Below are 57,399 nucleotides of genomic sequence, written 5' to 3'. Positions count from 1 at the left end.
TGGCTGTATTTTCGCGCAGCTCTGGCACGTCGGCCGTATGTCTCACGTCTCTCTTCAGCCAGGCCACATAGCGCCGGTTTCAGCGGGCACCGTTCAGGCGGTCAATACCACCGTTTTTGCGCTGACCGAATCCGGAGAACCGGGCCCGGTTGTACCAAGCCAGCCACGCGCGCTGGAAACGCATGAAGTTAAACGCATCACTGCAGACTTCGTGCACTCCGCACGCCTGGCGATGGAAGCCGGCTTTGACGGCGTGGAAATCATGGCGGCAAACGGATTCATCTTTGACCAGTTCCTCAGTAGCGAACTGAACACCCGCACCGACGAATACGGCGGCTCGGTGGAAAATCGTCAGCGTTTCCTGCTGGAGACCATTGACGCCGTGGCGGAAGCTGTGGGTAACAGCCACGTTGCCGTGCGCCTGTCACCGTTCGGCCGCATTTATGACCTCGCGCCGTATGAAGGTGAAGAGCAAACCTGGTCAGCCATCACCGACGCGCTCGGTCAGCGGGAACTGGCCTACGTACACCTTTACTATCAGCCGGTGTACACCAAAGCGCCACTTCCGGAAGGCTTCCGCCGCCGTTTTCGCAACACGTTTAAAGGCACCATCATCGCTGCCGGCGGTTTTACCCGTGATATCGCAGAGCAGGCTCTGGAAGATGATGAGCTGGATCTGGTGGCATTTGGTGTGCCCTACATCGCTAACCCGGATCTGGTTGAAAGAATGCAAAACGGCTGGCCACTGGCAGAAAGTGACCGCGCCACCTACTACGGCGTCAGTGGTTCCCCGGAAAAAGGCTATACCGATTACCCGGTCTGGCAGGCGCAATAAATCCCATACGGTCGCGGTTCTCTGATAAGTGAGATCCGACCGCCCAACGTCTTTGAGGAATCATTATGCAAACGCTGAAACCCACCCTTACCATCGATATCTGGTCAGATTTGGTCTGCCCGTGGTGCTGGATTGCTAAAAAAAGATTTGAACAGGGTCTGAATCGCTTTGAATTTCGCGACCAGGTGGTGATCCGCCATCACAGCTACCGTCTGGCCGGTGGTACTCCCGCGATGCCTTTTAAGGATGCCATCGTTAAAAAGCTGGGCAGTCAGCATTCAGCGGAGCTGATGATGAATCAGGTGGGCACCGCCGGTAAATCTGAAGGTCTGATCTACAACTTCGACGGCATGATGTTTGGTGATACAGAAGATGCACACACCCTGCTGGTTGCCGCGCGTAAGGCCGGAATTGCGGACGCGGTGGAAGAACGTTTTTATCATGGCAGTATCACCGAAGGTCGCTCTCTCTTTGACCGTCAGCAGCTCGTTGCCATGGCCGTAGAAGCCGGTATGCCGAAAGCTGACGCTGAAGCCGCCCTGGAAAATGACGATTTTCGCGCCACCGTTTCCGACGATGAAGCCCACGCACAGTCTATTGGCCTCAGCGGCGTTCCGGTTTTTGTGATGAACGAAAAATATGCCATCAGCGGGGCTCAGGCAGCAGATAACTTTTTGAATGCCCTGCGTCAGGTCTGGGATGAACAGCAAACCGAATTTTCAGCCACTGCGGGTCAGACCTGCGGAACGGATGGCTGCAGTATTTAATCCGTCAACCGCCGGCAGTTTCACGCTGCCGGCAACGTCTTACCCACCAGTAATGGAGTCAGAAAATGAACACTTTTTTCAAAGGTAAAAAACTGCTCGTCGTCGGCGGTACCAGCGGCATGGGCCTGGCCGTGGCACGCATGGTACTGGAAGCGGGCGGCAGTGTCGTGCTGACCGGGAATAAAAAAGACAAAGCCGAAGCGGTGCAAAAAGAACTGAGCCCTCTGGGACCGGTTGCGGTCATCGCGGCGAACCTGATGACCGAAGAAGGTATGGAAACTATCCGTCAGGAAATTAATGCTCACCATCGCGATATCAGCCTGATGGTGAATGCCGCCGGTATCTTCATGCCCAAAGGATTTACCGAGCACAGCTTTGCCGATTATGACATGTATCTTTCGCTGAACCGAGCCACGTTCTTTATTACACAGGATGTCGTGAAGAACATGCTCGCCGCGAAGCTCGAAGGGTCTATCGTCAACGTCGGTTCGATTGGTGCTCAGGCTGCACTGGGTGACTCGCCGGCCTCGGCCTATTCAATGGCAAAAGCGGGTCTGCATGCCCTGACGCGTAATCTGGCGATTGAGCTGGCCAGCGCGGGTATTCGTGTCAACGCGGTGTCTCCCGGGATTGTTCATACGCCGATATACGAAGGCTTCATGGACAAAGCGGATATCGCAGATGCTATGAAGTCGCTGAACGATTTCCACCCGCTGGGACGCGTCGGAACTGCCGAAGATGTGGCAAACACTATTCTCTTCCTGTTGTCTGACAAAACCTCATGGGTGACGGGCGCTATCTGGGATGTCGATGCGGGCATCATGGCGGTCAGACGATAACCCCGTGACGCTGGCATAAGCCGCCCCTTAAGGGCGGCATTTTTTTGTCGCCAGAAATGTCATCAGCAGGCTTCACTCAGGATATTCACAACCTGTTCATCCGTGCCTTTTTTGTTCCCGGCACAGGGTGTTATGCCGGGTTCTGACGACATCCTGACAGGACAAACGGCCAAAGAGAAAGGGGTTATACCCTGTTAGGGGCCGGTGTCCGCAGTACCTGTGAAATTCTTTTCATCCCTGCTGTCAGCATAGTCCGTGGGCACGCCAGATTTAACCGGATATGTCCTTCCCCATTGTCGACAAACAGCAAGCCCCCTTCAAGAAGCACCCCTGACTCCCGGGCAAAATACAGCGATAAATCCTCACCCACAGTGTCGGGCAGGTAGTGGCTAAGGAAGGTGCGAATAAGCAGGTCATTTCTTCCCAAGCTGACTCGCTGATTAAAATTTCGCGGATCTGGGCCGATTTTTTTCCCGCAAACACATCGAATCAGCCTATTTAGGCTATTTTTTCCACCATTTCTGGCGTTATTTCCGGTTTTTACTGAGATCTCTCCCACTGACGTATCATTTGGTCCACCCGAAACAGGTTGGCCAGGGTGAATAACATTGCCAGTTGGTTATCGTTTTTCAGCAGCCCCTTGTATCTGGCTTTCACGAAGCCGAACTGCCGCTTGATGATGCGAAACGGGTGCTCCACCTTGGCACGGATGCTGGTTTTCATGTATTCGATGTTGATGGCCGTTTTGTTCTTGCGCGGATGCTGCTTCAAGGTTTTTACCTTGCCGGGACGCTCGGCGATCAGCCAGTCCACATCCACCTCGGCCAGCTCCTCGCGCTGTGGCGCTCCTTGGTAGCCGGCATCGGCTGAGACAAATTGCTCCTCTCCATGAAGCAGATTACCCAGCTGATTGAGGTCATGCTCGTTGGCCGCGGTGGTGACTAGGCTGTGGGTCAGGCCACTCTTGGCATCGACACCAATGTGGGCCTTCATGCCAAAGTGCCACTGATTGCCTTTCTTGGTCTGATGCATCTCCGGATCGCGTTGCTGCTCTTTGTTCTTGGTAGAGCTGGGTGCCTCAATGATGGTGGCATCCACCAAAGTGCCTTGGGTCATAATGACGCCTGCTTCGGCCAGCCAGCGATTGATGGTCTTGAACAATTGACGGGCCAGTTGATGCTGCTCGAGCAGGTGGCGGAAATTCATGATGGTGGTGCGATCCGGCAGGGCGCTATCCAGGGATAATCGGGCAAACAGGCGCATGGAGGCGATTTCGTACAGGGCATCTTCCATGGCACCGTCGCTCAGGTTGTACCAATGCTGCATGCAGTGAATACGCAGCATGGTCTCCAGCGGATAGGGCCGTCGGCCATTGCCCGCCTTGGGATAAAACGGCTCGATGACAGCGGTCATATTCTGCCATGGCAGAATCTGCTCCATGCGGGAGAGGAAAATCTCTTTTCGGGTCTGACGGCGCTTAGTGCTGAATTCACTATCGGCGAAGGTGAGTTGATGGCTCATGATGTCCCTCTGGGATGCGCTCCGGATGAATATGATGATCTCATATCAGGAACTTGTTCGCACCTTCCCTTGTACAGGCATCACTCCTTTTTGCACATGACTCATTAAAGGCAGAACAATGCCGCCATGAACAGCAGCATCAAAGGTGGCTGGCAAAGTAAAATATAAAGGGGCAAATGCCCCTTAGGATTTATTTCAGTCGTTTACCTGCATCATCAACGACTTTTTCACCATCTTCTTTGGTGAACGCGTGTTTCTGTGCATCCGGAAGAATATCCAGCACCACTTCTGAAGGACGACACAGCCGGGTCCCCAGTGGCGTCACCACGATCGGGCGGTTAATCAGGATAGGATGCTGTAACATAAAGTCGATTAACTGATCATCAGTAAAACGGTCTTCCGCCAGCCCTAACGCTTCAAAAGGTTCGACATTCTTACGCAGCAGCGCTCGTACTGTGATCCCCATATCCGCAATAAGTTTAACCAGTTCATCGCGTGATGGTGGTGTCTCAAGATAATGAATAACGGTCGGCTCTGTACCGCTGTTACGGATCATCTCAAGCGTGTTGCGAGAGGTGCCGCAGGCTGGGTTGTGATAAATGGTAATGTTGCTCATATCAGTATCTCATTACAAAGTGAAAGAGAGACGTAGCGCCAGCGCGGCCAGCGTTACAAACAGCACAGGCAGAGTCATGATAATCCCGGTGCGGAAATAGTATCCCCAGGTGATTGTCATGTTCTTCTGTGAAAGTACATGCAGCCAGAGTAGCGTTGCCAGGCTACCAATAGGCGTAATTTTAGGTCCCAGATCGCAACCGATGACATTGGCATAAATCATTGCTTCTTTGATGACACCCGATGCGGTGCTGCCATCGATCGACAATGCGCCAATCAATACAGTAGGCATGTTGTTCATGATGGATGACAGGAATGCTGTCAGGAATCCCGTGCCAAATGTGGCAGCCCAAAGTCCTTTGTCTGCAAATAAATTCAATACGCCAGAGAGGTATTCTGTCAGCCCGGCATTACGCAACCCATAAACAACCAGATACATTCCCAGTGAGAAAATCACAATCTGCCACGGTGCACCACGCAGGACTTTACCGGTGTTAATGGCATGACCTTTTTTAGCCACGAAAAAGAGGATAGCAGCACCCACAGCCGCAATAGCGCTGACAGGAATACCCAGCGGCTCAAGCACAAAAAAACCTACCAGCAGAAGGATTAATACAATCCAGCCAGTTCTGAACGTCGCCGGGTCTTTGATAGCAAGAGCCGGTTCTTTCAGTCGGTTCAGATCATAGGTCGGTGGGATATCTTTGCGGAAAAACAGATGCAGCATCACCAGCGTGGCAATAATGGCGGCAATATCCACAGGCACCATCACGGAGGCATATTCCGTGAATCCCAGATGGAAGAAGTCAGCAGAAACAATATTGACCAGGTTCGACACAATCAGCGGCAGGCTGGCGGTATCGGCAATAAACCCTGCAGCCATTACAAATGCCAGCGTAGCGCTTTTACTGAATCCCAGAGCCAGCAACATGGCAATAACGATCGGCGTCAGGATGAGAGCTGCACCATCATTGGCAAATAGCGCTGCTACCGCAGCACCGAGCAGAACGATATAAGTAAACAGCAGGCGACCCCGGCCATTTCCCCAGCGGGAAACATGCAATGCTGCCCATTCAAAAAAGCCAGACTCATCCAGCAGCAAACTGATGATAATCACGGCAATAAAGGTTGCTGTGGCGTTCCAGACGATATTCCATACCACCAGAATGTCGGTAATGTGTACTACACCAGATATGAGTGCCAGTATTGCGCCAAATATGGCGCTCCAGCCAATCCCTAACCCCTTCGGCTGCCAGATAACCAACACGATGGTCAGGATGAAAATTGCTCCTGCCAGTAACATAAAACCTCCTGACAGGGCAGCATGACTGCCCTGTATATAGTAAAAATTAACCTGCGAGCTGTTTGAGTTTGTCTATACCGGTTGGCTCTGCCGCAAGAACAGGAACCAGTGCAACACGGGTAGCATGCTGGTTCTTTACAGCCTCGATTTGAGGCAGTTCCTGCTGCGAGCGCTGACGAAGCAGCGGTGAACGGGTTTCAGCGATGGAAAGACTGTTATTGATAATCCAGCCCCATGGATGAATCCCGGCACGTTCAAGATCGGCTTGTAAATTTGCAGCCTCAAGAACGGGGGTCGTTTCCGGCAGAGTGACCAGTAATACTTTTGTTCTTTCCGGATCCTGAAGCTGCATCATTGGCGTAGAGAAATGGCCTTTATCTCCCATTTTCTTTGCTATCTCCCGGTGGTATGCCCCGGTAGCATCAAGCAGCAACAATGTATGTCCTGTCGGTGCCGTATCCATGACGACAAACCGTTTACCCGCTTCACGGATCACCCGTGAGAAGGCCTGGAACACAGCAATCTCTTCGGTACACGGAGAGCGTAAATCCTCTTCCAGCAGATGTTTCCCTGCTTCATCCAGGTCACGTCCTTTCGTTTCAAGGACATGCTGGCGATAACGTTCTGTTTCATCATGAGGGTCGATTCTGCTGACCTGCAGGTTATTGAGGCTTCCATTGAGGGTTGTGCTCAGGTGTGCAGCAGGATCTGACGTCGTGAGATGCACATCAAATCCCATTTCGGCCAGTCTGACTGCAATGGCCGCAGCCATGGTTGTTTTACCCACGCCACCTTTACCCATCAGCATAATCAGGCCGTGTTCATTAAGGGCAATCTCATCAACCAGAGCAGACAACGACGATATCGCTGGTTTTTGCAGGGCGGACACTTCAGCAAATGAAGCCGTCTCAGGTTGGGAGGTGAGAAGTCCCCTTAAAGCAGACACACCGACCATATTCACTGGTTGAAGGAATAATGTGTCAGTAGGGAGAGCGTCCAGACCAGCGGGAAGACTTGCCAGCGCCTCCTGCTCCCGGCCCCATATTGCAGCCGCCAGAGTATCGTTGACTGCTTCTGTCTCAGGTAACACGCCGTTGATGACCAGATACTGATTTTTGAGACCTATCGCCGCAAGCTCATCATGAGTACGGGCGACTTCCTGAAGCGTTGATTTTTGCAGTCGAGCCACTAAAACCAGCCTCGTACGATCCGGATCAGACAATGCCTGGACGGCGTGTGAATACTGCTCACGCTGTTTCTCCAGCCCTGCCATCGGGCCAAGACAGGAAGCACCATCAGGATTGCTCTCAATGAAGCTACTCCACGCACCGGGCAACTGGAGAAGACGAATAGTGTGACCGGTTGGCGCGGTATCAAAGATAATATGGTCAAAGCGGGTCAATAATGATGCGTCAGTCAACAGACCGGTAAATTCATCAAAAGCTGCAATTTCGGTGGTACATGCACCAGAGAGCTGTTCGTTAATACTGTTAACGACATCATCCGGCAGAATGCCTTTGATAGGATCAACGATTCTGGCCCGATATTCCTGGGCGGCGGCCTGAGGATCAATTTCCAGCGCTGAAAGACCCGGTACAGAGGCCACCGGCAGAATGGTATTGCCAATAGTCTGGCTGAACACCTGGCCTACGTTTGAAGCCGGATCGGTGCTGACAAGCAAAACCCGCTTGCCTTGTTCCGCCAGGCTGATAGCGGTGGCACAGGAAATAGAGGTTTTACCGACGCCCCCTTTACCGGTAAAAAACAGGTAAGGTGGGATATTCTGTAAGAATTTCATATGTCCTCCTGACATTTCAGCAACAAGAAGTATTACCACCGCAGCAGCTTTTAGATGCTAATCCTACTTTCTCCAGCGGTATTCCGAACCAGCGGGCCAGCTCTGCACGTTTCGGATAACGCCCCGCCATCACCATTTCTCCATCCAGCAACAACAATGGAAGCCCTTCAGCCCCGGATGCCTCAAGGAATGCTTTGGCTTTTTCGTTCTGTACAAAGCTCATGGGTTGCTGTGCCAGGTTATAACGATCAACCTGAATTCCACGCTGTTTTAGCCACTGCACATCCGCAGAAAAATCAACCAGAACCTGATCGATATCTGTACCGCAGACACCGGTACTGCAACACATAGCCGGGTCAAACACCGTTAACGTTTTCATCACGAACACCTCACATTTGAAAAATCATATATGTTCAGGAAAATTTTTTAGATACAAACAGCTTTGCCGCTACCAGAGCAGTTAGCTGATGCCAGCTTACGGGCGATGGCCTGTACGTCGTCCTGTTGGCTTAACCAGGCCTGCTCAATAACCTGAGCAGCCCATGAAGGAATATGCGGAGATAAGCGGTAGTGAACCCATTTCCCATTCTTGCGATCCAGCAACAATCCGCTTTCACGTAGCATCGCCAGATGACGGGAGATCTTAGGCTGCGACTGCTCTAGCGCCGTGCAGAGATCACATACGCATAGCTCTCCCATCTCTTTGAGCATTAACACGATGCCTAGACGGGTTTCATCTGACAGATTTTTGAAGAGTTGTAGTGTTGAAAATGGTGACATTAGGATCTCCTGCGTTGAATAAATAGTATCGCGCTTCTAAACCAGGAAGTCAAAAACACATATGTTATATCGAATTTGTTTGATGTTAACACTTCTTCAATGGTTAATGACAGGAACAACAGAACCGGGGAAATGCGGACAAAAATTTCATCTTTGTTAGAAAAAGTAGAAGTAGAAGTAGAAGTTTAACGACAGGGTACTGATAAGTAAGGCAGCACCACACAATGTACAATAAACCACCATAGATTCGTTTTACAGGCTTAACCCATCCGGCTTGCCGTTACCCGATGATACACCGGAAAGTCCCCCCAAAATGCTTGAACTCCGCGAACTGGTCAGGTGGTGTGACGGAATGGTCTGGAGTTCTCCGGAAAGGCATGGTGCCATGAGCTCGATGATGAAGGGCGCATGAAACCGTCAGCCTGGTACGACAGGATTGTCGACGTTAGCCGTCTATCACATGGACCACTCTGAATCGGCATGAGTGCAACGACATAAGCCTGCTTAAAAAACAGGCTTAACGTGGGATATTTAATGAGATGGTCACTCCCTCCTTCCCGGTACTATGCTGAGGATAGGCTTTCATTCGGAGAACTATCATGGAAAACATTGCGCTCATTGGTATCGATCTGGGTAAAAACTCTTTCCATATTCATTGCCAGGATCGTCGCGGCAAGGCTGTTTACCGTAAAAAATTTACACGGCCAAAGTTAATCGAATTTTTGGCGACATGCCCCGCTACAACCATCGCAATGGAAGCCTGTGGTGGCTCTCACTTTATGGCACGCAAGTTGGAAGAGTTGGGGCATTTTCCTAAGCTGATATCACCACAATTTGTCCGTCCATTCGTTAAAAGTAACAAAAACGACTTTGTCGACGCCGAAGCTATTTGTGAAGCTGCATCGCGTCCGTCTATGCGTTTTGTACAGCCCAGAACTGAATCTCAGCAGGCAATGCGTGCGCTGCATCGTGTCCGTGAATCCTTGGTTCAGGATAAGGTAAAAACAACCAATCAGATGCATGCTTTTCTGCTGGAATTTGGCATCAGCGTTCCACGAGGAGCTGCCGTTATTAGCCGACTGAGTACCCTTCTTGAGGACAATAGTTTGCCTCTATACCTCAGCCAGTTATTGCTGAAATTACAACAGCATTATCACTATCTTGTTGAGCAGATTAAAGATTTGGAATCCCAGTTGAAACGAAAGTTGGACGAAGATGAGATTGGACAGCGCTTGCTGAGCATTCCCTGCGTCGGAACACTGACAGCGAGTACTATTTCAACTGAGATTGGCGACGGGAAGCAGTACGCCAGCAGTCGTGACTTTGCGGCGGCAACAGGGCTAGTGCCTCGACAGTACAGCACGGGAGGTCGGACGACATTGCTGGGAATTAGTAAGCGAGGTAACAAAAAGATCCGAACTTTGTTGGTTCAATGTGCCAGGGTATTCATACAAAAACTGGAACACCAGTCTGGCAAATTGGCCGATTGGGTCAGGGATCTACTGTGTAGGAAAAGCAACTTTGTCGTCACTTGTGCTCTGGCAAACAAGCTGGCCAGAATAGCCTGGGCCCTAACGGCACGACAGCAAACTTATGTAGCATAACGGCAGAAATACACCGGTTTAAAGAATCACTGATCTGGTTTTGCGAATACTGATATTGATGATACTAACGGCCCACCGGCCTGTTGAGGAACCTGTAAAACGGAAAGGCTCATTGAAGCCGTATATTTTCTGGAGGTTCATCAGGCGCGGAACTCATCGAGGCGCGGGAATAAAATCCCATTCAGACGCCGGATAGATTCAAGCAAGCCAATTTATCGTCAAAATCGGTGTTGCAAAAACGGGAGTGACCATAGATTCCGTTTTCCAAGCGAACCCCTATACGGCCATCAGTATCATAGACCAGACGTTTCCAGGGGCCGGTGATGATGTGTTCAGGCGCATCGTCCAGTATGCGTTTTTTCGAACCGTTCAGTTCGGTAAGGTAATGGACAGCAGCCAGGGTATGCTCACCGTCAGGAGCAGCACAAAAGTGCAGGTCGCGCAGAAGCGCAGGAAGGAAGCGCTTCACCCGGCCGTACTGCTCCACCATTTCATCCTGAAAATTTGTATTATGCGGGCGGGCCAGCTCATTAACTTTATCAACAGACTCCGCAATCCTTGCGACCGGCACGCTTTTGAATATGGTCTTTCGCAACGCACTCTCATCAGTATTTTCGTCAAGCAGAAGCGCACAGGCCCGCGCCAGCAGTAGTGCTGCCCGATCGAGATCTTTCAGCGTCCTGAGCCGCTTTTTCTGCCCCGTTTTCTTTGCCTCACGGGCGATGTCCAGGATCAGCATATCAAGCACATCAACGGCTTCATCCAGGGCGGCTATTTCCTGCGCTTTAACAAATGCGGTCAGCACAGCCAGCCGCCGTGCTTCTGGCATTCTGGCGATATACCTTGCTGATGCCATGCCGGCGTAGCGGGCCAGATTACGCAGTTGTATGGCCGGCAGCCCGCTAAAATTCAGCCGGGAAAACTCCAGGTTTCTCAGTCGGGTATAACGTTCTAGCGCTTCCGTAAAAGACGGCCCACTAACCGTTACAGGACCTTTGCGTAGCTGCTCCATAACCGACATCCGCTGCCCTTCAGGGATCTCAAGTAACCCTGCCAGTTGTGCGGTCTGCCAGCTGTCAGGTAGCGATGCCAGCTTTCGCCACAGGCGGCGATTTGCCCGCTCACGGATTTCACCAATGATCCTGGTCAGGGTGGACGCGGCGGGCAACAGCACCTTGTGCTGAAGCAGCCATGCTGTGGCAAAATCAAACATCAGGCCGGGACGTTCATTACTGAGCCAGGCGCGGACATACAGCAGGCGCTTAAGCCGAAATGACCAGGGCTGGTCGCCAAAATCATGATACCCATAATGCTGCCTGATGAGCGCGTGATGCTCCCAGCGCGTGTTCTCTCTCTGTGCATAACGGGACAATATCTCCGGGCGGGGAATACCCAGTTGTGCCGCCACATAGTGCCGGACGCCAGCGGGGATCTGCATGGCGTCATTGATGAATGTTCCCAGAAACCGGGCTGTCGTGAGCTGAAGGGCAATTCCAAGCCGGTTATGTCTGCCCCGGCGATGATTAACAAAATCCAGATCACGTTCATCAAGATGGAAATATCTCGCCAACTGGACTTCATTTGGCTCGGCGGCATAACGTCCATAATTCTGAACCTGGCTGTCGGTGAGAAAATCAGCGCTCATCGGTACATTCCTTCGCGATTCATTGTTCCATAATCTTTATGAAGGTATCATATATTATGATATTTGATACCCGTCAAAACCAAAGCGGAAAAGGGTATCAGAAATCGTAATTTATACATTATGATACCACTTTGTATCAAAAACGATTTGTGAGACTGAAATGGCGTTACTGGGCTATGCCAGGGTATCAACCAGCCACCAGAAGCTGACGCTCCAGGTGGCTGAACTGAAAAGTGCCGGTGTGCGTGAAGACCGGATTTTTACCGACATGATGACCGGGGCCACTGACGAGCGTGAAGGACTGCAACGACTGCTTGGCCGTGCTGAAAAAGATGACATCATCATCTGTACCAAAATGGACCGCCTCGGACGCAACACGGCTGATATGATCCATATCGTTGACGCCTGCTATAAAAAGGGGATCGCCATCCGGTTTCTGGAAAACGGCCTCAGTACGGAAGGTACGATGGGGAAAATGGTCATTCAGATCCTGGCCGCTGTTGCTGAAGCAGAGCGCGAGCGCATTCTGGAGCGAACCAATGACGGACGGATTGCTGCAATGGCTTCTGGCGTCAAATTTGGACGAAAGCCACACCCTAAAACGACAACTGCACAATTTCTTATAAAACAAGGTGAATCATTCAAAATGATATATGAAAAAACAGGAATATCTCGGGCAACATATTTTAGATTGAAAAAACAAACACAATCCGCATAAAAAATGGAAATGCATTATGAATATTCAATACCCTCATCTATATGAAATTACTAATGAGCGCTCAGCAAAAAATCAGTGGTATTTTTTAAATGGAGTGAGAGCAGAATATGCATTGCTAATATTCACTGCTGTTAACTCATCTTTATCTTACGATGGGAAATACATTACTAATTTAGCATTATTCATCTTATTGATTATATTGCTACTAGTTAGGAATGTTATAAATTTTGAACAAAAATGGTATAAATATAGAGCGGTTACCGAATCAATAAAAACCACAACATGGAAATTTGCAATGAAAGCGGAGCCTTTTAATGGCGATGAAGAAACACATAATGCAAAACAATATGTTGAATACTTAAAAAATATCTTAAAAGATAGTAAATATGCGATTCAGACAAAAGCGCTAAATAATCTTGAAGGAGACCAATTCAGCATTTGTTTAAAAACTATTAGAAAAATGAGCTATGAACAAAGAAGAGATCTTTACGTAGAACAAAGAATTGAAGATCAACGGACATGGTATGCTAAAAAATCTCTATTCAACAAAAGGATTGGTAAGGGGTGGGCGGTGGCTATACTGATTCTCTATGTTTTATCCCTTGCTATGACAGCATACCTTGCTAAAGAACCAAGTCAATCTACCTCGTTACCAACAGAGCTAATTACAACAATAATTTCTGCTCTCATAGGCTGGGTGCAAATTAAAAAGTATAATGAACTTTCGGCATCGTATGCCCTTACAGCACATGAAATTGGTCTAATAAAAGAGCAATCTTATTATATTTCTAGCGAAAAAGATTTTTTAGATTTTATTCGTGATGCTGAGACAGCATTTTCACGGGAACATACACAATGGCAAGCGAGACGAATTGTATAAAATCTGACAAAGGGAACTGTAAAGTTCCCCTTATTGTATTATTTGGCACGTCGACGAATAGCATCAACAATACTTTCTGTGCTCCACCGAACCTGTTCGACAGAACGATTAGCTACAACCTGAGATACTCTTGATGCACCATGTGGAATAACACCAATAACGGGAACTCCATGTCTAATTGCGGTGTCCATCTCCCACTCCATCCAAGTACTATGGCTTGCATAGATTCCAGCTATAGCAAGTAATACATTACTGTTGCGAATTTTTTCGCCAAGAACTCTTTTGATGTAATCAGCATTCACTGAATTAATAGGTATATCTTTGCTAACTTCAGAGAATTCAGCCCTAAAATAGGGTCTTGCATTTAGAAGGTTACGCAGTCGTAGTAATTCGTCGTGACTCCCCCACGAATGACTAATAAAAATATTTAAATCTCTAGCCATAAATCCCCCCGCAATTATTAGTTATATTCCCATTAATAATATGGGGACTGTGACTTAGTTTATCAAGGGTATCATCAGGAAAAACCTCACTAACACAGAGGCTTATGTTAATTCATTAAAAACAGAAAGTTATCGTCTTGGCGTGGTTTTTTACATCATTGACCGTCAAACCCCTTATATAAACGATCATGTTTATAGACACTTATGTGGATATCATTCTGCTGCTGACCGATTACACACACAGCGTGTACGGAACGGCGCGCGGAAACCGGACGTGTTTCCTGAAGGACAATCCTGATATCCTTTTTCAGTATCTGAGCCGCTGGCCGCCGGGGCGGGCGTCTTTCTCTCTGACGACCTGCGTGAACTTGTTGCGTCAAATCGCACCCATTTTTTTCGCTTCAGCCATAAACGTCCCGTAATGGCTTTCTGGGACGACGACCGGGATTGTTCTGCGGTTGTACAGTTGCATCAGCAACAGTGTGCGATGGCGGCCGTCCGATACGCCAGAGTGATTGTCTGAAACCTGCGGGTATTCAACTGTGCCTTTCGCTATGTAGGTTTTGATTCTGTGCCACCTGCGCGGGTCGATGCAGAATGCACCGTCACCAAGAACGCTGAGAAAGGCCAGTCCGTCGACTTCAACAATCTTCGTCGGCTGATGGCGAAGCAGATGCGGTGGATAAAACTGCAGGTCCTCAAAATCCGGGTACGTGAGGCCCGACTCGTCACGGGGGATGGCCTCAAAGGACGTAAAAGGATACTTCGTCATATGGGTATGCATAAAGGTGTCCAGGTCAGTCTCAATCCTGGAGAACCATTCTGGTTTAGGTAAAGACTTTTTATCCCGCTCCCGCATCTCTCTGAGGCTGTCGCCGAACAGGTCTTCCATGCTGATGTTGACTTTCATGCTGCACTCCTGTTGCTGAATAAAAAAAACACGACCCGGCAGGAACAACAAGATCGGTATCCTGAGGTGGGGAGGAAGGTACCATTTTTTGTGTAATTATTTGTATTACACAGATGCGCTGTGCAAATTCTCTCGGGTAATTCCCCTGCCCGTTATAAATTAACTGACCTCCACTTTTAATTACTAATAGCGACGGCATACAGGGTGTTTTTCTGCCAGAGCAGGGGGCTTTTAAGCATGCGTTCCTTCTCTTTTTTATCATTCATGTCAACGCGACTGGCCACCAGTTGGTCTACCAGACTTCCGGCCAGACTGATGTTCAGCGCGGTAAAGTTTGTGTTGAGCGTTTCCAGCATGCCGGCGTGACTGCAGGTCACCCAACGTTTCAGTGCGCCCTGGTAACCCTGGGAGGTGGAGATCTTCAACTGATGGTCTGCGTTCGCCAGTGCCGGTATTCCGGCAAGGTATACCATCATCTTCTGCAATCACGATCATCCGTATTCTCAGTCAGTCTCAGGATACGTCAAGCCATGAGCCCTGGAGATAATGCACAAGCTAAGAGAATTTTTATTGTCTTTAAAATCAATTTGTTAGTGCATGCAATCTATCTTATGTTAAATTTAGTCCGTCTCTCATTTATTTTGTACCGGACCGCAGACTACGATTAGTCATACACAGATATACTCTTCCATTTAGTTTAAAAAAACGCTCCCTATCAGGAGCGTAAGCCAGTGACTTCGGCGTCAAATGAGGGTCTGACAAGTGGAGCTGCGGGTTAATTCTGGGTGGTCTGACTGCGATGCTTATCAGCCTGCTGCTGGTGAACAACGGAAGACTGACCATTATTCGCCTTTTCATGCACAACAGCGGCTTTTTCATGTTCGTTCATTTCAGAAAATGACTTTGCTGTTTCGTTGGTGGCTCCTGATTTTCCTTTCATCATTTTTTTATGCATTTCCGCCATGCCCTGGTGGGCAGAAGCGTTGCCGTTTTGCATCATTTCATGGGACATGGCAGCCTGATCGTGCCCACTCATATCCATCATCGTCATACTGTCTCCCTGAATAGCGCTTTTTTCAGCGGTTGACTGCATCTGATGAGCAGGTGCCTGGGCATTATTTACCTGGTCATGCATGTTCATTGTCTCTGCAGCCATGGCGGTTGAAGTGACAGCCATAATGGCAGCAAATGATACAAGGATCTTTTTCATGGTTGGGTCTCCGGTGTTTTCATCCTCAAACAATCAAAACGGCTTATAACAGAGAAAGCATTTGATCTCAGGGCGGGTTATTCATCACTCCAGGAACCCGGTGATTGCGTTATCACCCTGCTCCTGATTTATGAAAGATTATAAAAAACCGTCTCTGTTTCTCGCGTGACTGAATGATGACATTTTTGTCACCTTCCATATTTTTTCTGAATAACGGTATTAACCTCTTAACAGATGTACATTGAATACAATTTCCCGCCCCTGCTGTACTGCTGACAGGTCGCCGCCATGAGCGTGAATGATCGACCTCGTAATTGACAATCCCAGACCCGCGCCTTCTGTGTTGTGGACCCTCGATGAGTCTGCACGATAGAACCGATCAAACAAACGTTCCAGATTAGCGGGAACCGGGCCAGACATTGTATTTGTAATCATCACGTTCACACAGTCACTGTCACGCTCAAGGCGTATCGCTGTACAGGTGTTATCGGGAGAATACTTGATTGCATTGGAAAGCAGGTTACTGAAAGCACGTCGCAGCATATCGCTGTCTCCGGCAACAACACCCTCTCCTTCAACCATGATTGTCTTTCCTGTTTCGTCAGCCAGGGGCTCGAATAACTCACGTAATTCATTCAGTTCGGCGGCCAGATCCACATCATGTTTATCCAGCTGCAGCAGACCATGCTCTGAACGTGCCAGAAAAAGCATGTCACTGGTCATTCGGGACAACCTTTTCAGTTCTTCCAGGTTAGCGAATAAAATTTCACGGTAATGCGAAACATCCCTTTCCTTAGCCAGTGCAAACTGCGTCTGCATCATCAGATTACTGACCGGTGTGCGCAGTTCATGCGCGATGTCAGACGAGAAATCTGACAGTTTCCGGAATGAACCCTCCAGGCGATCGAACATGTTATTGAATTCCTGCATGGTCTCTGAGATTTCCGGCGGAGCCAGATCGGGATTAAGACGCTGATCCAGGCTGTGTACGGTCATTGAGGAAGCCAGACTGGTCATTTCCCGTAACGGTTTCAGACCAATGCGTGTGGTCAGCCAGCCCAGAAAAACAGAAATAAAAACCAGACCGATATTGAACCAGAACAGCCAGGTACTGAGCTTATCCATAAACAGGGTGTGATACCCGGTATCCGTGGCAACCGTAACGATGAAATGTTTGCTTTTACCCTGTTCCGGCGTCACGGCAACCCGCCGCGAGATACTGCGGTACACGGTGTTATTTTCTTCCGTCTGGATCATATAGTCGAGAATATCCCCCGACTTATTTAGCAGGACCGCTGGAACAACAGAATTTTTGGCATACAGCTCCACAATTTTTTCATTTGCCATGTTTTTTATAGAAATGAATAAACCATTGTGCCCCACCATCGCATCGTTTATTTTTTCTGATAATGACTTAATATCCGTTTTGTACCTGAACGTCTCTGTTTTGAGAAATTCTTCGGTGAGCTGAAGTTTACCTGTCAGAAAATCGCGATCCTGATTATCGAAATAGCCATTAAGGGTGCTAATCAGGATAAAACTTGATAACCACCATACCGTAAGCATCACTGCAGAAAAAATCAGGCTCAGGCGTGTGGTCAGGGAAATTTTGAACCTCACTCTTCTCTGATCTCCAGGACATATCCGGCACCGCGAACGGTATGGATCAGTTTTGGCTCAAAGTCATCATCAATTTTACTTCTCAGGCGTCTCACGGCGACATCAATCACATTCGTATCACTGTCAAAGTTCATATTCCAGACCTGGGATGAGATAAGACTCCTGGGTAACACTTCTCCGGTGCGTTGCAGCAGCAACTCAAGCAGAACGTATTCTTTACCGGTGAGATGGATTTTCTTCCCCGAACGGATCACGGTCCGGCGCACCATATCAACGGTCATATCGGCGATAGTACAAACCGTTGCAGCCTGCGAGCGTGCCCGGCGCAGTAAGGTTCTTACACGTGCAACCAGCTCCGTAAAATCGAAGGGCTTAATCAGGTAGTCATCTGCACCAAGCTCCAGTCCTTTCACTTTGTCCCGCACGTTGTCTTTTGCGGTTAAAAACAGGACCGGTTCTTCGTGCCCGGACTTCCTCAGTGCGCTGATGATTTGCCACCCGTCGAGGAAAGGCAGCATCACGTCCAGTATTATCAAATCATACTGTCCCTTCGACGCGGCCCCAAGACCATCGCGGCCATTATTAAAGAGATCGGCCTGATAGCCTTCCTCAACCAGTCCCTGCTGCAGGTAACGACCTGTTTTTTGTTCGTCTTCAACGATTAAAATACGCTGCATGGTCAACTCGCTGATATAAAAGTAAAAATCTCACGCGTGAGCGTTGGTTGTCCCTTAGCTGACCTGAGACGGAGCAAGCATTCCGAGCCACGCTACGGCGCCCAGAATGATAATCGCAACAACGAATTCTGTCAGGATGCTGTTTCGCATCAGGGCAACGCTGCGATCATAATTCCCTTCCCTGACCATAACTTCAAGCCGGGGACCCAGGTGAAACCGGTTTGCTGCAGCCAGAAGAAGCATCAGAACAAACAGAGCCGTCTTAGCAAGCAATATTCCCCCCCAGGAGCTGTTGAATAAGGGGGTTAAGTTACCTTCAGCAATATACAGATAGTTGACCATCGCACTCAGGATCAGGGCTACAACAATCACCGTACCTGCCGTGGCAAATTTTGCCAGGGAGTCAGATATCACAATGACGCTCTGTGCATTATGCGCGTTTCTGCGCATCAGCAGGATAGCAAATGCAACCAGAGCACCTGTCCAGGCACCTGCAGCGCCGAGATGAGTCAGATCGCTCAGTAAATGGAGATAGTAATGCAGACCGTCATGCATGACGGCGTGTCCTCCCCAGGCAAGTGTAGCCAGCGCCACGCCCCCACTCATCGTCATCAGCAGGCAGGACAATAGTCTCTTGTTAGTGTAAAGGAACAAAGCACCGAGAGTGGTAAACAGTGCACAGAGTCTGACAATCCAGCTAATACCTACATCAGTTTCTTCTATAACCATCTCGATAATATGGATGGATAATTCCCTGAGATCAGTTACTCCGCTCATGGCATTAGATACCAGGATCATATTAATGCCAGTAAGAATGATGCCTGCAACAACAGCAAAGGTTATAAACGACCTGAAATTAGTCAGGTTATACGTTTCATGTCTGACACCACTTAATCCATATATCTGAAAAAATGGCAATCCAAATATTACCATCAAATCAAGATAAAGAAGAAAACGAATAACAATCATCATCAGGTCGTTCATAATATTACTTCACTGTAAAGGTGTAATTACCGGTAATAGGGTGCGTATCTGAAGAAACCGCGCGCCAGTCAACACGATAAGTGCCAGCGGGTAAAGGTTCTCGCGGAATAATGACCATCGATTTAGGGTCAGCGCCTGGTGCCACTTTTGCCGCGACCGGCATCGGAGAATGTGATGACATACCTTTCATACCCGTCATCGTTAATTTTGCACCTGAGAATTTCACGGTCAGATCTTCCGAGAAATTAAGCTGAATCTTATCCGGGGCCGCTACGGCCGAATCAGCCTGTGGCACAGAGCTTTTTAATTCCGGATGGGCCATAGCAGAAAAAGCGACGCCCATAACCAGGCCACCTGTAAGAATGGCTTTATGTAAAATCGACATATTATTTACCTGTTTAATTTAGTGTTTTAAGTCAACGCATTAAAACCAGATTCTGGCTCCCGCCAGGAATACTACCTGATGGTCTTTCTCACCCTCTCTTTTCGCCATATCGGACGTTTTCCCGTAAAGCTGATTCCAGGAGACGCCTATATAGGGTGCAAACTCACGGCGTATTTCGTAGCGCAGCCGAAGGCCCAGCTCTGTGTCAGCTAATCCTCTGCCGCGCTCCCGCGATTCATCATCCTGACTGTAGAGATTTACCTCATAGGATGGCTGGAGTATGAGCCGGTTAGTCAGTAAAACGTCGTATTCTCCCCCCAGACGGAGGGCTGCTTTTCCGTCATTACTGACAAAAGCCGTAATTTCAGACTCAAAATTATAGAGCGCGAGCCCCTGAAAACCGACAGCAGCCCAGGTCTGGGCTGAAGCAGGTCTAAAATCCTGTCTTACACCCGCAACCAAATCCCACCAGGGGCCAACCGCATGCCCCCAGAGTAGCTGGGCTTCTGCCGTCTCCGTTTTCCCCCCGCTTCGTTCGCCTTCACTCTTTAGCCAGAGCCGGTCAGTGTCGCCGCCAATCCAGCTGTTAACACTCCAGCTGAAATTATTGGTGTTATCCGACCGTTGCCATTCCAGTTGATCCAGCAAGACCAGATAATTAATCGCACTGTCGTGAATCGCATGCCCCGGTAAATTGCCGAATGCAGCCTTCCGGTCGGCATCGGTAACAGGCGGAATTGGCGTTCTGCTCTCAGTTACAATGGGCTCCATTGACGTCATCTCAGTGAAATTCTCATCTACCGGCATCTGCATGGAAGACATGTCGTGCCCGGCATGAGGATCTGCAGAGACGGAGCCCGCCGCAATAGAAAACGGTGAGGTAAACAAACCAGCGACCAGAACAGTTATGGCCTTAAAACTTCTCTTCATTCGCATCATTCCTCCACCCGGACTTCACGAAACATTCCCATTTCCATGTGATAGAGCAAATGGCAGTGATACGCCCAGCGGCCAAGCGCATCTGCTGTCACTCTGTAACTGCGTTTTGTACCAGGGGGAATATCTATTGTGTGTTTACGAACCATGAAATTACCGTTTTCATCTTCCAGATCGCTCCACATACCATGCAGGTGAATGGGGTGAGTCATCATGGTATCGTTGACCAGAGTGATCCTGAGTCGCTCACCGTATTTCAGCAGCACCGGTGTGGCATCTGAAAACTTGATTCCGTTAAATGACCAGGCAAACTTTTCCATGTGACCGGTTAAATGCAGTTCTATGGTGCGGCCAGGTTCACGTCCGTCAGGATCCTCAAAGCGGCTTTTCAAATCCGCGTACGTGAGAACCTTTCTTCCGTTATTTCGAAGACCAATACCCGGATCGTTTAATTTCGGAGAGACGCTCATCGCCTGCATATCAACCAGTGGGTTACCCGTTTCTGACGCAGGATGACTTTGCATACCCGGCATTCCGGCCATCTGGGAATGATCCATACCAGTCATGCTGCTGTGATCCATGGGCGCGGAGGATGTCCCGCTATCCGCAAGCTCAGCACCGTCCATAGACATCATCTCTCCGCTGTTATTCATGCCACCCATCTGGCTGTGGTCCATTCCTGCCATATCATGCCCCATTCCTCCCATACCCATATCTTCCATGGTCAACAGAGGACGTGGATCCAGGGCGGGAACGGCAGCACTTAACCCCTCTCTCGTGGCCAGTGTCCCCCGAGCGTAGCCGGTCCTGTCCATGGATTGTGCGAAGATGGTATAGGCCTCACCCTGAGGCTCCACAATGACATCATAGGTTTCGGCAACGGCAATCCTGAATTCGTCAACGGTAACCGGGTTTACATACTGGCCGTCTGCAGCCACGACCGTCATTTTCAGCCCGGGGATGCGGATATCGAAATAGGTCATTGCCGAACCGTTGATAAACCGTAAGCGTATCTTTTCACCGGGACGGAACAGCCCGGTCCAGTTTTTCAGCGGGGCCTGACCGTTCATGAGATAGGTGTAGGTGTAGCCACTGACATCCGCGAGGTCAGTCGGATTCATTTTCATTTCAGCCCACATTTTCCGATCGGCAATAGTGGCTGACAGCCCCCTGGTATTCACGTCGCGGAAAAAAGAGCCAATGGTTGGTTTATTGAAATTGTAGTAATCCGACTGTTTTTTTAATTTTTTCAGAAGACTGTGAGGATTTTCATCGGTCCAGTCAGACAACATGACCACGTGCTCACGATCGTAAGCAAACGGTTCCGGCTCCCTGGCATCGATGATAATGGCACCGTATACCCCCTCCTGTTCCTGCAGACCGGAATGGCTGTGGTACCAGTAAGTCCCGTTCTGCTTAACCTTAAAGGTGTAAACGTAGGTATCATCAGGCTCTATGCCCCTAAAACTCAGCCCCGGAACACCATCCATATTGGCTGGAAGAATAATGCCGTGCCAATGAATGGACGTCTGTTCATTAAGACGGTTCTTGACCTTCAGGGTAATGGTGTCACCTTCTTTCCAGCGAAGTACGGGCCCCGGCAGGCCTCCATTGATTGTTTTGGCCTGACGCTCACTGCCAGTGATATTGACGGCCGTTTCACCAATGGTCAGGTCAAACTGAGTACCCTGCAGGGATGCGGCAACTGGCAGGCTCAGACTGGAACGCGCATTGAAACTCCATACGCCAAGACTTCCGGCTACGCCAGAGAGGGTTAATCCCTTCAGGAAAGTTCGTCGAGACGTTTTCAACAGCATGCGCGTTCCCTTATTTAAAGTATGGTTACTGACAAAGTTCGAGAACCGATTTAAATTAAATTTCTGGTTCATCCTCTTACAATGAAATGAAGCTAGCACACCTTAAGAAACAAATTCATTACAATCGTGTAATGTACGTAGCTGTATTACATTTACGTCATCTTCACCACAGGTTGATTATTTTTGTATATGATCGTGATGACATCTTTTATGTACCTAAGAAGGTAATCACACATGAATATATTAATCACTACCACTGCGTTTGCAGCTTTATTTTGTGGGGCAGTTTTTGCCAAGTCCAGTGATATTGCCCATGAAGCACATCGATTCGTGAATAATGCCTCAGCCGTCAGTCATGTTAATTCCTCGACGCATGAAAACTTGCCGGGCAGGATTAATAAAAACAGCTCGCCATCATTCTCTGAAATGAATGAACATGAAAGGGCCATTGTTGCGCATTCATTTATGAACAACAGCGCGTCCTATGCACATCAAAAAATGATTGAGGAACATAAAAAAATGCTGTCCGGGAGTGATGCAAATTCAGAGACATCATCTTCTTCTTTTAACGAACTGAATGCCGGAGAGAAAGCTGCCCTCGTGCATGAGCAGGTCAATAATGCCGCTGCGGAAGCTCATCAGACGCAGGCAAGAAAGCTTCGTGGGCTGTATTCGTCCAGGTAAAGGCAGGTGGGTTAGCGCTTAGCGTCAGGTGCGCAGCAGGGTTTCACTGACGGGTTACGTCGCAGGACATGAGCTTCATATTGCTCTGCCGTAACCTGTTTCAGACCCGTTAATCATCACCGCCGGACTGGTCATACACTTCCCAGAGCTTCAGGAGCAAACGGGAAACAAGATATGTTACAAAAATGACGACCATCAACGGTGCTCCCGATTAACTGGCAGATGACACGCCTCCTGAAAACCCCTAGCATACGCCGCAGTGTTCATGCTAACGGCGAATTCCAGTAAATGTATTCTACCGATGTCGTAAAAGAAAATGCTTACCTTTCAGCCACCCGCTCTGGGCTGGAATCGAGCGAGATCGCTATCCTTCAGCGCTCTTTGCCTTCCCGGTTCGATCTGCGGCACTTACAAAAGAATGAATCATTAAAACTCGTACTGCAAAAAAAAGCGGGAAAATCACGTGTAGTGGCCTATAAATTTACATCTGGTTCATTTAATTACACGGCGTATCGTATATCAGATAAAAAGTTCTATAATCTTTCCGATACTTCCGGGAAAGCCAGTCTCGATTATCCGTTACCGGCCACAGCAAGACTCAGTTCACCTTTTAATCCGGCACGACTTAACCCGGTATCGGGGAAAGTGAGTCCCCATAATGGCATTGATTATTCCATGCCCATGAACACGAAAATAGTCAGCGTCATCGACGGAAAAATCACCCGGGCCGAATACAACAGTACTATGGGATATTTTGTTGAAGTCACGGGAAAAGCCGGTGTTAAAACTCGCTATCTCCACCTCAATAAAATACTCGTTACTAAAGGGGCCAGAGTTACCCGGGGAGGTGCTATTGCGTTATCCGGTAACAGCGGACGTTCATCCGGTCCTCATCTGCATTACGAGCTAATCATCAATAACAATCCTGTTAACTCACTGGCGTTCCGGGCAGCGGCACCCGCTGATAACAAACTCGAACAGCATGCCTTTGCGCATGCCAGAGACTACGAACGATACCTGGACTGATAACGGGACCGCGACGCGGCCCCGTCTGCCGGATTAATTTTTTTTATCGTTTCCACTTCCGTGATGTTGATGATCTCCATGCCCTCCGTGGCCGTGGAAAAGATGCATTAGCGGGCAGACCAGCAATAAAAGATATGGCCAGTAACCTGCCACATGTGACCAGTGTTCGCGCAGGAGGGCAAATGCCGCGATCGCGGCGACAGCAATAAGCGCATAGGTGGTACTTTTCATACTGGACTCCTTCTGTTCATAACAACCCCTTCACTCAGTGTTATTTCCCGAGCCTGACACTTTTCAGACGCAACGCATTCACAATGACGCTGACGGAAGAAAGAGCCATGGCCGCCGCCGCAATAACTGGCGACAGCAGTATTCCATACACAGGATAAAGCAGGCCTGCAGCCACAGGCACACCAAGTGCGTTGTAGATAAATGCAAAAAACAGATTCTGTCGGATATTTTTCATGGTGATCTCTGACAGATGACGGGCCCTGTTCAGTATCATCAGGTCGCCTTTGAGAAGGGTGACTCCGGCACTTTCAATTGCCACATCTGTACCCGTTCCCATGGCTATACCCACGTCAGCCGCTGCCAGCGCCGGGGCATCATTCACACCGTCTCCGGCCATCGCAACCACATGGCCAGACGCTTTCAGTCGGGTTATCACTGCTTTTTTGCCATCCGGCAGAATCCCGGCTTCAACATCCTCTATTCCCAGTTTTCGTGCGACGGCTTCAGCTGTTAGCTGGTTATCCCCGGTGAGCATAACAATGCGGATCCCCGCCTGACGCAACGCTTTAAGTGCATCCGGCGTGGTTGCTTTCACGGGATCCGAAATAGCTATCAGGCCTGCAAGGTCCCCGTCCGTGGCCACATAGATAACGGTAGCGCCTTCCATCCGCAACGTATCCGCAACGGCCTTTTGATTATCAATAACGATACTGTTTTCCTGCATAACCAGTTCATTACCAATAACAATCCGTTGACCTTCGACATCGCCTGTGACACCTTTACCCGACGGCGCATCGAAATGAGTGACTGCGGGTATTGCGATCCCCTTTTCCTGTGCTGCTCTGACGACTGCCATACCCAGCGGATGCTGCGAGCCTTTTTCCACTGCGGCCGTTACACGCAAAAGAGAGGCTTCCCCACCCGGACTGAGACTGATAATTCCTGTCACCGTAGGCGAACCTTCCGTGAGCGTGCCTGTTTTGTCGACAACCAGCGTGTCCACTTTTTCAAGACGCTCAAGGGCTTCGGCATTTTTGATTAACACCCCGGCCTGGGCTCCTTTGCCCACCCCCACCATTATCGACATCGGCGTGGCCAGCCCCAGCGCGCAGGGACAGGCAATAATCAGGACCGACACAGCCGCAATGAGACCGTGCGCCATCCTGGGTTCGGGCCCCCAGACAGACCAGATCACGAAAGCAACAACCGCGATAAGTATCACCAGAGGAACAAACCAGCCTGAAACGCTGTCAGCCATTCTCTGGATGGGGGCTCGCGAACGCTGTGCATCAGCGACCATCTGAACAATTCGTGAGAGCATCGTTTCATCACCGACTTTCTCTGCACGGATGATAAGACTACCTGTCTGATTAATCGTCCCCCCAATGACAGGGGCACCCTCCGTTTTGGTAACCGGCATAGACTCCCCGGTCACCATCGATTCATCAACGGTTGTTGTGCCTTCGACCACGATACCGTCGACCGGAATACTCTCCCCAGGTCTGATGCGGAGCTTATCGCCAGGCAGGACATCTTCCGCATTAATATCCGTTTCATGACCGTCATGGTCCAGCCGCCTGGCGGTTTTGGGGGCAAGGTTCAGAAGCGCAGTAATGGCACCTGAGGTTTGTTCCCGTGCCCGCAGCTCAAGAACCTGTCCCAGCAGTACAAGCACCGTAATTACTGCCGCGGCTTCAAAATAAACGGCCACCAGGCCATCCATGTTTCTGAACGATGCAGGAAACCAGGAGGGGAAGACAGTTGCAATGACGCTGTAAACCCAGGCTACGCCGGTCCCCATAGCAACAAGGGTAAACATATTCAGGGAACGGTTACGTAACGACATCCCGGCCCGGGCGAAAAATGGCCAGCCACACCACAACACGACAGGAGAGGCCAGAAGCAGCTGCAGCCATGTGTTGTACTGTGGCGATACTGTATTTCTCAAGGCGGGAAACAGATGAGATCCCATTTCGAGTATCAGAACCGGAAACGCCAGCAACAACCCCAGCCAGAAGCGTCTTGTCATGTCGCGAAGTTCATCACTCGGCCCCGTGGATGCCGTGGCTACGAGTGGTTCCAGTGCCATTCCACAGACAGGACAGCTTCCGGGACCACGACGGCGTATCTCCGGGTGCATCGGGCATGTCCACACACCTTCAGAAATATCGTTCTCCGCCTGGTGGTGAGGCTGTTTTATCTGATCAGGGATGACCTCGTGGTGATGGTGGTGATGGTGGTGATGGGAATGTTCACCGGCATCTTCGGTAAGATAATGATCGGGATGAGCTGTAAATTTGCTCTCACAGCTGGCGGAGCAGAAATAAAGCTGATGCTCCTGGTATCGAATGCTGCTGTGCGCCTTATCGGGCAGGAATGCCATCCCGCACACGGGATCTCTCACCTTATGCAATACGTGACTCTCGTCCGGGGATAATGTCTGTTCAGAAGCAGTCTGGTTATTGTGTTGCACTGCATTGTCATTTTTCACAGTAACTCTCCTTATGCAAACCTGAAGCGTCTTCTGTATTCAGGGTATGTCATGGATGCGATTACCACGAATGTCGCCGGCACAGGAGTGCCTGCTACCGGCGTCCCGTTATCAGCCGTTCCGCTGACTATTCGATTCGCTGGAAGACTTTTTTACTGCCCTCCGGAGAGAATGCGATAACATCGTAAGCCTCTTTACGGGCCCCCATCTCCATTCCCGGGCTTCCCGCAGGCATGCCGGGGGTGGCAAGGCCATAAATCCCTGAACCAGACTGCATTGCCTTATGTATCGTGGCTGCAGGCACATGACCTTCAATGATCAAATTACCAGTAACTGCGGTGTGACAGCTTCTCAGCTCAGCAGGAACAGCATATTTTTCTTTCAGGGCTGACAGAGCCTGATCATCCATGACGTGGGTCCGTACCTCAAACCCGTCCTTTTCCATCGCCTTGCCCCACAGGGAACAGCAACCACAGTTTTCAGACTTGTACATGTCTATTACTTTTTCACCTGCCATTGCCGGAAGTGAAAGGCCAAAAGCCAGGGTCATTAAAATTATTTTTTTCATACTCACCTCTGTATGTTATCGATATAAACCCTGACGTCAGGGTGAATTTATGCAAAAGGACACCCGCAGGGGTGCCCTTTCAGGGTTATGACACGCTCTTTTTATGTCTGCGCAGCCAGATGAGTTTATAGGCGGCAGGAATAATGAACAGGGACAGCAGCGGAGCTGTGATCATCCCGCCAATCATGGGGGCCGCGATACGGCTCATGACTTCTGAACCTGCGCCGGTACCCCAGAGTATTGGCAGCAGACCCGCGATGATCACCGCCACGGTCATGGCTTTCGGCCGGACACGCAGCACGGCACCATGATAAAGGGCTTCATCAAGACCTTCCGGTGTGAACGTCTCTTTGCTTGACAATTCCGGATGCGCTTCAATGGCATGACGCAGATACATGAGCATGACCACGCCAAACTCTGCCGCCACACCGGCCAGGGCGATAAACCCGGTTCCGGTTGCGACTGACATATGGAAGCCTTGCCAGTACAGGAACCATATCCCGCCAACCAGGGCGAACGGCAGACTCATCAGGATCAGCAACGCTTCATCAACCCGGCGGAACGCCAGATACAACAGAATGAAAATGATCATCACCGTCATCGGCACCATCAACTTCAGTTTCTTGTTGGCATGCTCAAGTAGTTCAAATTGTCCGGAGAATGACACGCTGGTACCCGGTTTCAGTTTCACTTTCTGACTGATAGCCGTCTTAATGTCATTGACCACCGACACCATATCCCTGTCTCGCGCATCGATATATATCCAGCTGGCTGGTCGGGCATTTTCTGTTTTCAGCATGGTTGGTCCGGAAACCACTTTAACGTCAGCGACATCACCCAGCGTGATTTGTTGCTTCATTGGCGTCAGGATTGGCATTTGTTTCAGAGCCAGAGGGCTATTCCGGTAATCCTGTGGGTAACGGATATTGATCGGGTATCGGGCCACTCCTTCAACGGTTTCACCGACCATCGCTCCTCCTATAGCTGAGGAGACAAACAGTTGTACATCACCAACCGTCATACCGTAACGGGACGCTTTTTCCCGGTTGATATCGATATCAATGTAGCGTCCGCCCTCCAGACGTTCTGCCAGAGCCGAAACCACACCCGGTACTGTTTTGGCTACAGATTCAATATCCTGAGCTGTTGCATCAATATCAGAAAGAACAGTTCCTGAAACCTTTATACCGATTGGACTTTTGATTCCGGTAGAGAGCATATCAATACGGTTACGGATTGGCGGAACCCAGAGATTAGCCAGACCAGGTAAACGTACTGTTTTGTCAAGTTCATCAATAATCTTGTCAATCGTCATACCGGGCCGCCACTGATCCTCTGGTTTCAGTTGAATAGTGGTTTCCACCATTTCGAGTGGTGCGGAGTCCGTTGCAGTCTCAGCCTTACCGGTCTTGCCAAAAACAGAGGCCACTTCTGGTACTGATTTGATTAACTTGTCCGTGGTCTGTAAGAGCTCAGCGGCCTCAGCCGGAGACACACCAGGCAAGGTTGATGGCATATACAGCAGATCACCCTCATTGATTTTCGGCAGAAACTCGCCGCCAACCTTACTCAGGGGCCAAATAACCGTGAAGATGGATAAAACTGCAACCAGTAGCGTTGTTTTTGGCCAGTGGAGAACCCGCAGCAGCAATGGATGATACGCTTTGATTAGCACCCGGTTCAGGGGGTTACTGGTCTCGGCAGGAATTTTCCCCCGTATCCAGAATCCCATCAGGATCGGAATAACGATGATGGCCAGCGCGGCCGCTCCCGCCATGGAGTACGTTTTCGTGAATGCTAACGGACCAAACAGGCGTCCCTCCTGACCTTCCAGGGTAAAGATAGGAATAAAGGACAGGGTGATGATCAGCAGGCTGATAAAGAGTGCGGGTCCCACTTCCACAGAGGCGTCGGTAATTACTTTCCAGCGGGTGGCGTTGTCAATCTGCTCACCCGGATGCTGGTGATCCCATTCCTCAAGCCGTTTATGCGCATTTTCAATCATCACAATGGCGGCATCCACCATCGCGCCGACGGCAATCGCTATCCCTCCCAACGACATAATATTGGCGTTCAGTCCCTGGAAGTGCATGACGATAAAGGCGATACACAGGCCAAGTGGCAGAGAAATAATTGCTACCAGTGCAGAGCGGACATGCCAGAGGAACAGAGCACAGACGATTGCAACAACGATAAACTCTTCGAGGAGTTTATGACTCAGATTGTCAATTGACCGGTCGATTAACTGGCTGCGATCGTAGGTGGTCACGATTTCGACCCCCTCAGGCAGGCTGGCCTTCAGCGTTTCCAGTTTGTCCTTTACTGCAGTGATAACTTCACGCGCATTTTTACCCGACCGCAGGATCACCACGCCGCCGGCAACTTCTCCCTGACCGTTCAGCTCTGCTATCCCGCGTCGCATTTCCGGCCCGATCTGTACGCGAGCGACATCACGCAGATAAACCGGCACACCGTTCTCGCCCGTTTTCAGGACGATATTATTAAAATCATCAATAGACTGAAGATACCCGCTGGCCCGGACCATGTACTCTGCTTCTGCCATTTCAACGGATGAACCACCGGCCTCCTGATTAGACGAGCCAAGAGCCTGTTTAACTTCGGGAAGACTGACACCATACTGTGCTAGTTTTTCTGGATTAACCTGGATCTGATACTGCTTAACCACACCACCAACGGATGCTACCTCTGCGACATTGGGGATAGTCTTCAGTTCATATTTCAGGAACCAGTCCTGTAGGGAGCGAAGTTCTGAAATATCGTGTTTTCCGCTTTTATCGACCAGAGCATATTCAAATATCCAGCCCACCCCCGTGGCATCAGGTCCAATTTCGGAGCTCACACCTGCAGGAAGTTTTCCCTGAACCTGATTCAGGTATTCCAGCACTCGTGAACGGGCCCAGTACAGGTCGGTTCCGTCTTCAAAAATGACATACACATACGAATCACCAAACTGAGAAAATCCGCGAACGGTTTTTGCGCCAGGTACGGACAGCATAGTGGTGGTAAGCGGATAGGTGACCTGGTTCTCTACAATCTGTGGAGCCTGTCCTGGATAACTGGTTTTAATAATGACCTGCACATCTGACAGGTCAGGCAGGGCATCCACCGGTGTGTTAATAATCGTCCACGTTCCCCAGATGCTGAGAAACAGGGCACCCATCATGACCAGGAAACGGTTGGCGACAGAGCGCCGGATAATCCATTCAATCATCGTCGTCTCCTCAGTGCCCTGAATGCATATTTACAGGCTGCTCAGACATGGCTGGCATACTGTTTTCTGTTTTTTCAGGGTGGCGCATACGTTCCAGCGCGCCCGTAATATTGGCTTCGGAGTCAATGAGGAACAGGCCACTGACCACCACGGTATCGCCTTCATTAAGGCCGGAGCTAATGCCGGACTGTTGCTGTGATTCATGCAGAACGTGGATCTGTTTCGGCACAAACTTGCCTTCATCATCAACAGTAATCACGCGCTGTTCTTTGCCGGTATCGATAACGGCCTGGCTTGGTATCAGCAGCATCTCCTGGCTTTGGGTATTCAGTTTGAGATAGGCATTCATGCCCGGCTTGAGAAACTCATCCTTATTAGAAACCTGGAGACGGACCTGAAGCGTGCGGGTTGTCTGATCCACGCTGGGAAGAATGTTCCATTTTTCGACATGGAATGTTTTATCCGGATAAGCCGGTACCGAAATTTCAAACTGCGACGTATCTTTCAGCAGATAGGCGATAGATTCTGGCACTGCAGCGCTGATCCAGACCGGGTCCATCCCCTGAATCTGAGCCACCACCTTATCTTTCGAAATATTCATGCCGGTGCGCAGGTCAAATGCAGTAATGACACCATCAATAGGTGCTTTAATGGTAAAACGGGTCTGGATTGTGCGGGTTGAACGCAGCCTTTGAATATCCTCTTCCGGCATACCGGCCAGGCGAAGACGTTCAAGAACGCCTCTGGTTTGCGTTGGCGTTCCACCTGTACCGGATAATAGGAGATACTCACTTTGTGCCTCAACCCATTCAGGAATGGTGATATCGATAAGCGGAGTGCCTTTCTTCACATGATCGCCAATCGTCAGGGGATACACTTTTTCGACAAATCCGTCAGAGCGCGCCTGCACAATGACAAACTGATACTCGTTGTAACTGACATTAGCCGGGATGGTCTGAGAATAATTCAGCATTCCCCGCGTGACCTTTTGCGTTTTTAATCCCAGGTTCTGAACCTGCGTTGGATCAATACGGATCCCGCCACTGCTTTTTTCGCCGCTTTCATCAGCATATTTCGGCACAAGGTCCATATCCATAAAAGGCGATTTTCCGGGTTTATCAAATTTGGTATCCGGTTTCATCGGGTCATACCAGAAAAGTACCTTTTTCTCCGGTGCCTTTTGTTCTGCTGGTACTGTTTTTTGTGATGAGTTTAAATACTGCCAGGCAGTAACTGATATCAGCCCTCCTGCTATGAGGCTGCTGATAATTATTGCAGCATATTTTATCTTTAAAGAAGCCATACTATTTCTCGCTGAAAAATCAAAACACCTGGCATATGTGCCCGATTATTCATTCACAGTAATCCCATAATGAATGTTCAGGCGCACTGGATGTATTCGCTCCGGACTGTTAATCAGGATTGCGTAACGTTAATGCTTTTGAGCAAGGAGATATTGCCCTGCTGAATAAATGAAAAATCAACATGGCTACCAATTTTCAGCGCTTTGATACTTACATCAGCATTAACAAAAGTGAAACGCATGGTCATTGCAGGCCAGCCCACTGCAGGGATGGCTTCGTGAGAAATAGTAATTTTTTTACTTTTTAGATCAATGTCTTTAACGACACCGGTGCCCTTGATAACCTGTTGTACCGAGGCATCACTGGCAGTGTTCATATCACCATGCTGATGTGCTTCAGCATGAAGGCCGGCAGAAAACATGACAGAGACAGCACCAAATAAAACGGCTTTAAGTGAGTTACGCATTTTTAATTTCCTGATTAATTGAATAAATTTACTCTACCCAACCGCCACCCAGTGCGGTGAACAGATTAATTTCGTTAACCTGTCGGGAATAGGTAAGGTCGAGAATGGCTTGCTGCGTAGTGAACAGCGAGCGCTCTGCATCCAGCACTTCGATGTAACTGACTGCACCACTTGAATATAATCCCCGGGCCCGCTGGAGGGTTATCTGAAGTGAATCAAGATAACGCTGCTGTGCCTCGAGTTGCTGGCTAAGACTATCGCGCAGTGCAAGCGTGTCGGAAACATCCTTAAAGGCCGACTGAATTTTTTGTTCGTAATTAACCACTGACTGTTGCTGGCGAATTTCAGCCAGCTTCAGATTGGCTTTGTTTCTGCCGGCATTGAAAATAGGAATTTCAATTTTAGGGATAAAATTCCACATTCCGCTTCCTGACGTAAAGAGGCTGGACAACTCCGTACTGCTTGCGGAAAGGCCACTGGTCAGGGTAATGGACGGGAAAAAGGCCGCTCGCGCTGCGCCAATATTGGCATCAGCCGCTTTTAGCTGGTATTCCGCTTCCATGATATCCGGGCGTTGTAGTAAAATTTGCGAGGACAGATTTGGTGGCAGTTTTACTGGGGCGATATCCCCGTCTTTCATCCCTTTTTCTGACGGAACTGCGCGGTACGTTCCCAGCACCAGTTGCAGGGCATTGTTTGCCTGAGCCAGATCGCCTTCTCGTTTGGCTATTTCGGCGCGGGTACTTTCGATTTGCCCCCTGGCTTGTTCAAGCGCCAGAACGTTCGTACTCCCGGTCACCAGTTGTTGCTCAACGAATGCATAAGACTGTTCATAATTTTTCAGCGTTTCCCGCGCAATACGGAGTTGTTCGTACGCCAGTTGCTGGCTGAAATAGCTCTGTGAAACGTTGGAGACCAGCAGGATGTGTACGGCACGACGGGCTTCTTCGCTGGCAAAGTAGTTCTGGCGATCAGCCTCACTCATGTTCTTAAGTTTGCCAAAAAAATCGAGCTCATAGCTGAGCTCCAGACCTGCGTCGTACTCCTGTGTGGTCGGCTTGTCACCTTTCAGACCACCGCTGTATGTGATCCCGGATGAGGCATTCAGTTGGGGATAACGATCTGCATCCGTGACGTTGAACTGGGCCCGGGCCTCTTCAACCTTCAGGGCAGCCATTCTCAAATCACGGTTATTATTCAGGGCTTCACCGATCAGCCTGCTGACCTGGGGATCGACAAAAAAGTTTCGCCAGCCCGTATCCTGATAGCTGTTTACCGCAGGCGTCAGACTGTTTTTAGACAATGAAAACTGCTGGGGAACCGGAGCTGGCGGACGCTGATATTCAGGTGCCAGAGAAACACAACCTGCCAGGATGAATATGGTACTGATGCTAAGTAATTTTAATTTGAACATAACGCTTCTCGTACAGGCAGACCTGGTAAATGGTTCAAACGAAGTCCAGAGTATTGATAGGGATACTTTACCGAACGCTCTCTGTTTGCCGGGTGACAGGATAATGACAATGTTGTCATTTTTGCTGTAATCCGTTGATAACGATCGTGGGCGCAATAAAATGACATTAGCAGCCAGCCGGGGAGCATGATGAAAATATTAATCGTTGAAGACGAAATTAAAACAGGTGAATATCTCAGCAAGGGGCTGACAGAGGCGGGGTTCGTCGTGGATCACGCTGATAATGGTCTGACCGGATATCATCTTGCCATGACAGCCGAGTATGATTTAGTCATCCTGGATATCATGCTGCCTGATGTAAACGGCTGGGATATCATCCGTATGCTGCGCAGTGCCGGAAAGGGGATGCCGGTATTACTGCTGACGGCCCTTGGCACGATTGAACACAGGGTCAAAGGACTTGAGCTGGGTGCGGATGATTATCTGGTGAAGCCCTTTGCGTTTGCTGAACTGCTCGCCCGGGTAAGAACCCTCCTCAGGCGGGGAAACACGATGATCACGGAAAGCCAGCTTAAAGTGGCTGACCTCTCGGTTGATCTCGTATCCAGAAAAGTCAGCCGCGGCGGGAACCGCATTGTGCTCACCAGTAAAGAGTTCAGCCTGCTGGAATTCTTCATTCGCCATCAGGGAGAAGTGTTACCCCGCTCCCTGATTGCCTCCCAGGTCTGGGACATGAATTTTGACAGCGACACTAACGCGATTGATGTCGCAGTAAAGCGACTCCGCGCTAAAATTGACAACGATTACGAGACAAAACTGATCCAGACAGTGCGGGGCGTGGGCTACATGCTGGAGATCCCGGATGCATAGCAAACCGTCCAGACGACCTTTCTCACTCGCTCTGCGGCTGACCTTTTTTATCAGCCTGTCCACAATACTGGCGTTTATCGCCTTCACCTGGTTTATGCTGCATTCTGTTGATAAGCATTTTGCCGAGCAGGATGTCAGCGATCTGCAACAAATCAGCACCACACTAAACCGTATCCTGCAGTCTCCGGTTGATCCGGATGAAAAGAAAATAAGCAAAATAAAGGAATCGATCGCCAGCTACCGTAACGTTGCTCTTTTGCTACTTAATCCCCGGGGAGAGGTGCTGTACAGCTCTGTGCAGGGGGCTGCTTTACGCTCTGCTGTGAATTCAGCCGATTTTAGCGAGCATAGCCGTGCACGTGATGTCTTTCTCTGGACGGTGGAGGATCCTGCGGGACCGATGGATACCGGGTCCGGAATGAAGATGGAAACATACAGAATTATCGCCTCCTCTGGTCAGGCGATATTTCAGGGCAAACAGCAGAACTATGTCATGCTGACTGGCCTCTCCATTAATTTCCATCTCCATTACCTCGATGCGCTGAAAAAGAATCTGATTGTAATTGCTGCCGTGATAAGCCTGCTGATTATTCTGATCATTCGAATTGCTGTCCGCCAGGGGCATCTGCCCCTTCGCAATGTCAGCAATGTCATCAAAAATATCACTTCCGAGAATCTCGATGCGCGGCTGGAGCCGGCCCGCGTACCTATTGAGCTGGAGCAGCTGGTTATCTCGTTCAACCATATGATTGGGAAGATTGAAGATGTCTTTACCCGTCAGGCCAATTTCTCTGCCGATATTGCGCACGAAATCAGAACGCCCATTACTAACCTGGTGACGCAAACGGAAATCGCACTGAGTCAGAACCGATCGCAGAAGGAACTCGAGGATGTTCTCTATTCCAGTCTTGAAGAGTACAACCGGATGACCAAAATGGTCAGCGATATGCTGTTCCTGGCGCAGGCAGACAATAACCAGCTGATCCCTGAACGGGTTATGTTTGATTTGAGTGCCGAAGTCATGAAGGTCTTTGATTTCTTTGAAGCCTGGGCGGAGGAGCGCAATATCACGCTGAAGTTTTATGGCAACCCCTGTCTGGTCGAGGGTGATCCTCAGATGTTCAGAAGAGCTATCAGCAATCTTCTGTCCAATGCCCTGCGCTATACGCCGGAGGCACAGGCAATCACTGTTTCAGTAAGAGAACAGGAAAGTTGCTTTTATCTTATGGTAGAAAATCCGGGAAAACCCATCCCGGAGGAACATTTACCACGGCTGTTTGATCGTTTTTACCGGGTGGACCCTTCCAGACAACGAAAAGGTGAAGGCAGCGGCATCGGTCTTGCGATTGTGAAGTCAATTGTGGAAGCCCATCATGGTAAGGTAAACGTGGAATCGGATATACGCTCGACACGGTTCATTTTATCCGTGCCAAGACTGGATAAAATGAATCAGGTCGCTCAAAAAAGATAATATGACAAAGATGTCATCAGCCTGTCATGCAGCAAACAGAAGGCATTCGATATAATTAGTGCAACTTAACAGGGAGGCTGGATTGCTTCATCAATACCCGGCGTCAGAGTACACCAGGAACTGAATATCCAGTCCCCTCCCGGAGAAATAAACACTGCCGAGCCTGTTTCAGTTATGGAACTGAAAACACCGGTTGTACTCCCCCGGACATCACTAATTAAGAAATGGAGAGTTATCATGAAAAATATCGTATTAGCATCCTTGCTGGGCTTTGGCTTAATTTCTTCGGCCTGGGCCACTGAAACCGTAGATATTCATGAGAGAGTCAACAATGCACAGGCTCCTGCTCATCAGATGCAATCTATCTCTGCGCCTGCTGAGATCCAGGGTATCGCCCCAAGTATGGCTGGTATGGATCAGCATGAGCAGGCTATTATTGCTCATGAAACCATGACTAACGGATCAGCCGATGCTCATCAGAAAATGGTAGAAAGCCACCAGAAGATGATGGGAAGTAACATCGTGACTCTTACCAGGTCGTCAACGTCGTACGCATCGTTGGATGAGCATGAAAGAGCAGCAGTGGCCCATGAATTCATGAATAATGGTCAGTCCGGTCCTCATCAGGACATGGCCGAAGCGCATCGTCGCATGGTCAATGCAGGCTGAATGTGACTGTGATACCTGTGCGTTTACCCTTTCCTTGGATTATTCCTTAACCGGAATATATTGTTATGTTGCTGTATTTTTGCCCCCTGCAGGGGGGCTTTTTTATCAGATTCTGCTACAGTTAACGAGTAGTAACGTGAAAAGGAAATTTTTTATGAAAGCCAGAAACGCTTTATTTACAGTATTAATGTTATCCCTGCCAGCGATTTCAGCAGAACATTCAGGGATGGAAATGACTGATATGTCCAAATCAGCTTCTTCACAGGAATATATGGCCGGCATGAGCGATATGCATAACAAAATGATGGCCGCAGTTAATGAATCCGATCCCGACAAGGCTTTTGCGAAAGGCATGGTAGCACACCATGAAGGGGCAATTGCAATGGCTGAGACCGAACTAAAATACGGTAAAAATCCAGAAATGAGAAAGCTCGCACAGAACATCATTAAAGCTCAAAAAGGAGAAATTGAGCAGATGAATAAATGGCTTGATAGTCAAAAATAAAGATTGCAAAAACGTCGCAATAAGAGTAAATTTAACTCACTCCCTAACACGGGAGCCAGATAATCGTTAAATAATTAAAACCCGATTAATTTCGGGTTTTTTATTTTTACGCAACAAAATATTAATCCTCCGGATACAGTCCGTCAACAATGACATTGTTTGGGTATATATCCTTAGCTCACTGCCATCTGTATCCAGCTACGAGGTGAATGGCAAATGGATGTCCGTTGCATACCCCCCCTGAATGAGAGGTTCGTGCCATATGTCCGCGCTGTACAACAGTGCACATACGCCGTAATGATTGATCTAATAAGGATTAGAGACAGCATCTGGCGGGACCGGGAAGAAAGGTACTGTCTCTCATAAGATAGACTGAATCACACGAATAATTTGTTGGCCGGAATATTGGCGTACATCTCTGCAAGTAAGATAAAGCATTACCCTTTAACGACATTCGCCAGTTCTATCCCTTATAATAACGAATCAAATCCTCCAGTGATATATTGATAGCTACCTGTTTTAATAACTCCTTTCTCTCGTTATATATTTTTTCCAGCATTTCTTCATATCCATGGCCGAGGTGAATTTGTTTATGACAATTACAACACAGAGATATTATATTTTCTTCGACGTCAAGCGAATTATCAAAGTCATCCTGCCTGGACATAGGTACAATATGATGTGGTTCAGTGTAATTCAGAGGAGAGTTACGTCTTTTGAAGGTTGGGTGCTGGCTATCGACTTCACATTTGTAACCTGCTTTATTCAGTGCATTTTTGGACACCCCTTTATTCCTTGGATACGAAAAGCCATTTTTGACTTCTATTGCATTTTTCTTTGGTTTAGCTTCTCCTGTATATTCAAATACCTGGGTGGCATCAAAGTTATTGTGTTCATTCATAGCATTGATTAATTCATTGTCAGAGTAAAATTCATTATTTGTTGTTTCTGCTTCATCAAAAAAATTCAGTTCTTTAATTGCCTGAACCAGTTCATCACGAATTGTCCATAAGTATCTTTTTGGTTTTTCACCGTTTTCTTTACTTTTCATGACTGTAATGAATTTTGTTCCGGGGGCTATATTGCCGATCCCTATAACTTCGAATCTGCCAAGCTCTTTTTGAACTCTACCACCTAGTCCGTTAATAACACCATTAGCACTCATACTGTGCTGGTCGTACTTTTTTCCTATATCGAAACATGTGCAGGAATGATTTGGTTCAATATACCATTTTTTTAACGCCTCAATACTTTTAGAGTCAAAAACCTTTTCGTTCAGTAATAGAGCTTTCCATTCTCCCACACTTATATCAATGTCGCAAACGTACTCCCCGTCAATTACCTGGCAAATTTTATAGATCACGATCCCCCCCCTGCAATAAAAAAATCATTACAATACACAGTCCGTTACCCGGTATGAGTGCAGTCAGGTAACATCTGCAGTATGCCATATTTTCAGCTCTGGTAAATCAGAAAAACCATTGTCATGGCATCTCAAATTAAATTATTTCTGAAATTACTAAACTTCAGCATCCATCACCGACTATACCATGTTTTCTGTCTGGCCCAGATATAATGGACAGTTAATTTCGCTCATTATCCGCGATGATGAAATAGTCTCCGGTCAACAAAACCGTTCAATGTTTTCAATGACCTGCACTTTTAACTGAACAAGTGAAAAACCATTCAGAACTTAAAATGTTAACAATAATTTCATGCTGGCGTGTATGCCACATTATTCACATTTTGCGAATGAAAATAACTGGCATAACTGAATTTAATGATAATGTTACATATTGTCAGCCAGGTTCCGGAAAGCGAGAACCGGAACCGCACCTGTCCAGCCGGTATTTCCGTCGATGACCCTCGCTTTTTACTGATTTGTGCCCGACTGAGAAATCGGTAACTCAGTTTCGGAATCGGCGCAGATGAGTTTCCGGAACAAAATAAATGTTGCCGCGCGCCCGTGAGCATGCCACGTACAGCCTGTTACGGGACGACGGTGGAAGGGCTGCCAGTTCCTGACGGGTCAGAAGCTTCCAGTGGGCGGGCCCCATCACAATGCAGACATCCTGAAAGTGATCGAGCCCTTTGCTGACGCCCCAGTTCATGGAATAGCAGCCGTAACGGTGATGTTCACGATAGAAGAGCTTAATCACCGTATTATCGGCGTGCAGGGTGGCTGTGCGCTCTGCATCTGTGATCGTTTCAATCAGGGTGGCATGTATCCCATGGGCAGCGATACGGATGTTCAGTTGCCCGGTGATAAACTCGCACACCGAAGCCGAGCAACGCCATGTTCGGTTGAGCGTGTTGCGGTCAACCATGAAACCTGCTGCGGCGAAGCGGGCCTCATATCGCGTAATGTCATCGTGCAGCGTTGAATTAACGTTGCCGTCACGGCTTGTATCAAAGGTATGCTGATAAAAATCACCGCAACACAGCACAGTGATTTCCGCACGGCAGAGCTCCAGCAGAAAATCAAAGTCATGTCCGGCAAAGTCCTGGACTTCATCGACAAGCAGTTCATCGTAGTAACGGGCAAGCCGGGTACGGATATCCGGCAGCAGCCCCCGGGCTGTCAGCAAGTGTGCGAGCCTCCGGTGATATAGCCGTCCGGCGGGATCCTGATAATGCCGGGCATTCGTGCGCGGTATTCCGGGAGGGGGTCGGTCGAAGCTCAGGCCACGCGATGCCAGCCGCTCCTGCAGGAAAGGCCGGAAGCAAAAACCGTGCAGAAACTCAAACCAGGTCATCACCCTGATCCCGTCCGGGATAAAGCCAAAACGTCTGATAATCTGCGCCCGCAGATGCGCTTCATTATTCACGGTGAAGGTCAGGATCAGCGTTCTCCGGTCCTCACTCAACCGCCGTATCAGCAGCGTGGTCTTGCCCGAGCCGGCAACCGCAAATATCACTCTCTTATCCATGCCAGTGCCTCCTGAATATAATCAGGTACCGTCAGCTCTTCGGCGTGCAGCTGTAACAGCCGGAATGCTGCTTCTGCCTTATTGGCCAGCATGTATTCCTGCACCGTGAGTGTTCGGCGGGTTCCGCGGAAAAGCGCGTCACACAGAGCAGCGTTATCCTGATACAGGCAGATTTCAAATGTGGATCGGGTGTTGTCGCGATCAGCAAATACCCGGGTGCGGGAACACAGCACGTCAGCATAGCGTTCATCGCAGTTTTGCTGATAGTTTCCGTCATTATCACGAAGAGCCGCGACGCGATTTTCCAGAAGACGGGCCAGTTCAAGATAACGACGGAAACTCGTTCCGCCGATAGCGATGATGTGAACCCCGTCATCCTCCGGCGCCCTGCCATACAGGCGGCGATAAAAGGCCTCAATCAGAATAAACTCAGCATCCCCCTCCACGAGCAGTACACGTCTGGCCAGCGCAAATTCCAGCACGTTATTATCCGGTGCTTTCATGAAGAAGGCGGCAGTCTCAGCGGAAAGTTCATTCATCAGTACCGGCCGGGTAGATCCGAGGAGGATTGCCTTACGTAGATCGAGGCGGGAGGAGATATGGCTGCTGTGTGTGGCAATAAACACCTGCGTCTGCCGTTCAGTGGCAAGCTGATTAACCAGTCTCTTCATACTGACATGGCTGAGATGATTCTCCGGCTCCTCAAGCAACAGTGCGTGAAGCTCTCCCTGCTGCTGATGCCGCTGCAGCGCAAACTCTGTTTTGATGAAGCACTGCCTTCCTTTTCCACGGTGACGAATGGAAATACCGTCCTCGGTAATGTCCAGATTCGCCTCAAGACCTGATTTAGCACCGGAACGCACGCCAAACTGATACGTTTCCAGCGTGTCGTTTATGGCTGACAGATGCCGGGTGCAGAAGAGCATTTTCTGTTGCCGGTAACTGTTTTCAAGCCGGTAACGATCGGCCACCGGCACATTGACGCTGTAAACTGTGCGTGTATATTCCTGTGCGGCGTGCTCGTTATCGATGCGTGCACTGTCTAACAGCAGATGGCGCAGATAGCGTCTGAAGCCGGCGAAATGACCACCGGAGAAGGTGCTGAACCGCACGGAATAGTATTCATAGGGAAAATTATCGGGATCCTGCTGTAGTACATTGTGAATATCCTGACCGTATTCCTCCGTCATTGGTGCAATGCGCATTCTGAGTCCATCCGCATCGATACCCGCCAGATTTTGCCTGCCGTTCAGGTCAGGATCTCCCCCATTACTCAGGAAAACGTCAGCTGTCAGCACGGGTAACAGCTCGGCGCGGCGCTCACCTTCCTGAAAATGCCTGACTGCTGCCTGGGACAGGAGCGATTCCACACCCAATGCCTCGACCCGGTGCCTGCTGTCGGTCAGCACAAGGTCAAGGGCCAGCAGAATAGTGCTTTTCCCGGACTCGTTGTCACCGACCAGAATGTTACGGTCATGAGTGAAGCGCAGATCCAGTTCCGGAAACTTTTTAAAGTTTTGCAGCATAAGCCGCGTGATCAGAGGCATCTTTTATTCCTTTATATACCGCTGACAGAAAGAGTGTCCGGCAGCGCCAGACCGCCTGTTTTGTATTACAGCGTTATCTTACCCAGTCTTCCAGCACAAGACCCGGCACCCGCTCAAATTCCCGCACATTATTCGTCACCAGCACGGCACCGGCGGCGATGGCATGCCCGGCAATCGCCGTGTCGTTCGGACCGATCGGCGTGCCGGCGAGGCGCAGCGCCACTTTCAGCTCCGTGGTTGCATCCACCGCAGCGCGATCCCAGGGCAGGACAGCATCGAGGCGGGCAGCGAATGCGTCAGCCAGCTTCTGTGCGGCTGGTCCTGCTTCCTGTGATGCCAGTGAAACTTCGGCCCAGGTGATGGCCGAGACAACGATGCGCTGGCCGCGCAGCACCGCCTGCTCAAGGCGCTTCAGGACAGCTTCCGGCTGCTCGCGCATGATGAATGAGCAGATGTTGGTGTCGAGCATATACATTTTGTTCACAGGTTAACCCGTCCTTCGTCGCTGACAACGTCCCCGCGCTCCGCCATAAAGTCCGGGTCAGCTTTTTCGAGCTGCGCGAACGAGCCCCAGGTCGGCCGGACGGGACGCAGAATAATGCTGTCCCCTTCCCTCACGATCTCCAGCTCGCTCACCCCCTCAAAATCCAGATCGCGGGGCAGGCGGATGGCGCGGTTGTTGCCGTTTTTGAAAATGGATACGGTTCTCATGATTTTTTCCCGGGTAAGTATTGATATGTGATGCATATCCGGAATGAGGTTCATTGCACCGGGTGCATGCATATGCTCAGTATATGCAGACGTTCAGTGTATGTATAGGTGCAACATATACAGATGGTGAACATATGCGTATGCCATACCTATGCAGATGCCAGGCATATGGATATGCTTTGCATATCCTTTTTTCTCTCTTTTACACTGAGATCCGAAAAAAGCATGTTCCGGATCTCTCTTCCGCTCACCAGTGCGCAATGCACCTGAAACACAAGATGCGCCACTCTTTCAGCTGCTATTTATTCTACATGTTGTGTTTACGCCGTGGTTCGTGACCGGGCGCGCAGCACCGGAAAACAGCGCTTCGCTTATTCCATGACCGTGGTACACTTCCGAAAAGTCGTGAATATGCAGAAAATCGGATCATGACGAAAAGGGCATTCGGTAATTTAATGCCGTGGTTATATGGCTGCTTATTATCAGCCTGAAAATGATGACGGCAGGGAAAATCCTCAGGCGTGACATTCAGGCGTGTGAGCAGGGAATGATTCTGCATAGTGATTATTTCCATGAGTATCTCTTCAAATGCTTCAGGAGGATCTTTGAATGCAGGTATCGAAATACATAACAGCTGACGTGTTAATTCAGGAACTCCATGATGAAGGACACGATGTCATCTATGAGCGAATTACTGAATATCCGGTTCTGAAAGGGGTCGCCCAGATCCCACCGGCAAAACATTTACTCACTCAGGAAGGATACGTCGTCGGGATCTTCGTTGAACCTATGGGAGGATGGCGCCGGCGTGAAAGCGATGACTGCGTCAGTGATGACCCTGGTATTGAAGACAACCCTTTCAAGGTGAAGCACGATGTTAATGCGTCCCGGAAAATAATCCGACGCCTGTAGGAAGACGCTTTCAGCAAGGCGGGATTTCTCAACGATTTAAGGAAGCAAAAAATGGGAATGTTTGACGCAGTCACTTTTCACTACCGTGATGCGGGACGGCGAAACAGAATCTGAATACCAGACTAAAGACTTGGACTGTGAATGTGCATTTTACGAGATCTCAGCCGAGGGGCGTCTGCTCCGCTGGCCGGAGAACGCCGAGGAACTGGCCGAGACCGGGTTTGACGGGGGCATCACTGTCTGCGCCCGTCAGTGGTATCACCTGTACTTACCCACGGACAGCTGGAATGGATCGAGGTGTGCTCGCAGAACAATAAGCGGTATCCCTTTTAACCCGCTAATGCTCTCTCGGAGCTGGGCTGAAGATATTTACCATAAAAGGACCATATAAGGTGGATCTACCAAAATTTGATGAAGCCAATAATGCCTGGCTGCTGACCCTGCCTGAGAGCCGCACAGGTGGTCGATATCAGCCAGCATGCAGAGTGGTCGTCATCAGAACCCTGAAGGAAACCTACTCTCCTGCCAGTGGCAGTCTTGACGTGAAAAGAAAACTGGCTGGCCGCACATGCACTCTTTCCCTGTACTGGAACGGGGGAGGCTGGCATCAGGAGCCTCAATACAAAGCGGAGTGGACTGTAAATATATGGGATGGCACGACCGAACTGGACCTGACGAATTCGGATTTTATGCTTGACTACAATTTGCGGGGACGAGGACTTGGCTCCTGGATCATGATACAGCTGATTTCCTGGGCAAAGACGCTTCCGGCTGATACCCCCGTGAAACGTATCCGTACATCTCCTGTCGATGAAGATGACAGGGAAAATATGCTTCGTCGGGATCGCTTCTGGAACGGTATCGGATTCAGGTTCGAACCAGCCGGAAGACTATCCATCCCCTTAACCGTAGGCGAGCTTCAGTACCCTAAAGGTCTTCATTGTCACCTTATCGCTGTGCCTTTGCATAAGGGAGTTGATGAGCTACACCGTCTGTGTGAGAGCCAGAAGCTGGAAATTGATAGACTGAAATCCAGTCAGTCATATCAGGCAAAACAAATCCGGTATCTGACCGAACGTCAGTGGGACGTATTACTGATAAAATTCATATGCTTCATTATTTTCTCTCCCATTTTTATTCCCTGCTGGCTCTACAGCAAACTGAAACAAAGCCGTGAGACACCCCATGAAAAATGATCTGCCCGGAAGTCTGAAGGCTCAGCATCCCAGGAAACAATACCTGTCCACTGAGGACAGGAAACAATGATGCCGGCAATACCAGGTCAGGGAGTTTCGTTTTCTGCCGCGCAGCTGCCGGTGGCCATCGACTACCCGGCCGCACTAGCCCTGCGACAGATGGCTCTGGTTCAGGATGAACTGCCAAAATATCTGCTGGCGCCGGAAGTGAGCGCCCTGCTCCACTATGTCCCCGATCTCCACCGCAAGATGCTGCTGGCAACCCTCTGGAACACCGGCGCGCGCATTAACGAGGCGCTGGCGCTGACCCGGGGTGATTTTTCCCTGGCGCCGCCCTACCCGTTCGTGCAGCTGGCCACCCTCAAGCAGCGGGCGGAGAAAGCGGCCCGAACGGCCGGCCGCTCGCCTGCCGGCAGTCAGACGCATCGCCTGGTTCCGCTTTCCGATGCGAACTATGTCAGCCAGCTGGAGATGATGGTGGCCACGCTGAAAATACCTCTTGAACGACGTAATAAGCGGACCGGCAGAACCGAAAAAGCACGCATCTGGGAGATCACCGACCGGACCGTCCGCACCTGGCTCAGCGAAGCGGTTGAAGCGGCAGCGGCCGACGGGGTGACGTTCTCCGTACCGGTGACACCACACACGTTCCGCCATTCCTACGCCATGCACATGCTGTACGCCGGTATACCACTGAAGGTGCTGCAGAGTCTGATGGGACACAAGAGCATCAGCTCGACGGAGGTGTATACGAAGGTGTTTGCCCTGGATGTGGCAGCACGGCACCGGGTGCAGTTCCAGATGTCTGAGAGCGATGCGGTCGCGATGCTGAAAGGAAATGGATAGGTGCTATAACGAATTCGGTTTCTTCGCTTTTTTGCTCGGCCCCGTTTATCTTGGCCACGCGGCCCAACCGATTTGAGCCGCTGTGGCCGTCACTGATGAAACCATGCGCAAGTGGCTGAAGCAAACGGTGAAGCGGGCCGGAGCAGACAGTGTATATTTTTCCATTTCGGTCACGCCGCATATGTTCCGCCACAGCTATACCATGCACACGCTCTATCACCGGCGGTCCAGGATAGTCATTCAGGTCTCGCCGGGCATAAGGAGCCGCGTTCGATGGAAGTTTATACGTGGGTGCTTGCGCTGGACCCAGTTGCCACGCTGGCCGAGCCGTTTAGCCGGTACGGGCGTGATGCCCGCTGAGATTTTACAGACACTGCCGCTGCTGAAATGACATTACTGCTTTCCACAATTTACATAAGCTATGGAGAGCAGAATGCCCACAACATAAACTGCAGTAAGCAACATAAGCTACAGTGAGTATTATCATCCTGAAAAAAGCCTGCTGTTGCGAGCCAATAATAATTCTCAGACCGAAGATAAGAGCTTTCAGTCAAGCGGTACAAACGTACTGACAGGAGACGCCTCGCCACAGCTTATATAAACTATAATGAGCAGGGTACTCTCCGGAGCCATTAATATAAGCTGTGGTGTGTAGCAACAATAAAATTACTCATTACAGCTTATGTTCAGGATGTTTTGAACAACTTCTCCAGATCAGCAAGCGTGATCCCCAGCTTTTCTAGGACAGCCAGTTTTTCAGCCATTTCCGGACTGACATCCCGCTTCGCCGCTGGCAGCTGCGGGTTTTCTGCACTTTCATCGTTAGGTGCCTTCAGCTTGGGACGCCGGTAGTGGATACAGAAAAGCTTTGTCCGGCCGCGCTGGATCTCGGTGTAATCCAGGTATCCTATGTCACGCAGCTGCTCCATGGCACGCCTTACCGTTTGGTTCTGAGAAAAGACCGGAGATTTCAGATTCAGTCGGGCTCGGAGGCGCGACAACGAGATAGGAGCCGGATCCCGCGGAAGACTCTCAATAAAAGTGTAGAGTGCCTGAGCTGATTCCCTGCGCTTCAGGGCATTGATAGCCTTGAGTTGCAGAAGTACTTTGCGGTCAAACTGATAAAGTTCAAATAAACGCGGATCTGCCTGTAACTGAACCACGTCTTTCTCTGTATCGTAGTAGGCAGACTGGACCAGGTGCGTGATGTATTCTTTGGTGTGCTTCTCGGTAGTGCGGGAAAAGGAAATCACGGTACCCGCAATGCGTTTAAGCGATGGACTAATGCGCTCCCGAAGTTTGCGGGACGACTGGCTTGAAGGGATACCACACAGTTTAGCGAACTCGACGAACGGAAGTTCCACTTTATCCCCAATAACCTTATGCCGGGAAAAGGAATGGACGATCCCGACCCAGGTCTTGAAATCGTTATCCATATCAAGCCGTGGGCCGGTGATCTCGACCTTATCAAAGCCTTCAGCTCTGGCAAGAGAAAGCCGCGTCAGCTCTTCAGTAGCATCCGTACGGGAAAGCGTATTCTTTTTACTGTTTTTCAGAGATTTGAGCGTGGGAACGAAAACACCAAGCCGCATCAGTGCCACAGGCTGGACCGTATTACTTCCATTGGGCGTGAGGTTAACTATTTCGCCGGAGGATTTATCCACCTCTTCAAACAGTTTTTTTATGTCCAGATTGTCCTTGTCCAGATAGCCTCCGGGCGGTGGGAAAGTAAAGAATAAGAATGCTGATTGCTAACCTGTAATAGCCGTAAGGCCTGGTACAAGCAGCTTCATGTTATACACAACCCAGGGTGTGTTTCTGGGCTTCATACTTACTATAGTTTATGTAGCTGACTCATCACAGTATATCCTTTACATGATACAGCTTATTGTATACCAGTTACAGCTTATGATTATCCTTCTATAGCTTATGCGATCATCCCCCAGGAACAGAGCTGACAGGGCCTGCAGCGATCTGGGGATCTTCTTTGGATCTTAAAGGGATCGCTTTAAGGATCTTATTGCTGGATCGAAGAACTGTATATGTGGATAACCCACTGATGTAAAATCGTTAAGATATGCGATTTCAGTGATCAAACACTGGCGCGTACCTGCTCATTTTAGCAATGATGATATTGCGCTTCCTCGCCCGTTCGCTCGCGTTGCTCGGTCACAAGGCTGCGGCGAGCACTACTTATATTCTGGCTGCAGCGTGACGCTGAAAAGATGAGCTGGCCAGCAGGAGTAATATTTTCTTTTGTTCCTTACGCGGGACAAAAACGAAAGATATGCACTTGAATCACCGTCTACTTAGAGAGAGGGAGGGAGGGGGCCGACCAGAATGCTTTGGCATTTAGTACAGGCAACGATAGCTGACAGCACATTTGAGGGGAGTGACGAAGCTGTTTAATCGCTGTTGCTGTCAGGCAGAGCCTGAGTCTGGTGTCTCCCTGCCCCACCAGTATTCGCTGATGGCCAGACAGGAAGTGCCATGAAAGGGTGATTAGTAGCGGATCTGCGCCAGGTCGTTTTCAGTCAGACCGGTCATTTTCATAACGGTATTGAAGTTAATGCCGTTCTGCAGCATGGTACGGGCAACTTCAAGTTTGGCGCGCCCGTCGAGCTTGTCCAAACCTTCTCCTGCTCAGATGCAAGCTCTGAACAGACTCACGGTTTGCGCTGTGGGTCAACAAAATGATTGTGGACGTAGTACTCTCTTCTCCATTTAATCTTCGGCGCCTCCTGTGAGAGTAAAATCAAAATATTATGAATTATTTCTTGCAACATGATTCTTTTTGTTCAAAATGACAAAAAACGTCATGAGGTGATAAATGGAAAATATTGAGCAGTTACGGAAAGTCGCCACACGTGCAGGTAAACTTCTGACATCCTTGAGCGAAAGTATCCGCCAGCAAAAAGAGGAATTGAAGCTTACCGAGTTCTATCAGGAATACAGCAAAGCCGCCCTATATAAGCTGCCTAAGCTCAGTAAAGGGAGTGTTGAGTATGCTGTGGCCGAAATGGAAGCCAGTGGCTACATTTTTAAAAAGAAACCTTCCGGCAATACGATGAAGTACGCGATGACGATTCAGAACGTTATCGATCTGTATTTCCATCGTAAAGTACCCAAGTACAGAGATCGCTTTGATAAAGCCTTCGCTATTTTTGTATGTAACCTTAAAGGTGGCGGTTCCAAGACAGTTTCTACCGCTTCATTATCCCATGCCTTTCGGGCTCATCCTCAGCTTCTGTTCGAAGATCTGCGTATTCTGGCCATCGATTTCGATCCGCAGGCATCTCTGACAATGTTCCTGAGCCATGAGAATTCAGTAGGCCTAGTTGAAAATACGGCTGCTCAGGCCATGCTCCAGAACGTGTCTCGTGAAGAATTACTGTCCGATTTCATCGTGCCGTCAATTATCCCGGGCGTTGATGTTATTCCTGCTTCCATTGACGATGCATTCCTTGCTGAAGGCTGGAAGGGATTGTGTGAGGAACATCTGCCTGGGCAAAATATTCATGCAGTGCTTAAAGAGAACATTATCGACAAGCTCCGGTATGACTACGACTTTATCTTCCTTGATAGTGGTCCTCACCTCGATGCGTTCCTGAAAAACTGCATCGGAGCGGCAGACTTGATGTTGACCCCTCTTCCACCGGCAACGGTTGATTTTCATTCTTCCCTGAAGTTTGTAGCCAGCCTTCCTGCGCTTATTGATTCGATCGAACAGGATGGACACACCTGCAATCTCATCGGAAATGTCGGTTTTATGTCTAAAATCCTGAACAAGTCTGATCATAAAATTTGCCATAGTCAGGCCAAAGAGGTATTCGGTGCCGATATGCTCGACATGGTTTTGCCGAGGCTGGATGGCTTCGAGCGCTGCGGGGAGACTTTTGACACAGTTATTTCCGCAAATCCAGCAACCTATGATGGAAGCACCGAGGCACTTAAAAGCGCAAAATCAGCAGCGGAAGACTTTGCGAAGGCCGTATTTGATCGCATTGAGTTCATTCGTACTAACGGAGGTATGTGATGTCGAATGAGAAAAGAAAAACCATTGGCAGACAGTTAAATACCCAGGCGTCAATGGTTGAGATGACTGACACCCAAAGAAGTCAGGTATTTACCCTAAAAACCGGTAGGAAGATAACGTTCAGGTTTTTTCGAGTACCTGCATCGGACGTTGAAAGTAAGACATTCGTAAACCAGGAAACCAACGGAAGAGATCAACTTGCTCTGACTAGGGAGTCTCTGAAATCTATTATCCAGACGATTAAGTTTCAGCAATTCTTCCCCTGTATTGGTATTCAGCAAGGTGAAAGGATTGAGATACTGGATGGTTCAAGACGGCGAGCCTCAGCGATTTATATCCGTACTGGCCTTGATGTAATGGTTACCGGTGAACTTTTATCAGCTGATGAAGCTCGCCAGCTGGCTAAAGATATCCAGACAGCTAAAGAGCATAACCTACGGGAGATCGGCTTAAGATTGATGGCTCTGAAAGAGTCTGGATTCAATCAAAAGGAAATTGCTGAACTGGAGGGGTTATCCCAGGCTAAGGTCACCAGGGCACTGCAGGCTGCAGCAGTACCGCAAGAATTGATTTCTCTGTTCCCGGTTCAGTCTGAGCTGTCGTTTAGTGACTATAAAATTCTGTTAGAGGTTAATGAAAAACTCAGTGAAAAGGGCTTAACGTCTGAAGGGCTCATTCAGTCTGTCTCAGGTCAGCACGATGCAATTTTGAGTGACTACGAGCGACCAGAAGACGAACAGAAAGCCAGTATACTGAAATTGATTTCTCAGGCCTCTCAGGCATTGATAGCTCCGCCTCCTAAGGAAAAGTCAGTAATTTCCGCACTCTGGACCTTTGAAGAAAAGGATAAGTTCGCGCGCAAGCGTGTGAAAGGGCGTACGCTGACTTATGAGTTTAGCCGTATGTCAAAAGTGGTTCAGGATGAACTGGACAAAGCTATCAACGAGGTACTTGATAGAAATTTGAGCCAATAATTTCGCCATGGCGATTTCACATCTAACTTATTGAAATTAAGTTATTTATATTGAGAATTTCAAGGTGAAATCGCCACGATTTCAAGTCAATTTCGCGGCAGGAATATCTGCCCAGCGTGTCGTATAAGCTGGCGAAAGTAGTTCCCTTTTCATCTGCCACTCGGGGGCAATCCCCCGACCGGCGAACCATATTTTCCCCTTGCCCGAATGGTTAATACTGTCCACGACTGTCATCAGTTGATTACTGTTGCTTCGGGGCTGAGTATCATCGAACAGATTCAGCTGCGAAACCCCTGTAGGGGTAAAATCATTGAGCATGCAACCCGCTTTTGCATATCGATGCCCATTCACCCAGATCCGATCCAGTGCTTTCACCGCTGCGGCTATGATGTCCCTGGTATCCTGCGTGGGTGTCATCAACTTCTCACTGGCCGCATTCCCGTAATACGGTTCGTTCACCGCGAACGGTGACGTTTTCACAAATACAGCAATATGCCTGCAGAACTGCCGCTCGCCACGCAGCTTTTCAGCTGCACGCTCAGCATACTGGCAGACGGCCTGCCGCATCGCTTCATACGTCGTGACACGCTCTCCAAAGGACCGGCTGCAGACAATTTGCTGTTTTGGCGGCGGAGCTTCTTCCAGCGAAATACAGCTTTCTTCGTTGAGTTCCCGGACGGTTCTCTCCAGCACTACGTTAAAATTCTTCCTGATAAATACAGGGTTCGCGCGCGCCAGCTGCAGTGCCGTAGTGATGCCCATCGAATTAAGCGTCTTTGAGATCCTGCGACCTACTCCCCAGATTTCTTCCACTGGCTGCAATGAGAGCAGTTTCTCCGTTCGCTTCGGATTATGTGACGTCAGCGCAAGCACCCCACCGAACTGTGGCCACTCTTTCGACGCCCATTGCGCGCTTTTAGCCAGCGTTTTGGTCGGCCCCATTCCGACGCCGATTGTCAGCCCGGTACCGGAGCGCACGTGTTCGCGCAGCTGTCGACCGAAGTCCTCAAAATTAATGCAGCGGTCTATGCCGCGAATGTCCAGAAACATCTCGTCGATGCTGTACTGCTCCACGCGCGGCGCAAGCTCCTCGAGATGAGACATAACCCTGTTCGACAGCGATGCATAAAGCTCGTAATTGCTCGAGAACGTGATGACCGGCTCCGGGAATTGTGCCGCCTTCAGCTGGAACCAGGGGATACCCATTTTTATACCCAGCCGTTTCGCTTCGGCACTGCGCGCGATGACGCAACCATCGTTGTTGCTGAGTACCACAACGGGCCTGTTACGCAGGTCAGGACGAAATACCTTTTCACAGCTCGCATAGAACGAATTCACATCAGCGAGCGCAAACATCAGTTAGTACCCCGCGTCTTATGTATGAATGCCATCACCACGCCGAATATCTGCAGTTCCTCCGGGTAGAGTGTGGGGTAGGCGGGATTCATCGGCAGCAGGGCGATTCGGGGTTTAAGCTGCAGGCGTTTAACGGTGAACTCGCCATCTGTTTCCGCAATGACAATATCCCCCTGCCTGGGTTTTTCAGCTTTGTCGACAACCATTAAATCGCCGGAGTGCAGGCCCATGTCTTTCATCGAATCGCCAATGGCCCGGACAAAGTAGGTCGCGCTGGGGCGACGGATACAGTAGGCGTTCAGGTCCAGTTCGTCTTCGGTATAGTCCGCGGCCGGTGACGGAAAACCTGCAGGGCAGCGCTCTGTGAAAAGTGGGATGGTTAACAGTGCTGGCTCAGATGCGGGAGTGACAAAAAGGATCATGGCATACCTCTTAAAATACCTGTTTTTATATACAGTATTATTTAAGATATTTCCCGTCCTGCAAGGAGAATTTTACCGGCTCCTGCCAGGTCATTGTTCTGGCGGATAAAACAGGCTCGGGGTTATCCACAGAAACGGTGCATAACCCTGTGAGTGGATGCCGGGTATCTCACCGTCTGCTAAGCCAGTGGCTCTATCAGTTCCCGGCCCTGGTTCCCCGGATTGCCAACAGCCCGGCTGACGGGGTGCCATGTGAAATCTTCGGCGGAAAGACTGCCCTCACGGGCAATGTCTTCTGCCTCTTTACCGGTTGTGTTTTCGCTAAGCCATTCCCGTGCGGCAGCCGGTGAGTACACGAGCGGTCGCCGATCGTGAATATCCAGCAGCCCCTCATCCGCAGCTGCTGTGACGATCAGGAATCCTTCGTGGTCATTGCCGTTCTCAAAGGGTGGTTTCCCGATGGCTGCGAGCAGGAGTGGATTTCCGTCCTTACGGTAAATGAAAAATGGCTGTTTAACGCCGTTTTGCTGTTTCCACTCGAACCAGCCGTCGGCAAAAACAATGGCCCTTCCGCGCTCCCAGAGTGGCCTGAACATCCTGCTGTTGGCTGCAGTTTCACTTCGGGCATTGATAAGAGCGGGCTTGTTCCACCACTCCGGGGCATAACCCCAGTGAACTGGATCAAGCTGCAGCTGCGAGCGGCGTTCGCTCAGCAGCAATACCCGGGTTCCGGGCGCAACGTTGTAGCGGCCGACGGGCTCTGGATCATACGGAATGTCCCGTTCTGCTTCTTCTCCGAGAAAGGACAGGTACTCCTCGCGGGAGTTGTACTGCGTAAACCGACCGCACATTATCGTTTCTCCGGTGAAGATTTCGCATGCGAAATCTGTGTTTTCTTCAGTTCAGAACATAGGCTGTATTTCAGGTTCCTGCCATCGTGTGGCCGCCGTGCCGCTACTGTAGCCGGGCCGCTTCGAATGCAAGGGTTCGCTCTGCCGGTGTCCTCACCCGGTCGCAGTTAATTTCAAAGGCATTACCCGCTGTCTTCCCGTCGTTTTCCGTCTCAATTTTCGCCGTCAAACCGTCCAGCCAGCGTGGGCTTTTTCACTGCGCTGCGGCTTGCGGCACCGCCCCTGCATTCTCCGCTTTTCGCCCGGCTGTCGTATCGGCACGGCGTAACTGGCGCCGCATTTGAGAAAGGAGAACTACCATGTCCCGATTTATCCAGGGTGATTGTGTCCATATCATGTCCGGCTTTCCGGATAATGCTGTCGATTTCATTCTGACCGACCCGCCATATCTCGTCGGTTTTCGTGACCGTCAGGGGCGTACCATCGCCGGCGATAAAACCGATGAATGGCTGCAACCCGCCTGCCATGAGATGTATCGCGTGCTGAAAAAAGACGCGCTGATGGTGAGCTTCTACGGCTGGAACCGCGTCGATCGCTTTATGGCCGCCTGGAAAAATGCGGGATTCAGCGTTGTCGGCCACCTGGTGTTTACCAAAACCTACACATCGAAGGCCGCATACGTGGGCTACCGTCATGAGTGCGCCTACCTGCTGGCAAAAGGCCGTCCACGTCTGCCACAAAACCCGCTGCCGGACGTGCTGTCCTGGAAATACAGCGGCAACCGGCACCACCCGACCGAAAAACCCGTAACCAGCCTGCAACCGCTGATTGAGTCCTTCACGCATCCCGGCGCGATTGTGCTCGACCCCTTTGCGGGCAGTGGCTCGACCTGCGTGGCCGCGTTCCAGGCTGGCCGTCGCTACATCGGTATTGAACTGCTGGAGCAGTATCACCGGGCCGGACAGCAGCGTCTGGCCGCCGTCCGGCGCGCCATGCAGTCCCCGGCCGCTAACGACGAGTTCCCGGAGGCTGCGTAATGAACTATGCCGGACACGAAAAACTCCGCGCAGAAGTGGCGGAAGTCGCCAACAGCATGTGTGACCTGCGGGCGACGCTGAACGGGATGGAGCACCGCTATCGCTTTGACTCTGATGTGCTGGCCGAACGCCTGACCCGTCAGACCCTTTTTCGCATCAATGCCCTGTTTATGGCGGCATACAACGAAATTCTTGAGCTGGATGCCTGCTTTAAGGACTAAGGAGAAAAACATGTACGGAACCTGTGAAATCCTCTGCCGGTTGTTGCGTGAGCAGTATCCCGCAGAAACCCCTTTGAATCTCATTGTCTGGTCCCCGGCGGATATCGAAGCGCTGGCCGACGGAATGGAATATGCCGTTTCGGAGCAGGACACAAGGGCGGTACTGGCGCGTATGGACGCCATTCCGGAGGAACAACGGCTTGAGTCGGGCGTGTCTGCCGGTGCGGTGATGGATCTGATTGAACAGGTGAAAGAGGACGTTCCGGCGGTGACGGTGCCGGCTGACCTGCTTGAAACCCTGCTGATAACCGCTGAACAGGTGTTGTGGCAAAGGGAATGGTCCGCGCGGGATGAGAATCATCCCGTACCGGAAAGTGTTACCCGTCGCCTGGCTGATGCGGCGAAAGTTCGCGCGTTATTAAAAAACTGATATCAACACGCCGCCCGGGCGGCGTGTTCTGAATCCCTTCAGAAGGAACTCATTATGCAGGAAATCACCACGTTAACCGCCCTTGTGATGCGTCGTGCGCGCGATTTGATTGCTGATTATGGATGGCCTGACCATATCGATGTTGAACAGCGTGATCCGGTCAATAAACCGGGCTGGATAAGCATTTATGTCCGTCTGGATGCGGCAAATATTGTTCATCTGCTGCCGTTACTTTGTTCCGGTGACGTACCCGCAGAGCTGCAAAGTGCCATGACAAAAATAGCCGGGACGCCTGCGCAGATTATTTTATCCGGCAGCCGCTATGCCGACGCGCCGCAGCTTCCGGAGGACGGAACACATATAGCATTCCCCTGGGCCGGGGAATGGCTGACGGAGCCGGAGATTCAGGCTGTAACGGATTGCCTGTCCCGCGCCGTGCGGGGTGTCTCCCGGCAGGTATGGGAGGATGCGCGCCGGATAAAGGCGGCGCTGACCACGCGCGGGGAAACGCTGTTTTATCGGCAGACCCGAAATTTCCGTCTGGTTGTGAAGGAAAATGATATGCCCTGCTGGCTGGACGACGACGATGACCATTTACCGGTAGTGCTCGATGCCGTCCTGAATAAAGGGGCACGCTACAGCAGCGTCGAGTTCTTTGTTATCAGCGACAAAGTTGACCAAATTCTGGCATGTGGCCAGATGTGCGATGTACTGCGTATTCCGGGCGAGCCTCCGCGCCGGTGGATGGATTTAACCCTGTTACATGAGGTCATGGCAGAAGCGCGTGAAGAAATCAGTCTTGTCCGCAATGCCCTGTCAGCAATACGGCCAGTGTAGCGAACAGCAGGGGGCTGCGGCCCCCTGAATCAACATTGAAGGATAAGGATGTCGCCGGCTCCGCTTTTATGGCTCTTCCTCCACGTTGTTCCGGCTTCGCAGTGAGGAACGCCCCGTGCGGCCTGCGGCAAACGCCGTGCCTCTACTATAGCCGGGCCGCGGCTGATGCAAGGGAAGCGTAAACGCCGTCACCTTCACCCGGTCGCAGTTTATTTCAAATGCATTATCCGCCGTCTTCCCGTCGTTTTCCGGCTCATTTTTCGCCGTCAAACCGTCCAGCCTGCTCCTGCTTTTTTACTGCGCTGCGGCTTCGGTGACGCCCTTGCATCCTCCGCTTTTCGCCCGGCTGTCGTGTCGGCACGGCGTAAGCCGGAACTCAGACAACATCGACTATGGAGGATTTTTTATGAGCATTACGACCACCACACCTGCGGTCTACGTTGGCACCTACCATAAATACAACTGCGGCAGCATTTACGGCAAATGGTTTGATCTGACTGAATTTGATGGCAGGGAGGATTTTTACGAGGCCTGTCAGGCGCTGCATGCTGATGAATGGGATGCCGAGTTTATGTTCCAGGACTGGGAGGGTATCCCGTCGCAGTTTGCCTCTGAAAGCTCCATTGACTGGGATTTTATCGCCGCTTACAAACGCGCCGAAGAAGAGGGCAGGGAAGCCGCTTTTATCGCCTGGGCGGAGTATACCGGCGAGTGTGACTATGACGCGTTTGATGATGCGTACCGCGGCGAGGCGGAAAGCGAGGAAGACTATGCGCGGGAGATGGTGGAGGACAACGGCCTGTTAAATGAGGTGCCGGAGCCGTTGCGCAGCTATTTCGATTTTGCAGCCTGGGCGCGTGACTTGTTCAGCAGCGGCTATGTGTTCCATGACGGCTATGTCTTCAGTAACTGATTAATGTCCGGCGGGGAAACCCGCCGGTTAAGGAGAAAACGTATGAAACTTGCACCACAAAGCCGTGAGATCCTGCGACAGTACAAGGCCCTGATTAATGCCCGCCGACGTGATGCCGGTCAGCGGGAACTGACCACCGCGCAGGTGATGGATGAAATTTGTTACTACATGACCTGTCAGTGTGCCGTGTACATCGGCGGTTTTTTCATCTTACAGGGTGGAAAAGGCCAGTAAGTATGATGGCAGGCGTCCGGGCCGGAGGGCGCCTGTCAGCCCGCGCGAAAACCTGGGCAGGCTGCGCCTGCCGGAGAGAAACTTCGCCGCGCCTCCGGCGCCGCGCACTCTCCTCTCCATTGTCAGTCGCTGAAGCCCTGGAGTGCGCGTATTATCAGGGATATCTTCCTGTAAAGCAGACCGGTAAACTGCGTCTCTGGAGTGGCGTTGCATGGATTATCGTTGCCGGCATCATCATAACGTTGATGCTGAAGGGGAGGGAGCCGGGGGACGAATTACGAGTGCTGATCACCGTTTTTGCTTTCCTGGCTTCGGCCTGGTACAGCGTTGTGCAGTACAGAAAAGAAAAGCATTTTCGCTCCTGATGTTCCCGGCTGGCATCAAGCTGGATGATCGTCAGCCATCATTTTAACCGCATGTAATCCATTCTTATCCTCCCGTTTTCTGTTTTCTGCCCGTTCCCGTTTTCACTGCGGGCGTCCGGGCGGGCTGTCGTGAACGGAGCCGGTAAACCGTCTCCGCCCTTCGGGCTTCCATCCCATGACGCAACACCAGGGCTTGCAGCATCCTTATCAGGATGCGCCGCCCCTTTTACGCGCCGTATCCTGCGCTTTCTGCACCCCGGCAAACTGACGCCGGGCTGTAAGGCGCAACGCCGTTTCGCGCCCGCGCTTTCCGTCGTTGCGGCGGGTTCCTGCTCATTCCTTGCCTGGTTTTTTCACCCTTTT

Annotated in this window: 55 protein-coding genes and 5 pseudogenes (1 of these 60 only partly in view); 26 read left to right on the top strand and 34 right to left on the bottom strand. The window is 50.1% G+C overall.

What is annotated here, in order from left to right; all coding sequences use genetic code 11:
* From ACOXYR_RS00600 to ACOXYR_RS00590, 3 genes are all read left to right on the top strand, one after another.
* Positions 1–835, top strand: partial view of an alkene reductase gene (locus ACOXYR_RS00600; protein WP_023287189.1) — the 3' portion only. 272 nt of this gene lie to the left of the window's left edge; 835 of the gene's 1,107 nt are visible here — the last part of the coding sequence; its start codon lies off the left edge, out of view; it ends in the stop codon at positions 833–835.
* Positions 836–900: 65 nt separating this feature from the next.
* Positions 901–1,602: a DsbA family oxidoreductase gene (locus ACOXYR_RS00595; protein WP_001194072.1), complete on the top strand. Its 702-nt coding sequence runs from the start codon at positions 901–903 to the stop codon at positions 1,600–1,602.
* A 65-nt stretch (positions 1,603–1,667) separates the two neighbouring features.
* A complete protein-coding gene (locus ACOXYR_RS00590) occupies positions 1,668–2,441 on the top strand; it encodes an SDR family NAD(P)-dependent oxidoreductase (protein ID WP_004729618.1) in 774 nt (257 codons plus the stop codon).
* A 540-nt stretch (positions 2,442–2,981) separates the two neighbouring features.
* Here ACOXYR_RS00590 and ACOXYR_RS00585 read toward each other — a convergent pair.
* The 6 genes from ACOXYR_RS00585 to arsR form a co-directional block, all read right to left on the bottom strand.
* A complete protein-coding gene (locus ACOXYR_RS00585; protein WP_032742911.1) occupies positions 2,982–3,962 on the bottom strand; it encodes an IS5-like element ISKpn26 family transposase in 981 nt (326 codons plus the stop codon).
* Between the two features lie 190 nt (positions 3,963–4,152).
* Positions 4,153–4,578 (bottom strand): glutaredoxin-dependent arsenate reductase, encoded by a 426-nt coding sequence (arsC, locus tag ACOXYR_RS00580; protein WP_031591991.1) that lies wholly within the window; start codon positions 4,576–4,578, stop codon positions 4,153–4,155.
* 12 nt (positions 4,579–4,590) lie between these two features.
* Positions 4,591–5,880, bottom strand: coding sequence for an arsenic transporter (locus ACOXYR_RS00575; RefSeq protein ID WP_031591992.1), 1,290 nt, complete (start codon positions 5,878–5,880; stop codon positions 4,591–4,593).
* A gap of 46 nt (positions 5,881–5,926) precedes the next feature.
* Entirely contained in the window at positions 5,927–7,678 is a 1,752-nt protein-coding gene (arsA, locus tag ACOXYR_RS00570; protein WP_031591994.1) for an arsenical pump-driving ATPase, read from the bottom strand.
* Between the two features lie 16 nt (positions 7,679–7,694).
* On the bottom strand, positions 7,695–8,057 hold the full coding sequence (gene arsD / locus ACOXYR_RS00565) for an arsenite efflux transporter metallochaperone ArsD (protein WP_031591995.1): 363 nt from the start codon (positions 8,055–8,057) through the stop codon (positions 7,695–7,697).
* Between the two features lie 47 nt (positions 8,058–8,104).
* On the bottom strand, positions 8,105–8,458 hold the full coding sequence (gene arsR, locus ACOXYR_RS00560; protein WP_031591996.1) for an As(III)-sensing metalloregulatory transcriptional repressor ArsR: 354 nt from the start codon (positions 8,456–8,458) through the stop codon (positions 8,105–8,107).
* A 262-nt stretch (positions 8,459–8,720) separates the two neighbouring features.
* Between arsR and ACOXYR_RS00555 the strand changes: the two are divergent.
* Positions 8,721–8,861 (top strand): annotated as a pseudogene (locus ACOXYR_RS00555) (NADPH-dependent FMN reductase); the annotation flags it as partial.
* A 196-nt stretch (positions 8,862–9,057) separates the two neighbouring features.
* Entirely contained in the window at positions 9,058–10,062 is a 1,005-nt protein-coding gene (locus ACOXYR_RS00550; RefSeq protein ID WP_000427620.1) for an IS110-like element IS4321 family transposase, read from the top strand.
* Positions 10,063–10,339: 277 nt separating this feature from the next.
* Here ACOXYR_RS00550 and ACOXYR_RS00545 read toward each other — a convergent pair.
* Positions 10,340–11,707: pseudogene (locus tag ACOXYR_RS00545) on the bottom strand (DUF4158 domain-containing protein); the annotation flags it as partial.
* Positions 11,708–11,867: 160 nt separating this feature from the next.
* Between ACOXYR_RS00545 and ACOXYR_RS00540 the strand changes: the two are divergent.
* Positions 11,868–12,425, top strand: a complete 558-nt coding sequence (locus ACOXYR_RS00540; protein ID WP_042005136.1) for a recombinase family protein — start codon at positions 11,868–11,870, stop codon at positions 12,423–12,425.
* Between the two features lie 16 nt (positions 12,426–12,441).
* Positions 12,442–13,305, top strand: a complete 864-nt coding sequence (locus ACOXYR_RS00535) for a DUF4231 domain-containing protein (protein WP_052432412.1) — start codon at positions 12,442–12,444, stop codon at positions 13,303–13,305.
* Between the two features lie 38 nt (positions 13,306–13,343).
* Here ACOXYR_RS00535 and ACOXYR_RS00530 read toward each other — a convergent pair whose 3' ends face one another.
* The 10 genes from ACOXYR_RS00530 to pcoA all read right to left on the bottom strand — a co-directional run bounded on the left by ACOXYR_RS00530 (position 13,344) and on the right by pcoA (position 22,287).
* Positions 13,344–13,748 carry a TIR domain-containing protein gene (locus ACOXYR_RS00530; RefSeq protein WP_071846040.1) on the bottom strand — a complete coding sequence of 135 codons (405 nt, stop codon included), beginning with the start codon at positions 13,746–13,748 and terminating at the stop codon, positions 13,344–13,346.
* Positions 13,749–14,124: 376 nt separating this feature from the next.
* Complete coding sequence (locus ACOXYR_RS00525; RefSeq protein WP_421356174.1) at positions 14,125–14,658, bottom strand: hypothetical protein; 534 nt, start codon at positions 14,656–14,658, stop codon at positions 14,125–14,127.
* 176 nt (positions 14,659–14,834) lie between these two features.
* Positions 14,835–15,134, bottom strand: a complete 300-nt coding sequence (locus ACOXYR_RS00520; RefSeq protein WP_415728484.1) for a hypothetical protein — start codon at positions 15,132–15,134, stop codon at positions 14,835–14,837.
* A gap of 299 nt (positions 15,135–15,433) precedes the next feature.
* The gene (locus tag ACOXYR_RS00515; RefSeq protein ID WP_415728483.1) at positions 15,434–15,868 is read right to left on the bottom strand and encodes a copper-binding protein; all 435 of its coding nucleotides are present in this window, start codon (positions 15,866–15,868) and stop codon (positions 15,434–15,436) included.
* A 219-nt stretch (positions 15,869–16,087) separates the two neighbouring features.
* Positions 16,088–17,488 carry a copper resistance membrane spanning protein PcoS gene (pcoS, locus tag ACOXYR_RS00510; protein ID WP_415728482.1) on the bottom strand — a complete coding sequence of 467 codons (1,401 nt, stop codon included), beginning with the start codon at positions 17,486–17,488 and terminating at the stop codon, positions 16,088–16,090.
* Complete coding sequence (gene pcoR / locus ACOXYR_RS00505) at positions 17,485–18,165, bottom strand: copper response regulator transcription factor PcoR (RefSeq protein WP_415728481.1); 681 nt, start codon at positions 18,163–18,165, stop codon at positions 17,485–17,487. Before pcoR ends, pcoS begins: the two co-directional genes overlap by 4 nt.
* A gap of 54 nt (positions 18,166–18,219) precedes the next feature.
* A complete protein-coding gene (pcoD, locus tag ACOXYR_RS00500; RefSeq protein ID WP_326929183.1) occupies positions 18,220–19,098 on the bottom strand; it encodes a copper resistance inner membrane protein PcoD in 879 nt (292 codons plus the stop codon).
* A 55-nt stretch (positions 19,099–19,153) separates the two neighbouring features.
* The gene (gene pcoC / locus ACOXYR_RS00495; RefSeq protein WP_032662224.1) at positions 19,154–19,534 is read right to left on the bottom strand and encodes a copper resistance system metallochaperone PcoC; all 381 of its coding nucleotides are present in this window, start codon (positions 19,532–19,534) and stop codon (positions 19,154–19,156) included.
* Between the two features lie 39 nt (positions 19,535–19,573).
* Positions 19,574–20,464, bottom strand: coding sequence for a copper resistance protein B (locus ACOXYR_RS00490; RefSeq protein WP_072199631.1), 891 nt, complete (start codon positions 20,462–20,464; stop codon positions 19,574–19,576).
* A 5-nt stretch (positions 20,465–20,469) separates the two neighbouring features.
* Positions 20,470–22,287 (bottom strand): multicopper oxidase PcoA, encoded by a 1,818-nt coding sequence (gene pcoA, locus ACOXYR_RS00485; protein WP_415728480.1) that lies wholly within the window; start codon positions 22,285–22,287, stop codon positions 20,470–20,472.
* 234 nt (positions 22,288–22,521) lie between these two features.
* Between pcoA and ACOXYR_RS00480 the strand changes: the two genes are divergently transcribed.
* Both ACOXYR_RS00480 and ACOXYR_RS00475 read left to right on the top strand, forming a co-directional pair.
* Positions 22,522–22,971: a copper resistance protein gene (locus ACOXYR_RS00480; protein WP_350437423.1), complete on the top strand. Its 450-nt coding sequence runs from the start codon at positions 22,522–22,524 to the stop codon at positions 22,969–22,971.
* Positions 22,972–23,259: 288 nt separating this feature from the next.
* Positions 23,260–23,997 carry a peptidoglycan DD-metalloendopeptidase family protein gene (locus ACOXYR_RS00475; RefSeq protein ID WP_415728478.1) on the top strand — a complete coding sequence of 246 codons (738 nt, stop codon included), beginning with the start codon at positions 23,260–23,262 and terminating at the stop codon, positions 23,995–23,997.
* A gap of 33 nt (positions 23,998–24,030) precedes the next feature.
* On the opposite strand, the gene ACOXYR_RS00470 is transcribed toward ACOXYR_RS00475, so the two are convergent.
* From ACOXYR_RS00470 to silC, 7 genes are all read right to left on the bottom strand, one after another.
* Positions 24,031–24,228 carry a DUF2933 domain-containing protein gene (locus ACOXYR_RS00470; RefSeq protein WP_275257706.1) on the bottom strand — a complete coding sequence of 66 codons (198 nt, stop codon included), beginning with the start codon at positions 24,226–24,228 and terminating at the stop codon, positions 24,031–24,033.
* A gap of 40 nt (positions 24,229–24,268) precedes the next feature.
* Positions 24,269–26,719, bottom strand: a complete 2,451-nt coding sequence (silP, locus tag ACOXYR_RS00465; protein WP_415728477.1) for an Ag(+)-translocating P-type ATPase SilP — start codon at positions 26,717–26,719, stop codon at positions 24,269–24,271.
* Between the two features lie 127 nt (positions 26,720–26,846).
* Positions 26,847–27,287 carry a DUF411 domain-containing protein gene (locus ACOXYR_RS00460; RefSeq protein WP_202039870.1) on the bottom strand — a complete coding sequence of 147 codons (441 nt, stop codon included), beginning with the start codon at positions 27,285–27,287 and terminating at the stop codon, positions 26,847–26,849.
* 85 nt (positions 27,288–27,372) lie between these two features.
* Positions 27,373–30,519 (bottom strand): Cu(+)/Ag(+) efflux RND transporter permease subunit SilA, encoded by a 3,147-nt coding sequence (gene silA / locus ACOXYR_RS00455; RefSeq protein WP_202039871.1) that lies wholly within the window; start codon positions 30,517–30,519, stop codon positions 27,373–27,375.
* Positions 30,520–30,529: 10 nt separating this feature from the next.
* Complete coding sequence (silB, locus tag ACOXYR_RS00450) at positions 30,530–31,822, bottom strand: Cu(+)/Ag(+) efflux RND transporter periplasmic adaptor subunit SilB (RefSeq protein WP_202039872.1); 1,293 nt, start codon at positions 31,820–31,822, stop codon at positions 30,530–30,532.
* Positions 31,823–31,935: 113 nt separating this feature from the next.
* On the bottom strand, positions 31,936–32,289 hold the full coding sequence (gene cusF, locus ACOXYR_RS00445) for a cation efflux system protein CusF (protein ID WP_202039873.1): 354 nt from the start codon (positions 32,287–32,289) through the stop codon (positions 31,936–31,938).
* Positions 32,290–32,317: 28 nt separating this feature from the next.
* Positions 32,318–33,703 (bottom strand): Cu(+)/Ag(+) efflux RND transporter outer membrane channel SilC, encoded by a 1,386-nt coding sequence (gene silC / locus ACOXYR_RS00440; protein WP_241177199.1) that lies wholly within the window; start codon positions 33,701–33,703, stop codon positions 32,318–32,320.
* A 189-nt stretch (positions 33,704–33,892) separates the two neighbouring features.
* On the opposite strand from silC, the gene silR reads away from it, so the two are divergent.
* From silR to copM, 4 genes are all read left to right on the top strand, one after another.
* On the top strand, positions 33,893–34,573 hold the full coding sequence (silR, locus tag ACOXYR_RS00435; protein WP_202039884.1) for a copper/silver response regulator transcription factor SilR: 681 nt from the start codon (positions 33,893–33,895) through the stop codon (positions 34,571–34,573).
* Positions 34,566–36,044: a Cu(+)/Ag(+) sensor histidine kinase gene (locus tag ACOXYR_RS00430; protein WP_415728475.1), complete on the top strand. Its 1,479-nt coding sequence runs from the start codon at positions 34,566–34,568 to the stop codon at positions 36,042–36,044. The genes silR and ACOXYR_RS00430 overlap by 8 nt, the downstream gene beginning before the upstream one ends.
* 237 nt (positions 36,045–36,281) lie before the next feature.
* Complete coding sequence (silE, locus tag ACOXYR_RS00425) at positions 36,282–36,713, top strand: silver-binding protein SilE (protein ID WP_415728474.1); 432 nt, start codon at positions 36,282–36,284, stop codon at positions 36,711–36,713.
* A 154-nt stretch (positions 36,714–36,867) separates the two neighbouring features.
* Positions 36,868–37,218 (top strand): CopM family metallochaperone, encoded by a 351-nt coding sequence (gene copM, locus ACOXYR_RS00420; protein WP_415728473.1) that lies wholly within the window; start codon positions 36,868–36,870, stop codon positions 37,216–37,218.
* A gap of 463 nt (positions 37,219–37,681) precedes the next feature.
* Here copM and ACOXYR_RS00415 read toward each other — a convergent pair whose 3' ends face one another.
* From ACOXYR_RS00415 to vapB, 5 genes are all read right to left on the bottom strand, one after another.
* Positions 37,682–38,581, bottom strand: a complete 900-nt coding sequence (locus ACOXYR_RS00415) for an HNH endonuclease (protein WP_415728472.1) — start codon at positions 38,579–38,581, stop codon at positions 37,682–37,684.
* 544 nt (positions 38,582–39,125) lie between these two features.
* A complete protein-coding gene (locus ACOXYR_RS00410) occupies positions 39,126–40,148 on the bottom strand; it encodes a DEAD/DEAH box helicase (protein WP_415728471.1) in 1,023 nt (340 codons plus the stop codon).
* Positions 40,133–41,695: an ATP-dependent nuclease gene (locus tag ACOXYR_RS00405; protein WP_415728470.1), complete on the bottom strand. Its 1,563-nt coding sequence runs from the start codon at positions 41,693–41,695 to the stop codon at positions 40,133–40,135. The genes ACOXYR_RS00410 and ACOXYR_RS00405 overlap by 16 nt, the downstream gene beginning before the upstream one ends.
* A gap of 73 nt (positions 41,696–41,768) precedes the next feature.
* Entirely contained in the window at positions 41,769–42,179 is a 411-nt protein-coding gene (locus tag ACOXYR_RS00400) for a PIN domain-containing protein (RefSeq protein WP_350437472.1), read from the bottom strand.
* Positions 42,176–42,406, bottom strand: a complete 231-nt coding sequence (gene vapB, locus ACOXYR_RS00395) for a type II toxin-antitoxin system VapB family antitoxin (protein WP_201405677.1) — start codon at positions 42,404–42,406, stop codon at positions 42,176–42,178. Before vapB ends, ACOXYR_RS00400 begins: the two co-directional genes overlap by 4 nt.
* A 609-nt stretch (positions 42,407–43,015) precedes the next feature.
* Here vapB and ACOXYR_RS00390 point away from each other — a divergent pair.
* From ACOXYR_RS00390 to ACOXYR_RS00375, 4 genes and pseudogenes are all read left to right on the top strand, one after another.
* A complete protein-coding gene (locus ACOXYR_RS00390) occupies positions 43,016–43,318 on the top strand; it encodes a hypothetical protein (protein WP_350437466.1) in 303 nt (100 codons plus the stop codon).
* Between the two features lie 392 nt (positions 43,319–43,710).
* Positions 43,711–44,514 (top strand): hypothetical protein, encoded by an 804-nt coding sequence (locus ACOXYR_RS00385; protein ID WP_415728469.1) that lies wholly within the window; start codon positions 43,711–43,713, stop codon positions 44,512–44,514.
* 66 nt (positions 44,515–44,580) lie between these two features.
* On the top strand, positions 44,581–45,360 hold the full coding sequence (locus tag ACOXYR_RS00380; RefSeq protein WP_415728467.1) for a site-specific integrase: 780 nt from the start codon (positions 44,581–44,583) through the stop codon (positions 45,358–45,360).
* A gap of 44 nt (positions 45,361–45,404) precedes the next feature.
* A pseudogene (locus ACOXYR_RS00375) lies at positions 45,405–45,751 on the top strand (tyrosine-type recombinase/integrase); the annotation flags it as partial.
* Positions 45,752–46,046: 295 nt separating this feature from the next.
* Here ACOXYR_RS00375 and ACOXYR_RS00370 read toward each other — a convergent pair.
* Complete coding sequence (locus tag ACOXYR_RS00370; protein ID WP_350437467.1) at positions 46,047–47,036, bottom strand: RepB family plasmid replication initiator protein; 990 nt, start codon at positions 47,034–47,036, stop codon at positions 46,047–46,049.
* Between the two features lie 826 nt (positions 47,037–47,862).
* Positions 47,863–47,964: pseudogene (locus ACOXYR_RS00365) on the bottom strand (ISNCY family transposase); the annotation flags it as partial.
* Positions 47,965–48,190: 226 nt separating this feature from the next.
* Here ACOXYR_RS00365 and ACOXYR_RS00360 point away from each other — a divergent pair.
* Entirely contained in the window at positions 48,191–49,396 is a 1,206-nt protein-coding gene (locus tag ACOXYR_RS00360; RefSeq protein WP_350437428.1) for an AAA family ATPase, read from the top strand.
* Positions 49,396–50,370, top strand: coding sequence for a ParB family protein (locus ACOXYR_RS00355; RefSeq protein WP_415728466.1), 975 nt, complete (start codon positions 49,396–49,398; stop codon positions 50,368–50,370). The genes ACOXYR_RS00360 and ACOXYR_RS00355 overlap by 1 nt, the downstream gene beginning before the upstream one ends.
* 81 nt (positions 50,371–50,451) lie before the next feature.
* On the opposite strand, the gene ACOXYR_RS00350 is transcribed toward ACOXYR_RS00355, so the two are convergent.
* The 3 genes from ACOXYR_RS00350 to ACOXYR_RS00340 all read right to left on the bottom strand — a co-directional run bounded on the left by ACOXYR_RS00350 (position 50,452) and on the right by ACOXYR_RS00340 (position 52,999).
* On the bottom strand, positions 50,452–51,726 hold the full coding sequence (locus tag ACOXYR_RS00350) for a Y-family DNA polymerase (RefSeq protein ID WP_421356175.1): 1,275 nt from the start codon (positions 51,724–51,726) through the stop codon (positions 50,452–50,454).
* On the bottom strand, positions 51,726–52,148 hold the full coding sequence (gene umuD, locus ACOXYR_RS00345; RefSeq protein WP_315713231.1) for a translesion error-prone DNA polymerase V autoproteolytic subunit: 423 nt from the start codon (positions 52,146–52,148) through the stop codon (positions 51,726–51,728). The genes ACOXYR_RS00350 and umuD overlap by 1 nt, the downstream gene beginning before the upstream one ends.
* Before the next feature lie 179 nt (positions 52,149–52,327).
* Entirely contained in the window at positions 52,328–52,999 is a 672-nt protein-coding gene (locus tag ACOXYR_RS00340; protein WP_415728464.1) for an SOS response-associated peptidase family protein, read from the bottom strand.
* 359 nt (positions 53,000–53,358) lie between these two features.
* Between ACOXYR_RS00340 and ACOXYR_RS00335 the strand changes: the two genes are divergently transcribed.
* The 7 genes and pseudogenes from ACOXYR_RS00335 to ACOXYR_RS00305 all read left to right on the top strand — a co-directional run.
* Positions 53,359–54,036 (top strand): DNA methylase, encoded by a 678-nt coding sequence (locus ACOXYR_RS00335; protein WP_415728463.1) that lies wholly within the window; start codon positions 53,359–53,361, stop codon positions 54,034–54,036.
* Complete coding sequence (locus ACOXYR_RS00330) at positions 54,036–54,257, top strand: hypothetical protein (RefSeq protein WP_023972437.1); 222 nt, start codon at positions 54,036–54,038, stop codon at positions 54,255–54,257. Before ACOXYR_RS00335 ends, ACOXYR_RS00330 begins: the two co-directional genes overlap by 1 nt.
* A gap of 10 nt (positions 54,258–54,267) precedes the next feature.
* Complete coding sequence (locus tag ACOXYR_RS00325; RefSeq protein ID WP_350437433.1) at positions 54,268–54,687, top strand: DUF1380 family protein; 420 nt, start codon at positions 54,268–54,270, stop codon at positions 54,685–54,687.
* Positions 54,688–54,741: 54 nt separating this feature from the next.
* Positions 54,742–55,524, top strand: a complete 783-nt coding sequence (locus ACOXYR_RS00320; RefSeq protein ID WP_350437434.1) for a hypothetical protein — start codon at positions 54,742–54,744, stop codon at positions 55,522–55,524.
* Positions 55,525–55,930: 406 nt separating this feature from the next.
* A complete protein-coding gene (locus ACOXYR_RS00315; protein ID WP_415728462.1) occupies positions 55,931–56,437 on the top strand; it encodes an antirestriction protein ArdA in 507 nt (168 codons plus the stop codon).
* Positions 56,438–56,479: 42 nt separating this feature from the next.
* Positions 56,480–56,671, top strand: coding sequence for a hypothetical protein (locus ACOXYR_RS00310; RefSeq protein ID WP_350437393.1), 192 nt, complete (start codon positions 56,480–56,482; stop codon positions 56,669–56,671).
* Positions 56,672–56,856: 185 nt separating this feature from the next.
* Positions 56,857–57,036: pseudogene (locus ACOXYR_RS00305) on the top strand (hypothetical protein); the annotation flags it as partial.
* Positions 57,037–57,399 lie beyond the last annotated feature (363 nt).

Origin of the sequence: Pseudocitrobacter faecalis (assembly GCF_965231525.1) — a bacterium.
Classification (GTDB): Bacteria; Pseudomonadota; Gammaproteobacteria; order Enterobacterales; family Enterobacteriaceae; genus Pseudocitrobacter; species Pseudocitrobacter faecalis.
The sequence above is the reverse complement of the archived record's forward strand: the minus strand, read 5'-3'. Positions and strand labels throughout refer to the sequence as shown.

Bases quoted from the DNA above. Each gene is read 5' to 3' on its own strand.
- ACOXYR_RS00330 (WP_023972437.1), top strand. From the start codon at position 54,036: ATGAACTATGCCGGACACGAAAAACTCCGCGCAGAAGTGGCGGAAGTC.
- pcoD (WP_326929183.1), bottom strand. From the start codon at position 19,098: ATGGTAATATTTGGATTGCCATTTTTTCAGATATATGGATTAAGTGGT.
- ACOXYR_RS00360 (WP_350437428.1), top strand. From the start codon at position 48,191: ATGGAAAATATTGAGCAGTTACGGAAAGTCGCCACACGTGCAGGTAAA.
- ACOXYR_RS00405 (WP_415728470.1), bottom strand. From the start codon at position 41,695: ATGCCTCTGATCACGCGGCTTATGCTGCAAAACTTTAAAAAGTTTCCG.
- ACOXYR_RS00475 (WP_415728478.1), top strand. From the start codon at position 23,260: ATGTATTCTACCGATGTCGTAAAAGAAAATGCTTACCTTTCAGCCACC.
- ACOXYR_RS00530 (WP_071846040.1), bottom strand. From the start codon at position 13,748: ATGGCTAGAGATTTAAATATTTTTATTAGTCATTCGTGGGGGAGTCAC.
- ACOXYR_RS00430 (WP_415728475.1), top strand. From the start codon at position 34,566: ATGCATAGCAAACCGTCCAGACGACCTTTCTCACTCGCTCTGCGGCTG.
- ACOXYR_RS00355 (WP_415728466.1), top strand. From the start codon at position 49,396: ATGTCGAATGAGAAAAGAAAAACCATTGGCAGACAGTTAAATACCCAG.
- arsA (WP_031591994.1), bottom strand. From the start codon at position 7,678: ATGAAATTCTTACAGAATATCCCACCTTACCTGTTTTTTACCGGTAAA.
- ACOXYR_RS00320 (WP_350437434.1), top strand. From the start codon at position 54,742: ATGCAGGAAATCACCACGTTAACCGCCCTTGTGATGCGTCGTGCGCGC.
- ACOXYR_RS00490 (WP_072199631.1), bottom strand. From the start codon at position 20,464: ATGAAGAGAAGTTTTAAGGCCATAACTGTTCTGGTCGCTGGTTTGTTT.
- copM (WP_415728473.1), top strand. From the start codon at position 36,868: ATGAAAGCCAGAAACGCTTTATTTACAGTATTAATGTTATCCCTGCCA.
- ACOXYR_RS00460 (WP_202039870.1), bottom strand. From the start codon at position 27,287: ATGAAAAAAATAATTTTAATGACCCTGGCTTTTGGCCTTTCACTTCCG.
- pcoC (WP_032662224.1), bottom strand. From the start codon at position 19,534: ATGTCGATTTTACATAAAGCCATTCTTACAGGTGGCCTGGTTATGGGC.
- ACOXYR_RS00520 (WP_415728484.1), bottom strand. From the start codon at position 15,134: ATGATGGTATACCTTGCCGGAATACCGGCACTGGCGAACGCAGACCAT.
- ACOXYR_RS00390 (WP_350437466.1), top strand. From the start codon at position 43,016: ATGCAGGTATCGAAATACATAACAGCTGACGTGTTAATTCAGGAACTC.
- ACOXYR_RS00585 (WP_032742911.1), bottom strand. From the start codon at position 3,962: ATGAGCCATCAACTCACCTTCGCCGATAGTGAATTCAGCACTAAGCGC.
- arsR (WP_031591996.1), bottom strand. From the start codon at position 8,458: ATGTCACCATTTTCAACACTACAACTCTTCAAAAATCTGTCAGATGAA.
- ACOXYR_RS00310 (WP_350437393.1), top strand. From the start codon at position 56,480: ATGAAACTTGCACCACAAAGCCGTGAGATCCTGCGACAGTACAAGGCC.
- umuD (WP_315713231.1), bottom strand. From the start codon at position 52,148: ATGATCCTTTTTGTCACTCCCGCATCTGAGCCAGCACTGTTAACCATC.
- silC (WP_241177199.1), bottom strand. From the start codon at position 33,703: ATGTTCAAATTAAAATTACTTAGCATCAGTACCATATTCATCCTGGCA.
- ACOXYR_RS00595 (WP_001194072.1), top strand. From the start codon at position 901: ATGCAAACGCTGAAACCCACCCTTACCATCGATATCTGGTCAGATTTG.
- pcoA (WP_415728480.1), bottom strand. From the start codon at position 22,287: ATGCTGTTGAAAACGTCTCGACGAACTTTCCTGAAGGGATTAACCCTC.
- ACOXYR_RS00535 (WP_052432412.1), top strand. From the start codon at position 12,442: ATGAATATTCAATACCCTCATCTATATGAAATTACTAATGAGCGCTCA.
- ACOXYR_RS00325 (WP_350437433.1), top strand. From the start codon at position 54,268: ATGTACGGAACCTGTGAAATCCTCTGCCGGTTGTTGCGTGAGCAGTAT.
- ACOXYR_RS00480 (WP_350437423.1), top strand. From the start codon at position 22,522: ATGAATATATTAATCACTACCACTGCGTTTGCAGCTTTATTTTGTGGG.
- silR (WP_202039884.1), top strand. From the start codon at position 33,893: ATGAAAATATTAATCGTTGAAGACGAAATTAAAACAGGTGAATATCTC.
- ACOXYR_RS00335 (WP_415728463.1), top strand. From the start codon at position 53,359: ATGTCCCGATTTATCCAGGGTGATTGTGTCCATATCATGTCCGGCTTT.
- ACOXYR_RS00470 (WP_275257706.1), bottom strand. From the start codon at position 24,228: ATGAAAAGTACCACCTATGCGCTTATTGCTGTCGCCGCGATCGCGGCA.
- ACOXYR_RS00575 (WP_031591992.1), bottom strand. From the start codon at position 5,880: ATGTTACTGGCAGGAGCAATTTTCATCCTGACCATCGTGTTGGTTATC.
- ACOXYR_RS00410 (WP_415728471.1), bottom strand. From the start codon at position 40,148: ATGGATAAGAGAGTGATATTTGCGGTTGCCGGCTCGGGCAAGACCACG.
- arsC (WP_031591991.1), bottom strand. From the start codon at position 4,578: ATGAGCAACATTACCATTTATCACAACCCAGCCTGCGGCACCTCTCGC.
- ACOXYR_RS00540 (WP_042005136.1), top strand. From the start codon at position 11,868: ATGGCGTTACTGGGCTATGCCAGGGTATCAACCAGCCACCAGAAGCTG.
- ACOXYR_RS00525 (WP_421356174.1), bottom strand. From the start codon at position 14,658: ATGAAAGTCAACATCAGCATGGAAGACCTGTTCGGCGACAGCCTCAGA.
- ACOXYR_RS00380 (WP_415728467.1), top strand. From the start codon at position 44,581: ATGATGCCGGCAATACCAGGTCAGGGAGTTTCGTTTTCTGCCGCGCAG.
- vapB (WP_201405677.1), bottom strand. From the start codon at position 42,406: ATGAGAACCGTATCCATTTTCAAAAACGGCAACAACCGCGCCATCCGC.
- silB (WP_202039872.1), bottom strand. From the start codon at position 31,822: ATGGCTTCTTTAAAGATAAAATATGCTGCAATAATTATCAGCAGCCTC.
- ACOXYR_RS00550 (WP_000427620.1), top strand. From the start codon at position 9,058: ATGGAAAACATTGCGCTCATTGGTATCGATCTGGGTAAAAACTCTTTC.
- ACOXYR_RS00340 (WP_415728464.1), bottom strand. From the start codon at position 52,999: ATGTGCGGTCGGTTTACGCAGTACAACTCCCGCGAGGAGTACCTGTCC.
- silE (WP_415728474.1), top strand. From the start codon at position 36,282: ATGAAAAATATCGTATTAGCATCCTTGCTGGGCTTTGGCTTAATTTCT.
- pcoR (WP_415728481.1), bottom strand. From the start codon at position 18,165: ATGCAGCGTATTTTAATCGTTGAAGACGAACAAAAAACAGGTCGTTAC.
- arsD (WP_031591995.1), bottom strand. From the start codon at position 8,057: ATGAAAACGTTAACGGTGTTTGACCCGGCTATGTGTTGCAGTACCGGT.
- cusF (WP_202039873.1), bottom strand. From the start codon at position 32,289: ATGCGTAACTCACTTAAAGCCGTTTTATTTGGTGCTGTCTCTGTCATG.
- ACOXYR_RS00590 (WP_004729618.1), top strand. From the start codon at position 1,668: ATGAACACTTTTTTCAAAGGTAAAAAACTGCTCGTCGTCGGCGGTACC.
- ACOXYR_RS00315 (WP_415728462.1), top strand. From the start codon at position 55,931: ATGAGCATTACGACCACCACACCTGCGGTCTACGTTGGCACCTACCAT.
- silA (WP_202039871.1), bottom strand. From the start codon at position 30,519: ATGATTGAATGGATTATCCGGCGCTCTGTCGCCAACCGTTTCCTGGTC.
- ACOXYR_RS00350 (WP_421356175.1), bottom strand. From the start codon at position 51,726: ATGTTTGCGCTCGCTGATGTGAATTCGTTCTATGCGAGCTGTGAAAAG.
- ACOXYR_RS00515 (WP_415728483.1), bottom strand. From the start codon at position 15,868: ATGAAAAAGATCCTTGTATCATTTGCTGCCATTATGGCTGTCACTTCA.